Origin of the sequence: Nitratireductor sp. ZSWI3 (assembly GCF_024655565.1) — a bacterium.
GTDB lineage: Bacteria > Pseudomonadota > Alphaproteobacteria > Rhizobiales > Rhizobiaceae > Nitratireductor.
The window spans coordinates 1-40945 of record NZ_JANKOF010000037.1 but is presented as its reverse complement, the minus strand read 5'-3'; the positions used below and the strand labels follow the sequence as shown (position 1 = coordinate 40945).

The following is a 40945-nucleotide window of genomic DNA, read 5'->3' as shown; positions in this document are numbered from 1 at the left end:
CGCGGCATCGCCGCGGCCTTTCTTCTTGAATTCCGATAGGAACCGGCTCAGTTCTTGTCCTTGTCGACCAGCTTGTTCTTGGAAATCCACGGCATCATGCCGCGCAGCTTGGCGCCCACTTCCTCGATCTGGTGCTCGTCGTTGAGACGCCGGGTGGCCTTGAAGCGTGCCGCGCCCGAATGCCACTCCTGCATCCACTCGGAGGTGAAGCGGCCGGTCTGGATGTCCTTCAGCACCCGCTTCATCTCGGCCTTGGTCTCGGGCGTGATGATGCGCGGGCCGGAGACGTATTCGCCCCACTCGGCCGTGTTGGAGATCGAGTAGTTCATGTTGGCGATGCCGCCCTCATAGATGAGGTCGACGATCAGCTTCACCTCGTGCAGGCACTCGAAATAGGCCATTTCCGGCGCGTAGCCGCCCTCGACCAGCGTCTCGAAGCCGGCGCGGATGAGCTCCACCAGACCGCCGCAAAGCACCACCTGCTCGCCGAACAGATCGGTCTCGCATTCCTCACGGAAGGTCGTCTCGATGATGCCGGAGCGGCCGCCGCCGACGCCGCAGGCATAGCTGAGGCCGAGGTCGAGCGCGTTTCCGCTGGCGTCCTGGTGAACGGCCACGAGGCACGGCACGCCGCCGCCCTTCTGATACTCGCCGCGCACCGTGTGGCCAGGGCCCTTCGGCGCGACCATCAGGACGTCGACGGTCTTCTTCGGCTCGATCAAGCCGAAATGCACGTTGAGACCGTGCGCGAAGGCGATCGCCGCGCCGTCGCGGATGTTCGGCGCGATCTCGTCCTTGTAGATGCCCGCCTGCAGCTCGTCCGGCGTCGCCATCATCATCAGGTCGGCCCAGCCGGCCGCCTCGGCCACCGTCATCACCTTCAGGCCGTCGGCCTCGACCTTCTTGGCCGTGGAAGAACCGGCGCGCAGCGCCACCACCACGTCCTTGACACCCGAATCCTTCAGGTTCAGCGCGTGCGCGCGCCCCTGGCTGCCATAGCCGATGACGGCGACCTTCTTGCCTTTGATGAGGTTCAGATCGGCGTCGCGATCATAATAAACACGCATACTCGCTTCCTTCCTTATAACATTCGATACGCTTGATGTGAGGGGCGACCTGGCATCAGTCTGGGTCCGCCTTCTTGTTTTCCCGCACCCCGAAGAGCACGAAGAACTGTGTCACCGCCTCCTCCGCGAGGGCGGCGAATTTTTCGGGCTGCCGCGCTCCGGCCTCGCCCAGAAGCATGCGCACATGCAGATCGCGCACGATCAGGCCATAGAGCGTGTGATAGGCGGCGTCGCGGTCCCCATAGACGATGAGGCCGCGCCGCCTTCCAGCATCGAGAAGCGCTCCGGCGCGCCGATCGATGCCGCGCCGTCCGCGCTCGATCAGAAGCTGCCCGAGTCGGCTGCCTTCGCGGCTCGCCTGGCCGATCGCCAATCGGTTGAGCGCAAGGGATACATCACCGGCAAGAACCTGCAAGAGGTCGGTGGCGAAATCCACCAGATGCGCACGAAAGCGCGAGAGGTCCAGTGCCGATCCATCGTCGATCCGGGCGCGCACCTTGCTCGCCTGATGCGAGATCATCGCAGCCAGCAGACCGTCGCGGTCGCCGAACCATTTATAGAGGCTTTCCTTGGAGCAGCTTGCCGCCCGCGCCAGCCCGGCCGTCGTCAGGGCCCGCTCCCCGCCTTCCAGCAGCAGCTCGAGCGCACGGTCGAGCACCGCGCGCTGGCGCGGCGTGAAGCTTTCGGGAGCGCCGGGAATATCGCTGATGTCGTGCAAGGAACCGCCTGAGCCAGATGATCGTACCGTACGGTACGGTTCTCTCACAGGAGATTGGCAAATGCAAGGGCGACAACAATCATCAAGGAAGACAGACGAAGGCGGAACCGGAAAGGGACCTCCCTACGCTCCTGTTTCCGCCTCGTCGAAAGCTTCCCGTGCCGCCCTCACCCGCTCATGGTTCCGTTCCGCCCACATCACCAGATCGCTGAGTGGTTGGAACATGGAACGACCGAGTTCGGTCAGGCTGTATTCGACGCCCGGCGGCTTGGTGGGAAACACCTCGCGGTTCACATAGCCATCGCGCTGCAGGTCGCGCAGGGTCTGCGTCAGCATTCTCTGCGAGATGTCGGGAACCAGCCGGCGCAGCGCGCCGAACCGGTATGGCTTTTCGGCCAGCGCCAACATGATCAGCGACGTCCACTTGCCGCCGATATTGGCGATCACCTCGCGCACCGGGCAATCGCCCAGATTGCCCTCCCTGCGCCGCACAATGGTCTCGAAATCATAGATCCCACCGCCTTCGGCGCTATCCATGTCCATCAGCGTCTTCCTTTCCGGCTGGTTCCGGCGAGTCGGGTGCTGTTCGCCGATGCGGTTCCCTTCAGGTAACCTGTGGCGAGAAAACTGCCTTCTTTACGGCCGGTGTCCAATTCCTATTTTCGTGCTGCTCTCATTTCGAGACCATATAGCGATTTTGCATCCAACGGAAAGAAGATCATGTCCGACACCATTCTCGTCACCGGCGCTTCCGGCCAGCTCGGCCAACGTGTACTCCACCACCTGCTCGAAAAGGTCCCGGCGGGTCGCGTCATCGCCGCCTCGCGCGACCCCTCGAAACTGGCCGCTTTTGCATCTCGCGGCGTCGCCACGCGGAAAGTCGATTTCGACGACGCCGCAAGCCTACCGACAGCCTTCGCCGGCGTCGACACGCTCTTGATCGTCTCGACCGACGCACTGGGCGAACCCGGCAGGCGCATCGCGCAGCACAAGGCCGCCGTTGCCGCCGCGGTTGCAGCGGGCGTCAAGCGCATCGCCTACACCTCGATGCCGAAGCCCGAACCGGGCAACCCCGTCCTCTTCGCCGGCGATCACTACGCCACCGAGCAGGCGATCAAGGCGAGCGGGATTCCCTACACGATCTTCCGCAACAGCTGGTATCAGGAAAACCTGCTGATGGCCCTGCCGAATGCCATCGCCTCCGGCAAGTGGTACAGCGCTGCGGGCGAAGGGCGGCTTGCCCATATTGGACGCGACGACGTCGCCCGCGCCATCGCTGCCGCGCTCGCTTCCGGTACGGGAAGGAACGTCACCTACACGCTGACCGGCGCCAAGGCGCTCACCACGGAAGAAATCGCCGCCCTTGCTCGTGAGGTTACCGGCAAACCGCTCGAGGTCGTTCACGTCTCAGACGAGGCCCTGCTTGCCGGTCTGGAAGCGGCCGGCGTGCCACAAGCCTATGCGCCGCTTCTGGTCTCATTCGACGTCAACATGCGCATCGGCGGCCTGAGCGAGGTGACGACCGACGTCGCCACACTGTCCGGCACGGAACCGCGCCCGCTCGAAGCATTCCTGGAAGAGAACAAGGCCGCCCTCCTCGGCGCCTGAGCCTTTCGCTTGCCGGGGGCCTCACGCTCGCCTGCGATATCGGCGTCCCGCACCGATGAAGCGTTCTCCCCTTGTGTGGGGAGAACGCACCTCCTGGCCGCCTGAAATTTGCGGCAAGGGCAGCGCGATTAGCGCCCGCAGCGCCGCATCTGCTCGGAATAGCTGTCGGCCATACGGGCTGCGTTGCGGGCGGATTTCTGCATCTGCGGATTGTTGCGCCAGGCTCCGCGCGAATAGCCCGCATGGCCGGCATAATAAGCGAGATACAGGTTGTAGGCGTCGTTCAGCGCAATGCCGTTCTTCCGGTTGCTCGTATAGTGATACCAGCCGACGAAATTCACCGCATCGGAGAAGCTGCTGCGGCGGGCGCTCCAGTTGCCCGTCTCGCGCCGGTAGCGGTCCCAGGTTCCGTCGAGCGCTTGCGAATAACCGTAGGCACTGGACGGCCGCTTCCATGGAATGAAGCCCAGAAGCTTGCTGCGCGGCGGGCGGGCGGTCGATCTGAAACCGGATTCGATGCGGATCGTCGCCATCAGCACCGAAGCCGGAACGCCATATTGCCGCTCGGTGCGCTTGGCCGCCGAATACCAGCCGCCCAACACGCCCTGCTTCTGGTCGAAAACGGAACAGACATTGTTGATGCGGGCGGGCGTCGAGGCACAGGCCGACAGAACCAGCGACAGGGATAAGAGGACAACGGCGCGCATGGAAAACCTCACAAGCTGCGCCGTGCTTAATGGATCGAATCCTAAGATTCCTTATCGGTTTCCGTTAACCATGCGGTCACCCCGCACAGGCTTTCAGGAAACGACGCACGGTCTCGGCCATGCCGTGTTCCAGCGCGTCCGCCGTCAGCCCGTGGCCGATGGAGACCTCGGCCAGAGCCGGGATACGGCGCACCAGCGGCGGCAGGTTGGCCACCGTGAGGTCGTGACCGGCATTGACGCCGAGCCCGACGGCAGCCGCCGCGTCCGCCGTTTTTCCGAGCTTTTCCAATTCGATGGCGGCCTTTTCGGACTCATCATGGCAACCGCCATAAGGCCCCGTGTAGAGTTCAATCCGGTCGGCGGCGAGCGCCCCGGCCGCCGCCACCTGCCCCGGCTCGGGATCGGCGAAGAGCGAAACGCGGAAGCCCTTTTTCTTCAGCCGCGCCACGATCGGCTCGAGGAAGGCGCCCTGCTTGTTGAAATCCCAGCCATGGTCGGAGGTCGCCTGCGAGGGATCGTCCGGCACCAGGGTCACCTGTTCGGGCTGATGCGCCTCCACGAGATCGAGGAAAGCATCGGTCGGATACCCCTCGATGTTGAACTCGCGGCCGGGAAACTCGTCGTCGATCAGCGCGCGGAGTTCCGGCAGGTCGGCAAAGCGGATGTGGCGCTGGTCGGGGCGCGGATGGACGGTCAGGCCGTGGGCGCCCGCCGCCAGCGCGATGCGGCCCAGACCCGTGACGCTCGGCCACGGCAGGTCGCGCCGGTTGCGCAGCATCGCGACGGCATTGAGGTTGACGGAGAGCTTTGCCGGCATGGTCTGTTCCGATTATTGTCCGCTTCAGATGTTCGTCCGGACTGCATAGCCTGTCCGGATCGCAACGGACAGGACCAAATGGCGTTGTGGAATGGTCAAGCACGGAGATCCGGCATGACCATCAACGACGATCCGCCCCATGTCAGGCGCGTGGAGACCGACCGGGAGGATGCCTATGCCTTCGAGATCGTCGGCCGCATCAGCGCCGCCGACATGGAAAACCTCTACGGCCTTCTCGAGGGCGCCTATGAAGTGCACGACAAGATCGACGTCATCGTCGTCCTGCGCGATTATGAAGGCTTCGACTGGCAGGCCGCCTTCAAGGAGCAGACGATGATCGGCAAGACCCATGCCCTGCGCCACATCCGCAGATACGCGCTGGTCGGCGGGCCGGCCTGGATGGGCACGATGGTGGGGCTTTTCCGGCCCTTCTTCTCCATGCAGATCAGGCATTTCGATGCCGACAGGATCGGCGAGGCCTGGGCCTGGCTCGACGCAAGGCCGGCAGAGCCTTCTATCTGACGATCGTCAGGCGCTCCGAGGCGCGCGTGATCGCCGTGTAGAGCCAGCGCTGGCGGGTGTCGCGGAAGGCGTAGCTTTCGTCGAACAGCACGACCTCGTCCCATTGCGAGCCCTGCGCCTTGTGCACGGTCAGCGCATAGCCATAGTCGAAATCGTCGAAGCGCTTTTTGGTCTGCCAGGGAATGTCGGCTTCCGGATCCTCGAATGCGGCCTTCAACAGCTTGATCTTGGCGACGCCGCGATCGGGATCGTCCTCCTCCGGCGAGACGAGCAGGTTGATCCCCGGCTTCACCGTCTCGCGCGAGGACGTCATCACCTTCCACAGCGATCCGTTGAGCAGCCCCTTGGCCGGGTCGTTCCGCAGGCAGACCAGCTTGTCGCCCGCCTGCGGGTAGCGCGCCTCGAACCCCTTGAGTTCCCTGAGGCGCTGGTTGTAGCGGCGGCGCGTGCGGTTGGTGCCGACCAGCACCTGGTCGGCCTCAAGCACCATGTCCTGGTTGACTTCGCCCTTCGAGATCAGCCTGGCCGCGCCATAGTCGCCGGGCACGATGTCGCGCCCCTCGCGCACGTCCAGGGCCAGCCGGATGATCGGGTTGTCGCGCGCCTGCCGGTGGATCTCGGTCAAGAGATGGTCCGGCTCGTGCTCGGTGAAGAAACCGCCGCCGGAGATCGGCGGAAGCTGGCCGGGATCGCCGAGGACGAGGATCGGCGTGCCGAAAGACATCAGGTCGCGCCCGAGCGCCTCGTCCACCATCGAGCATTCGTCGATGATGACGAGGGCCGCCTTGGCAATCGGGCTTTGCCGGTTGAGCGAGAAGGTCGGCGACATGGAGGTCTTTCCGGTCACCTCGTTCGCCACCTCCTCCTCGCCGCGCGGCCGGTAGATCAGCGAATGGATGGTGCGCGCGTTGGTGGCTCCGCGCGAGCGCAGCACCTGCGCCGCCTTGCCGGTAAAGGCGGCGAACTGCACATCGCCGTCCACATGTTCGGCGAAATAGCGGGCAAGCGTCGTCTTGCCGGTTCCCGCATAGCCGAACAGGCGGAAGATCTGGCTGTCGCCGGCCTTCAGCCAGCGCGCCACTGCCTTCAGCGCCTCGTCCTGTTGCGGGGAAAAGTCCATCCCGGCCAGAAAGCAGATTCGGAGCGGCCTGAACAGCCTTTCGGCGCGGCAATCGGGACCTCGAGGCCGCGGCGGACGATTCCTTTACCGCTTTGAAGGCAAGGCCTGTCATGGTGCCGCCGATCGAATTCCAAACGCCGGGGCGGGCAGAAATGAAAGCGACCGTTTGTCTTGCCGGGATCGGCATCCTTCTCGCTGAGGGACAGCCTGCCCTTGCCGAAACGCTTCTGCGCGTCAATCAGGTGGGCTATCTGCCCGACGGCCCCAAGCGCGCCACGCTGATGAGCGACCGCCCCGTGCCGCTCTCCTGGCGGCTGGTCGCGGCGGACGGGCGCGAGATCGCGCGCGGCAAGACCGAGCCGGCGGGGCTCGACCCTTCGGTGCGGCGCAGGGTGCACCGCATCGACTTTTCCACGGTGACGGAGGAAGGCCGCGGCCTGACCCTTTTGGTCGATGGAGCCATAAGCCCCCCCTTCTCCATCGCAGCCGGCCTGTACCGGCATCTCCCACGCGACGCCTTCGGCTATTTTTATCCAGCCCGCTCCGGCATCGAGATCGACGCCGCATTCGCCGGTGAAGCCTATGCCCGCCCGGCCGGGCATGCCAGCGCGCCGGGCGGCGAGGCGGCGAACCAGGGCGACCTCCAGGTGCCCTGCCAGCCGGCCGGCATGTCCCGGGATATCTATGGCGAGCCCTGGAGCTGCGGCTACACGCTCGATGTCGCAGGCGGTTGGTACGATGCCGGCGACCACGGCAAGTATGTGGTCAATGGCGGCATCTCGGTGGCGCAGTTGATGAGCGCCTATGAACGGACGCTTCATGTCGAGGGCGCGTCGAGCGCCTCATTGGCCGACGGCGCGCTGGCGATCCCGGAGGCCGGCAACGGCATTCCCGACGTCCTCGACGAAGCCCGCTGGGAGCTCGACTTCCTGCTCACGATGCAGGTGCCGGACGGCGAGCCGCTGGCCGGCATGGCGCACCACAAGGTCCATGACGAGGGTTGGACGGGCCTGCCGACGCTGCCTCACGAGGACCCGCGGCAGAGGCTGCTGCACCGCCCTTCGACCGCCGCCACGCTCAACCTTGCAGCGGCCGCAGCGCAGGGCGCCCGCTTGTTCGAACCGTTCGATGCCGCCTACTCGACGCGGTTGCTGGCGGCCGCCGGGAAGGCCTGGCGGGCGGCCGCCGAGCATCCCGGCCTGATCGCGCCGGAGAACGACACCAACGGAGGCGGCGCCTACAGCGACACGGACCTGACGGACGAGCTGTTCTGGGCGGCGGCCGAACTGTTCATCACGACCGGAGGCGAGGACTATCGTGCAGCGCTGGAAGCCTCGCCGCACTGGCAGGCTTCGATCTTCCGGCCGGAAGGCTATGACTGGGCGAATGTCGGGCCGCGCGCCGTCCTGTCGCTGGCGCTGGTGCCCAACGCGTTGCCGGAGCGCGAGATCGAGCGCCTGCGCCGGCAGATCGTGACGGCGGCCGACGGGTACCTGAAAATTCAGGCGCGAACGCCGTTCGGCCATGTCTACGAGCCGCCCGGCGGCAAGTATGGCTGGGGTTCGAACCACCTGGTTGCCCAGAACGCCATCGTCGTCGCCCGCGCCCACGACCTGACCGGCCGCCCAAAATACCGCGCCGCGGTGCTGGAGGCGGTCGACTATCTGTTCGGCCGCAACGGGCCCGGCCTCTCCTACGTCACCGGATACGGCGTCGACGACGTGCGCAACCAGCATTCGCGCTGGTACGCCCACCAGCTCGACCAGCGCCTGCCCAACCCGCCGAAAGGATCGCTGGCAGGCGGACCGAATATCTGGCTCGGCGACGATGTCGCCAATCAAAAGCTGGAAGGATGCGCGCCGCAGTTCTGCTACATCGACGACATCGAAAGCTGGTCGACCAACGAGATCACCATCAACTGGAACGCGGCGCTGGCCGAGCTTGCCGCCTTTCTCGCCGAGCAGTGATCAGCGCAGCATCGGCCACAGCGTCGCCGCCAGCGCCAGACCCATGGCGATGTTGAACCATTTGAGCCGCGCGGGATCGGCGAGGAAGCCGCGCAGGGCGACGCCGAAGCCGGCCCACACCGAAACGCTCGGAAAATTGACCAGCACGAAGGCGAGCGCCACCAGCAGCACGGTCACGAAGGGCGCCGCCGGGTCGGTGTAGACCGCCATCGCCGTCAGCGCCATCACCCAGGCCTTGGGATTGACCCATTGGAACGCAGCCGCCTCGAGAAAGGTCATCGGATCGCCCTTGCCGCCTCTGTCCGGCCCCAGGGCGCGTGCCATGGCGATGCGCCAGGCGAGATAGAGGAGATAGGCGCCGCCGGCGAGCTTGAGCCCCGTGTGCAGCGCCGGAAAGGCGTTGAGCACCGCGCCGAGCCCGAAGCCCACCGCCAGGAGCAGCGAGGCAAAGCCGCCGGCGATGCCCAGCATGTGCGGGATCGTGCGCCGGAAGCCGAAATTCACCCCCGAGGCGAGAAGCATGAAATTGTTCGGCCCCGGCGTGACCGACGATACGAAGGAGAAGACGAGAAGCGCGAGAAAGACGTCCAAGGACATGGCGGGAAACCGGTTTGGGGCTGGTTGAATTGTGTTGCGCGATTGGCAGCCGCGCACTGCAGTCCGCCCTCGTGGTTCGACAAGCTCACCATGAGGGCTGCTGTCTGCCTTCGTCCTCACCCTCATGGTGAGCTTGTCGAACCACGAGGGTGAGGACGAAGGCACGCACGCTGCGGCCAGGTTTCATCGCAAATTCGGTCAGCATTATTGACCTGGATGCGCGCGGCGGCCATCGCGAACTTGTCACCGTCGGGCGGAAAATTGTCCCCGTCGCGGGCCGCGCTACATGCCTTCCGGCCCGCGGTTCATGGCGGCGACGCCCGTGCGGCAGACCTCGACGAGGCCGAGCGGGGTCATGATCGCGATGAACTGCTCGATCTTCGACACACGGCCGGTGACCTCGAAGATGAAGTGTTCGGTGTTGGCATCGATCACCTGTGCACGGAAGGCATCGGCGAGCCGCAGCGCCTCGACGCGGTCGTCGCCCTGCCCGCGCACCTTCACCAGCGCCAGCTCGCGCTCCATGGGCCGGTCGTGCCCGCGCTCGTCGGCCACCACCGACAGATCGACCACGCGGTGCACCGGCACGATGCGCTCGAGCTGATGCTTGATCTGCTCGAGCACATGCCCCGTGCCGCGCGTCACGATGGTGATGCGCGACAGGTGCTTTTCGTGCTCGGTCTCCGAGACCGTGAGGCTGTCGATGTTGTAGCCGCGGCCGGAGAAGAGGCCGATGACGCGGGCAAGGACACCCGGCTCGTTGTCGACCAGGATGGCAAGGGTGCGCCGCTCGCTGGCCTCGGTTTCCTTGGTGATGAAGTAGGCCGAACCCGTCGGTTGAAGCTGAGCGTTCATAGGGTGAATCTCTTTTCGAAAAGCATCGTGTAACCTTCTGGAATCAAAGCGAACATGCCGCCCGTGGCGGCACCGCTACACCAACTGCCTGCCTTCCTCGCCGATGGCCGTCGCCACCGCTTCGTCGGTTGCCTCGTCCGGCAGCAGCATCTCGTTGTGCGCCTTGCCGGACGGGATCATCGGGAAGCAGTTGGCGAGCGCCGCCACGCGGCAGTCGAAGATCACCGGCTTGTCGACCGCGATCATCTCGCGGATCGCATCGTCGAGCTTGCCGGGCTTGTCGCACAGGATGCCGTGGCAGCCATAGGCTTCCGCCAGCTTGACGAAATCGGGCATCGCCTCCGTATAGGAATGCGACAGGCGGTTGCCGTGCAGGAGCTGCTGCCATTGGCGCACCATGCCCATGTACTGGTTGTTGAGGATGAAGATCTTGATCGGCGCATTGTGCTGCACCGCCGCGCTCATCTCCTGGATCGTCATCTGCACGGAGGCATCGCCGGCGATGTCGATCACCAGCGCGCCGGGATGGGCGATCTGCACGCCGAGCGCCGCCGGCAGGCCGTATCCCATGGTGCCGAGGCCACCCGAGGTCATCCAGCGGTTGGGCGCCTCGAAGCCGAAATGCTGCGCGGCCCACATCTGGTGCTGGCCGACCTCCGTGGTGATGTAGACGTCGCGGTCCTTGGTGAGCTCATAGAGGCGCTGGATCGCATATTGCGGCATGATGACGTCGTCGTTCGGCCGATAGGCAAGCGAATCCCGCGCCCGCCAGATGTCGATCTGCGTCCACCACGGCTTCAGCGCCTGCTTGTCGGCCTTCGCCGTGGCACGCCACAGCCGCACCAGATCCTCCAGAACGCGGCCCGCATCGCCGATGATCGGCACGTCGACGCGCACGTTCTTGTTGATCGAGGAAGGATCGACATCGATGTGGATCTTGCGCGAGTTCGGCGAAAAGGCGTCGAGGCGTCCGGTGATGCGATCGTCGAAACGGGCGCCGATGCACAGCATGACGTCGCAATCATGCATCGCCATATTGGCTTCGTAGGTGCCGTGCATGCCGAGCATGCCCAGCCAGTTCTTGCCCGAGGCGGGATAGGCACCGAGGCCCATCAGCGTCGAGGTGATCGGGAAGCCGGTCAGTTCGACCAGCTCACGCAGCAGATGGCTCGCCTCCGGGCCGGCATTGACGACGCCGCCGCCGGAATAGATGACCGGCTTCTTCGCCTGCGCCATCAAAGCGATGGCTGCCTTGATCTGCTCCATATTGCCCTGCACCTGCGGCTGATAGCTGGTGCGCGGCGCGGTCTGCGGCGGCGTGTAGGTCCCCTTGGCGAACTGGATGTCCTTGGGGATGTCGACGACCACCGGGCCCGGCCGGCCGGTCGTGGCCACGTGGAAGGCCTCGTGGATGATCGCCGAGAGCTGGTTGACGTCCTTCACCAGCCAGTTGTGCTTGGTGCAGGGGCGCGTGATGCCGACCGTGTCGCATTCCTGGAAGGCATCGGAGCCGATCAGCGTCGTGGGCACCTGCCCGCTGATGCAGACCAGCGGGATGGAATCCATCAACGCGTCCTGCAGCGGGGTCACGGCATTGGTCGCTCCGGGACCGGACGTCACCAGCATCACGCCGGCCTTGCCCGTCGAGCGCGCATAGCCTTCGGCGGCGTGACCGGCGCCCTGCTCGTGGCGCACCAGAACGTGCTGGATCGCGTCCTGCTGAAAAAGCTCATCATAGATGGGAAGTACGGCGCCGCCAGGGTATCCGAAGATGTGCTCGACCCCATTGTCCTTGAGCGCCTGCACGACCATCTCGGCGCCCGTCATCTCGTGGCGGGACGAAGCGTCCGTTGCTGACCCTGACTCTGCCTTGTTCATCGTATCGATCCGTTCTCTGTACCCGGCGAAGGTGATTTAGCTGCCCCGTGTGCCCAAAGGAACACCGGGCCAATAAAAAAGGCCCCCGAAGGAGCCTGTGTTTCGCGCATGAGAGGCTTTCGCCAGACGGCTACGCCGCCTTGCCCATGCGCCTTCCTACGATAAGAATGTTTCTTGTCTTCATGGCGGCGCACAATAAGGTTGCCGGAGCGGAACTGTCAACCGGCTTTGTCGGGCTCGTCAAAACCGGTAGCGCAAGCCGAACGTGCTGGCGTTCGATCCTTCGCCGAAATCGCCGAAGGTTCCGTCGGCTCCGGAGCGGTGATGCAGTTGATAGACGAACTCGACATTGGGCGCCTGCCGCAGCTTGAACGCCAGCTCCGGGCCCAGGAACCCCAGGAAGGTCGCATCGCCGTCATAGGCGATCTCGCGCTGCCGTTCCACGTCCGTCGGCGCGGTGACGAGGCTGAAGCCTGCGGTGAACCCCGGGGATATGGCCAGGTCGCCGATGACAAGCCCGCGATGGCGGAGCCTGACACCGGCCCAGAACTCGCCGCTGGTGTCGTCATCCTTGCCGAAACGGAGCGCCGCCCCGGCGACGCCGCCAAGCACGAACCCGGCACCGAGTTCGGCAAGGTCGCGCCCGTAGACGGCGCCGACCATGTAGCTGCTCAGATAGTCCGTTTCCCAGAATTCGAGGACGCCGCCAAAGGAGTTTTGCGCAAAGACGCCGCCGAACACGTGGATATCGTTCAGCCGGGCCGGCGCACCGGGATCGGCGAAGGGTTCGCTGGTGGCGAAGTAGAGGAAAGGCCGGTTTTCTTCCGCAAGGCTCACGGTGGAACAGGCAACGCCGAGCACCGCCGCAAGTATGAGCCCACGTCCGTTCATGGGAGCGCCCCCCGAATCAGGTGCCGATCTGTCCGCCCCTTGATAGCCGCCCCCACCCCGTTGTGAAAGGCCCCGTCAAATGCGGCCCCTCGGTCGACTTCGAGCCGTTTCCTTAACGGTCTCTACACCATCGCCCAACACCCGCCCTTAACCGCCCCTCGTTAACCTTGCAGCTTGGGAATGGCGGGGTGATGCAATGTTTGTGGAACGCGGGACCACCGAGGGCGAGACGACATCACAGGAGCGGCGGGCGTCCGATCAGCCGCAGCGGCGCCTGCTGGGACACGTCGTGCATTGCGACGGCGCCCGCGCGACCATTGCGGCCGACGCCGGCACGGAGGACAATACCTCCGGAAACCACTGGACCGTCGGCAAGATGATTTCGATCAACCTCGGCGCGACACGCACGGTCGGCCTCGTCTACGCCGTCGAGCGGCCGGAACGGCGCTGGAGCGAGAACGAGGCCAACCCGATCGCCATTTCCGTCGAGCTTATCGGCGAGGTTCGCGACGGCGGCTCGACACCGGTCTTCGACCGCGGCATCACCGAATATCCGCACATCGGCGCGCCGGCCCACCGCATCCGCTCACGCGATCTGCAGGCGGTCTACGATCTCAACGGCCGTCACTCCGCCGTCATCGGCAGGCTATCGCAGGACGAGGCCATCGACGCCTGCATCGCCGTCGACGACACGTTGAACAGGCATTTTGCGGTGGTCGGCACCACGGGCGTCGGCAAATCGTCAGCGGTGGCGTTGCTCCTGCGCAAGACCATCGCCTCCCGCCCCGACCTTAGGGTCCTGATACTCGATCCGCACAACGAGTTTGCCGCAGCCCTGCCCGAATATGCCGTGCGCATCGACACCACGACACTGGATCTGCCCTTCTGGCTGTTCCGGCTGGAGGAGTTCGTCGAGGTGCTTTTCCGCGGCCGCGAGGCGGTTCCGGAGGAGGTCGAACTGCTGCGCGATCTCATCCCCCACGCCAAGCAGATCTACCAGAATCCGGCTGCCGGCGGTCTCCTGAAGCGGGCCGGCGAAGCGAGCAGCATCACCGCGGACACGCCCGTCCCCTACCGCATGGCAGACGTCCTCAAGGACATCGACGAGCGCATGGGGATGCTCGAGACGAAGACCGACCGTCCGCTCTACCGCAGCCTCAGGGCCCGCATCGAAGCCGCGCTCAACGACCCGCGCTATCGCTTCATGTTCGCCTCGCGCCTGATCGAGGACACGATCCACGAGACGATCGGCCAGATCTTCCGCATCCCCGGCCAGGGCAAGACGGTCACCTGCCTCGAGATGGCCGGCATGCCGCCAGAGGTCGTCAACTCCGTGTGCTCCGTCCTCTCCCGCCTCGCCTTCGACATGGCGCTGTGGAGCAACGGCCGCCTCAAGCTGCTCGTGGTCTGCGAGGAGGCTCACCGCTACATGCCGTCGGATCCGCGGATGGGCTTCGCGCCGACGCGTCACGCGCTGGCGCGCATCGCCAAGGAGGGGCGCAAATATGGCTGCTATCTGGGCGTCGTCACGCAGCGCCCGGGCGAGCTCGACCCGACGGTCCTGTCGCAATGCTCGACCGTCTTCGCCATGCGCCTCGCCAACGATCAGGATCAGGCGATCATCCGCTCTGCGATCGCCGATTCCTCCGCCTCGACGCTTTCCTTCCTGTCGGCCATGGGCCGGCGCGAGGCCATCGCCTTCGGCGAGGGCGTAGCAACCACCATGCGCGTCAAGTTCGAGGAATTGCCGCCCGATGTGGTGCCGGCGACGCGCCAGGACGGAGCGGCGGCCGTACAGCGCGGGCAGGTGGACGCCGAGATCGACCTGGCGTCCATCGTCAAGCGGCTGCGCGAGACCGGGCGCACCCGCACGGCGCCCATGCGCCCGAATGGCGAGGCGGCCCCCTCCGGGCTTCAGGCCGGCGATGCGGGCTATGAGCCGACGTCAGGACGGATCTCAGGAAGCGAAGCGCGTCCGCTCTGGTCGGACGAGGCGCACGGCCAGCGCGGTTTCAGTTCGCCGACCGTCCCTTCCCTCAACCGAAACCGCTTCGGCAACCGCTGAACGGGTTTCGCGCCCGCAAGATCTGTCGTGTTGACGGCCCTCAGGCGCAGACGCGATTGCGACCGAGCCGCTTTGCCTCATAGAGCATCTTGTCGGCACGCCGGAAAAGCTCCTCCGAGGATTCCCGGCCATTCCAGACGGACAGGCCGACACTGATCGTCACGCGGATGCGCACATTGCCGGTGTCGATCACAAGCGAGGATACGGCCTTGCGAATGCGCTCGGCAAGCTTGACGAGCGCCTCCTGGCTCATGTTCGGGGCGACGATGGCGAATTCCTCGCCCCCCATCCGCGCCACCACATCGTGATAGCGCGTCAGGTCCTTCAGCCCGCGCGCCACTTCGCGCAGCACCTTGTCGCCGACATCGTGGCCGTGGGTATCGTTGACCTGCTTGAAGTGGTCGAGATCGAGCACCATCAATCCGACCGGTTTCTCGATGCGGCCGAATTCGTGCAGGTATTCCCGCAGCGCATCGTCGAAGAACCGGCGGTTCTGGGTGCCGGTCAGGCTGTCGGTCAACGCCGCGTGCTGCAGCGATTCCGAGCGCGCGCTGAGCGATTCCGTCATCGCCCGCAACTTGCCTTCCTCGCGAACCTGCGTGCGGATCAGCGGATAGATGAAGAACACGCCGAAGATGATCGCCGTCGCCAGCAGCACACCGATAACGAAGAGCAACTGGGTGTAGAGCCCCAATTGTTCGCGCGGCGGCAGCATCTGGGCTCCGTTGTGCAGAATGAGATAGGCGTAAGCCAGCAGCGCCCCGGCGCCGAAGACCAGCGTGACGAACACGAAGAATGCCGACTCTGCCTTGTGGAAACGCATTCCGAACCCGAATGAAACCCTTTGGGTTCTTCTCGCACAGTCTCACTTACGCAAGGTTAATCGCTACAATCATAACTGGCACCAACCGCCGCATTTCAGCCGCTGGCGGTCAGGATTCGTGCGACAACAGAGGCGAGTTCGGTGTTCCGGTCGATGGCGATCCGCGTCCACTCGGGGCCGAACTGGTTGCGGAACCAGGTCATCTGACGCTTCGCATATTGCCGGGTGGCGGTCTTGGTGCGCGCCACCGCATCCGCAAGGGTTTGGCGGCCGGCAAGGGCATCGCCAAGATCACGGACACCGATCGCCTTCATGGCGGGAAGGTCGGAGGCCAGATCGAGCGCTTGCAGCGCCCGCACCTCGTCCAGCGCCCCCTCCCCGATCATCCGGTCGAAGCGCGTGGCGATGCGCTCGGCAAGCAGGCCGCGCTCGGGCTCGAGCACGAAACCATGGCTGGTATCGGCGTCCACCAGCGGCACCGAAGCCTCGGCCTGCCAGTCGCTCAGGGGCCGCCCCGATGCATCAAGCACTTCGAGCGCCCGCACGATGCGTTGACCGTCGGACGGCCGGATGGCGGCGGCCGCCACCGGGTCCCTGTCGGCAAGAAGGGCATGGAGCGCTGCCGGCCCTTCGGCCGCCAAACGGTCCCGCCAGCCTCTGCGGACATCTTCGGGGACCGCCGGCATGGGCGACAAGCCCTCCGTCAGGGCCCGGAAATAAAGCCCCGTGCCGCCGACGAACACCGCCCGCCGGCCCGTGAACACTCCCTTGCGCGCCAGCGCCGCGACATCGTCCAGCCAGCGTCCGGTCGAATAGGCCCGTGCCGGGGGAACATGGCCGTAGAGGAAATGCGGTGCGGCCGCCAGATCGCCGGCATCCGGGCGCGCGGTCAGCACGGAAAGGACCGAATAGACCTGCATGGAATCGGCGTTGACGATAACGCCGCCCGTCCGGCGCGCGACCTCCATGGCGAGCGCGGACTTGCCGCTCGCCGTCGGCCCGGCTATCAGGATCGCGTTCTTCAGTTGCCTCGTCCCGTCGTCTTGTCCGGAAACGCCCATGCCTCTCGTCGCTACCCTCATCTCCAGCCCCGCGGAGCGCGCAGTGTCCGCGCCGCTTGCGACTATGGCCATGGAGGCGCTCGATGCAAGCCGCATCGACTGGCTTTGCGAGGGGGTGGCCTGCGATATTCACCTCGAAGGCGAAGGGGATGCGCAAGAAGCCGAACGGCGCCTGCGTCAGCGTCTTGAAGGAAAGCCCGTCGACATCGCCGTCCAGAAGACGGAAGGCCGGCGTAAGAAGATGCTGATTGCCGACATGGATTCCACCATGATCGACCAGGAGTGCATCGATGAACTCGCCGCCGAACTTGGCCTCAAGGAAAAGGTCGCAGACATCACCCGCCGGGCGATGAACGGCGAGATCGCCTTCGAGCCGGCCCTCGAGGAGCGCGTCGCGCTGCTCGAAGGTCTTGCGGTCGATGTGATCGACCGCGTCATCGAGCGCCGCATCACGCTCGCCGCGGGCGGGCCGGCGCTGGTGGCGACGATGAATGCGGCCGGTGCCTTCACCGCGCTGGTTTCCGGCGGCTTCGAGCATTTCACCGGTCCGATAAGCGCCAGGCTCGGCTTTCAGGCACAGCAGGCAAACCGGCTGCTGACCGCCGAGGGGCGTCTTGCCGGCACGGTCGCCAGGCCGATCCTCGGACGCGCCGCCAAGGCAGCAGCCCTGTCGGACTTCGCCGCGACGCACGGCCTGTCGCACGAAGAGGTGATCGCCGTCGGCGACGGCGCCAACGATCTCGACATGCTGGCGCTGGCCGGGCTCGGCGTTGCGCTGCACGCCAAACCGGCCGTCGCGGCCCAGGCGCGGGTGCGGATCGACCATGGCGACCTGACCGCCCTGCTCTACCTGCAGGGATACAGGGAGCGGGAATTCCTCCAGCCGTGAGGCCGCGCGAGCCCGGACGCGGGCCCGGAAACCTCAGTCCATCCTGAGGGTGACGAAGCGCAGCTCGCCGGTCTTCGAGGCCAGCATCAGCAGCGCGTTGCGGCGGCCCTGGCCCTTCAGCTCCTCCAGCCGGTCGAGCACTTCCTTCGGCGACGACACGGTCGCCTGGGCGATCTCGACGATCACGTCACCCGGAGTGACGCCCTTCTCCGCCGCGGCGGAGTTCTCGTCCACCTCGGTGACCACGACGCCCGAAATGTCGGCTGAAATCTCGAACTCGCCGCGCGTGTCGTCGTCGAGCGGAGCAAAATGCATGCCCAGAACGGCGGCGGCCGAGACCGGCCCGGAGGACGGCTCTTCCGCGTTGTTCTCGGTTCCCTCCGCCGAAGCCAGCTTCTCGCTGTCCTCGAGCCGTCCGAGCTTGACGCGAACGGTCTTCTCCTCGCCCTTGCGGATCACCGTCACGTCGACTTCCTCGCCGACCGGGCTCTCGGCGACGATGCGCGGCAGATCGCGCATGTGCACGATCTGCTTGCCGTCGAAATGGGTGATCACGTCGCCTGCCTGGATCGAGCCGTCGTCGACAGGCCCGCCCTCGATGACGCCGCTCACCATGGCGCCGACCGCCTTGTCCATCCCCAGGCTCTCGGCGATGTCGTCGGTAACTTCCTGAATGCGCACGCCAAGCCAGCCGCGCCGCGTCTCGCCGAACTCACGCAGCTGGTTGACCACGTTGATCGCCAGCGACGAGGGAATCGAGAAGCCGATGCCGATCGAGCCGCCGGTGGGCGAGATGATCGCCGTGTTGATGCCGATCACTTCGCCGTCCATATTGAACAGCGGTCCGCCCGAGTTGCCACGGTTGATGGCCGCGTCGGTCTGGATGAAGTCGTCATAGGGCCCCGAGCCGATCTCGCGGTTGCGCGCCGAGACGATGCCCACCGTCACCGTGCCGCCGAGGCCGAACGGGTTGCCGATCGCCATCACCCAATCGCCGATGCGCATCTTGTCGGAATCGCCGAAAGACACGTCCATCAGCGTTCGCTTGGAGGCGTCGACCTTGAGCACGGCGATGTCGGTCTTCGTGTCGACACCGAGGAGTTCCGCGTCCAGCTTGCCGCCGTCCGTGAAATTGACGACGATCTGGCCGCCTTCGGAGATGACGTGATTGTTGGTGACGATGATGCCTTCCTCGGCATCGATCACGAAGCCGGAACCGAGCGACTGGGCCTGCCGCGGCGTCGGCTCGGTGCCCGGCTGTTCCTGAAAGAAATCGTCGAAGAATTCCTGCAGAGGCGAACCTTCCGGCAGCTTCGGCATCGGCACGCGGCCGGCATTGTCGCCGCCTGTCGAGCGCGAGGTGGAGATGTTCACGACGGCCCCGGCAAGTCGCTCGGCGAGATCGGCGACGGAAGCGGGCCCCTCGGCCATGGCCTTCTGCGGCAGCAGGATGACCGGGCCCGAAGCCAGGGCGCCCACGGCAAGCATTGCGGCAACGGGCGCCACGCGCATTGAATTCAAGATCTTCGACGGCGTCATTGACGGCTAATCTCCAGATGGCTTGTCGGGCTGCCTGCCTTGAGCGACCCAGGTCAGATATGGACCCTAGATCGTCGGCAGCGCATTTTCCATGAAAAGACGCTTCACGTCTTTATGATCCGGCGCGATTGCGGCGTGTTTGCGGCCCGCGCAGGCTTTCCCGCGCGAGCCGCTGTTTTGTTCATCCTCGAATGAACCAGATCACGAAAACCCCCGCGATCATGGCTGTGATGCCGGCGGTGCGCAGCGTGCTCTCCGGCATCTCGATCACCTGTTCGGCGAGCCGCTTGGCCAAGCGCGGCATGCCGCCATAGACCAGCCCTTCGATAACCAGCACGAGGCCGAGGGCCGCGATGAAATCATTCATCGCGATCCCTATCGGCTGTCGGCGCCACCCGGTGCGGGCGCACCCGGCCGAGGCGTTCCCTGCGCATCGTTGAAGAAGCGGAAGAAGTCGCTGTCAGGCGAAAGCAGCATGGTGGTTCCGGCGGGATCGAGCGCCGATCGGTAGGCCGACATCGACCGGTAGAACTCGAAGAAGTCCTGGTCGCGCGAAAAGGCGTCGGCGAAGATGCCGTTGCGCTCGGCCTCGCCTTCACCGCGCAGGATCTCCGACTCGCGGTTCGCGGCCGCCCGGATTTCCACCACCTCGCGATCGGCGCGGGCGCGGATGCGGGCGGCGGCTTCGCGGCCGCGGGCCCGCAGGCGCTCCGCCTCGGCAAGGCGCTCGGCCTTCATGCGGTCATAGGTCTGCTGCGAGACCTCCGCCGTCAGGTCGGTCCGGCGGATGCGCACGTCCTCGATCTCAATTCCCAGCGAAGCCGCAGCCGGACGCAGATCCTCGGCCACCTCGCGCATCATCGATGCGCGTTCCTCGGAGAGGGCCGCCTCGAAACCACGCAGGCCGTAGACCCGGCGCAAGGCCGCATCGAGACGGGTCCGCATACGCTGTTCGGCAAGCTGGAGGCTGCCCGACACCGTCTGCCGGAAACGGCGCGGATCGTTGATGGAATAGGCGATGAAGGCATCGACTTCGTAGAACTTGCCGCCCGAAACCTGGACGCGGATGTCATCGAGGTCGAACCGCAGGATGCGGTCCTCGATGATCTGCACGTTGTCGGCCTCGACGAAGGCGAAGGGCAGTTTGAAGTAGAGGCCCGGCTCCCTCTTGACGTCGACGATCTCGCCGAAGCGAAGAACGATCGCCTGCTGGCGTTCGTTGACGACGAAGACCGCGGAATACAGGAGGAACAGCACAACCGCGCCGATGATGACCAGAATGGGAAGACGATTGGACATCAGTTGCCCCCTTGCGCGTCGGTGCGCGGCTGCTGCGATCTCTGGCGGAGTTCAGGCAGGGGCAGGTATGGCACCACTCCCTGGCCGCCGTTCTGCTCGACAATGACCTTGTTCGAGCCGCGCAGCACGTTCTCCATGGTTTCGAGGAAAAGCCGCTTGCGGGTCACCTCGGGTGCCTTGGCATATTCGTCGTAGACGGAGATGAAGCGTTGCGCCTCACCCTCGGCTTCCTGGACGACACGGTTCTTGTAGGCGGCAGCCTCTTCCCGGATGCCGGCCGCCTCGCCGCGTGCCTGACCGAGCTTCTGGTTCGAATACTGGTTGGCCTCCTCGACGAAACGGTCCTCGTCCTGCTCGGCGCGCTGCACCTCGTCGAAGGCGTCGGCAACCTCGCGCGGCGGGGCCGCGTCCTCGATGGACAACGCATTGACGGTCAAGCCCGTGCTGTATTCGTCAAGCGCCGTCTGGATGGTCGCCCGGACGTCCTCGGCGATGCCCTGTCGATCGTCGCGGAAAATGTCCTGCGCCGGCCGGCGTCCGACCACCTCGCGCATGGCGCTTTCGGCGATCTGCCGCAGCATCTCGTCGGGGCTCGCCACGTTGAACAGATAGGCGGAAGGATCGGCGACCTGATAGGCGACGGAGAATTTGACGTCGACGATGTTCTGGTCGCCGGACAGCATCAGACCGCTGGAGGCGCCGCCGCGGACGGCTCCGATATCGACCAGCCGCTCGGCGATCGATGCCTTCTCGACCGTCTCGACCGGCCACCAATGGAAGTGCAGGCCCGGCTCGGAGAGTTCTGGCTTGGGCTTGCCGAACCGCAGTTCCACCGCCACCTCATCGGGCTGCACGGTGTAGACGGCCTTGAACAGCCACAACCCGGCCAGCGCGACGATGACCAGAAGGATCATTGCCGGGCTCGCCCTGCCGCCCCCCGGAAGGGCGTTCTTCAGCCGGTCCTGACCGCGCCGGATGATCTCTTCAAGATCGGGGGGGGACCCCTGCGGTCCGCTCGGCCCACGCGGTCCCTGATCCCAGGGGCCTCCGTTATTGCCGCCGCCCCAAGGGCCGCCTCCGCCACTTTGATTGTTCCAGGGCATTCTCGTTCCTTCTCTAGATCCGGGTCCTGCCCGTGGCGGGCCGGCTCCCCCATCCGGTCTGTTATAGGTAGCGGCATCAGTGCTTTCAACGCGGCAGCGCGCCGCTTCTCAAGCGATTCCACCTACACGTGCCGATCACGTGCCGATGCGGCTAGCGCCGTTGGTAGACCACATAGCTTGTGGCGTAAACGTCCTTTTCGCCGGCGGGGACCTCCTCACGGGAGACCGGCTCCCATGTTTCGGGATCGATCGGCGGGAAATACGTGTCGCCCTCGATGTCGGCATGGACGTGGGTGACATGCAGGCGATCGGCCAATGGGAGGGCTTCACGGTAGATCTCGCCGCCGCCGATCACGCAGACATCGGCGTCCGACCGCCCGGCACCGGCGAGCGCCATCGCGACGGCAAGCGAGGAGACGCATTCGGCTCCTTCCGCCTCATAATCGGCCCGGCGTGTGACGACGATGTTGCGGCGGCCGGGCAAGGGCCTTCCGAGGCTCTCCCAGGTCTTGCGGCCCATGACGATCGGCTTGCCCAGCGTCAGCGCCTTGAAGCGCTTCAAATCTGTGGAAAGACGCCACGGCAAGCCGCCGACCCTCCCGATGACGCCGTTCTCGGCGACCGCGACGACCAATTCCACGCTCATCTCATCCTCCTCGGCGTTCCAGCCGCCCTCGCCGGACCCTAGACCGCGATCGGCGCGCGGATCGTCGGATCGGCCACGTAGCCCTGCAGCTCGAAATCCTCGAAGCGGAAGGCGAAGAGGTCGTCGATCTCAGGATTGATCCACATGGCGGGGAGCGGTTTGGGGGTGCGGGCCAACTGCTCGCGCGCCTGGTCGAAATGGTTCGAATAAAGATGCGCGTCGCCCAGCGTGTGCACGAAATCGCCGGGTTTCAGCCCCGTCACCTGGGCGATCATCATCGTCAGAAGCGCATAGGAGGCGATGTTGAAGGGCACGCCCAGGAAGATGTCCGCCGACCGCTGGTAGAGCTGGCAGGAAAGACGCCCCTCGGCGACATGGAACTGGAACAGGCAATGGCACGGAGGCAGCGCCATGCGGTCGACCTCCGCCGGGTTCCAGGCCGAAACGATGTGCCGCCGGGAATTCGGGTTGGTCTTCAGGCTCTTCAGAAGATTTGCGATCTGATCGATGTGCCGGCCGTCGGGAGCCGGCCAGGACCGCCATTGGGCGCCGTAGACCGGCCCCAGTTCGCCGTTCTCGTCCGCCCATTCATCCCAGATGGAAACGCCATGCTCCTTCAGATAGGCGATGTTGGTGTCGCCCTTCAGGAACCAGAGCAGCTCGTGGATGATGGATTTGAGATGCAGCTTCTTGGTCGTCAGGACCGGAAAGCCCTGCCCCAGGTCGAAGCGCATCTGATAGCCGAAGACGCCGCGCGTGCCGGTGCCGGTGCGGTCGTCGCGGTCGACGCCGTTGTCCATCACATGGGAGAGAAGGTCGAGATACTGGCGCATGGCGAACCGATTCGAATGGATATCGTCGCCGCCATCATAGAGCAGCCTGCCACCGCGAAAAGTGCATCGCGTTGATTTGCCGGCACCATCCACACGGCGTCCGGAGGAAGCAAAAATGCCCTCTTCGAAACGAAGAGGGCACGAAAAGCGTCCTGACGGCGCCGGAAATCAGAGGGCCGACAGCTTGCCCAGATGCTTGGCAACGAGATAGTAGAAGGTCACGCGGCTCTTGGAATTGTCGGCAGACATGGTCTCGCAGACTTTCTCAATCACCGAATCGCATTTTGCGGCATCGGTTTCGCCGAATTTCTTCATGCACCACTTCTCACGCACGCGATCGAGCTCGCTGGGATCCGTGCAGGACACCAAAGACGAATCGCGGTTGCGCAGCGCGATGCCGAGATGCTTGACGATCTTGCCGACCGCATCCTCATCGGCGGTTGCATCGTACTTGCGGACATCTGCGAGATAATCAGCCATGACCTCTCCCTCATTACAGATCGTGGCCTTGTTTCGACCCGCCGGCGGCTAACGCAACCTGCGCGTTCGTCAAAACGTCACCACACCGTGCGAGAGCTTCCGCAAAGCTCGACGCCAAGTCAATCCCGAAAACCTTTTTCCCGCCGAATCCCCTTTCCATGCCACGACGGCATCACTATATTCGCACCGTCGGCTCGACCGACTATGGCGATAAACTGCCGGTGCAATAAACCATTCGGACCCGGGGGCAGTGCCCGGCGCCTCCACCAGAAACCGCCGCAAGGCGTTCCGTTCCGCAGGGCGGCTTCTGATGGGGGCGAAACAGGATCGACGAGGGTGTAAAGATCGGACTTTCGCTCGGCATGGTACCACCGTTATCGGGCTAAACTCTATAGTTGCCAACGACAACTATGCGGAGGCACGTCTCGCTGCTTAATGCGGCGCGATAGCTTCAAATCAAGCCTTAGGCCGTCGCAGGTCTAAGCGGGGTCCGGAGGCACCTGGCAACAGAAGCCTCCACTTCCTTCTCTTTCACCTACCCTCCCAGTCCTTGCCCTCGCGACGATTCGATCCGTTGCGCGCCTCCGTCGTGCCACAAAAAGAAGGGGCGGAAGACCGCCCCTCAAGCGCATCGGCCCGAAATCATGGCAAGGTTTTGCGGACACGCCTATTCGGCGGGGGCCCGCGCCGCAGCGCCGGTCCGGCCGAGCGTCAGCTGCGTCAGGGCGAGCGCCAGCACGGCGCAGGCCGCGATGCTCGTCACCATCGGCAGCGGCGTGCCGTCGAAGAACAGGCCGGAGACGGCCATGGCGAGCGCGCCGGTGGCGAAGTGCAGCGTGCCCATCAGGGCCGACGCGGTGCCGGCGATCGCTCCGTGATCGTCCATCGCCAGCACCGAAGTCGTCGGGATGACGAGGCCCAGAAAGCCGTAGCCGACGAACAAAAACGGCGCCATGACCCAGAGCGACTGCTGGCCCGTCGCCATCACCGCCAGCATGGCGACCATCACCGTTGCGTAGGAGACCACGGCGACCCGCACCACGCGGCGCAGGCCGAACCGCTCCGTCAGCGTGCCCGTCAACTGCGACATGGCGAAGAAGGCGACGGCGTTGATGGAGAAGAACATGCTGTAGACGGACGGCGACAGCCCGTAATGATTGATCAGCACGAAGGACGAGCTCGACAGATAGACGAAGAAGCTCGAGATGCCGAAGCCGCCGATGAAGGTCAGCCCCAGGAAATTGCGGTCTCCCATGAGGAAGCGGTAGCCGCCAAGTGCGCTGCGCAGCGAGCTGCCCTGTCGCTCGGAGGCCGGGCGCGTTTCCTTCAACGACGTGGCCAGAAGGACGACGGCGAGCAGGGCCGCCACCGTGACCGACCAGAAGACGGCGCGCCAGCCGAGCGTCTCGATGATGAAGCTGCCGGTCAACGGCGCCAGGATCGGCGAGATGGAAAAGACCAGCATCAGCAGCGACATCAGCCGGGCCGCCTCGGTCCCCGTGTGCAGATCGCGCACGACCGCACGCGGCACCACCATGCCCGCCGACGCGCCGAGCCCCTGCAGGAACCGGAAGGTGATCAGCATCTCGATGCTCGTGGCGAGCGCCGAGCCGATGCTGCCGGCGATGAACAGGGCAAGCCCCAGATAGAGCGGTGCCTTGCGGCCGACCATGTCGGAGATCGGCCCGACGATGATCTGCGCGAAGCCCATCGACAGGAAGAAGACGAGAAGCGACATCTGCACCGGCACCGTTCCGGCACCGAGGTCGGCGCCGATCGAGGGAAGTGCAGGAAGATACATGTCGATGGCAAAGGGGCCGACGGCGGTCAGAAGGCCGAGCACGACCGCGATGCGGAGGAACCTGGGTGTCATGGTAAGGCTCTTTCAAAAAAGATGTCCGCCCCGTCCGGGCGCTATTTTGCAAGGACGAAACGGGCGCAGAGAAACCGACACCCTCCCCCGTCGAAATTTCTCCATTGAGACGGCCATATTTTTAGACGGACTTGTCCAATTCGTCAATCAGGCGTATATGTTTTTTATGAGATCGATCAACACTCCTGACACGTTCCCGCCACGCAGCCACGCTGCCAAACGCCAATCCATTCTCGATGCGGGGGCGCGCGTGTTCTACCAGGAGGGCTTTGCCGGGGCGAACATCGACATGATCGCCGCCGAAGCCGGCGTCTCGCGCCAGACGGTCTACAACAACTACGGCGACAAGGAGAAACTCTTCGCGGCCGTGGTCGGCGAGATCACCGAGCGCTGCAACGCCCGCGCCTTCGCCGTTCTCGGCACCTTCCCCGACCGCCCCAGGAATCTTGAGGCCGATCTCGTCGCCTTCGCCTTGCGCTTCAACAGCAACTGCACCTGCGACCGGGACGGCAAGTTCCTGCGCAAGCTCATCCAGAGCGAGGGTGCGCGCCACCCCGAGCTGTTCGCCAGTTGGCGGACGGAGGGTCCGGGCAAGGTTTGGTCGGCGCTGGCCGCGCGTTTTGCCCGACTTGCCTTTGCCGGCTTCCTGGATGTCGACGATCCCGACATCGCCGCCCGCCAGTTTCTCGCCCTGATCAACATGGAACTCCAGCTTCCGGCCATGTTCGGCGAGACCTTGAGCGAGGAAGACTTCGTCCTCTCCACCAGACGGGCCGTCAGGACCTTTCTGCGGGCCTATGGCCGGCGGGACGGCCTAGCTCCCGAGATGGCCGAAACGGCTTTGCAGGCATAATGCCTTTTGCCGGTTTACCTGAGCACGGTCCTTGATTAGAGGTAAGGGCATCGACTCACCAACCGGTTCGCACGATGGCCGAAGACCGCATCAGATACGACATTCTTGCTCAAGACGCCCTGCGCGGCGTGATGCGCAAGGTGCTCGCCGAAGTCGCGCGCACCGGCCTTCCGGGCGAGCATCACTTCTTCATCACCTTCCTGACCACGGCGCCCGGCGTGCGCATCTCCACCCGCCTGCGCGAACGCTATCCCGAGCAGATGACAATCGTGTTGCAGTACCAGTACTGGGACCTGAAAGTCAGCGAGACGGGTTTCGAGGTCGGCCTTTCCTTCGCCGATGTTCCCGAGATGCTGAGCATCCCCTTTTCCGCGGTCCGCGGCTTCTACGACCCGTCGGTGAACTTCGAGCTCGAATTCGATGTCCGGCCCGAGGAGGCCGCGGTTGCGGCCAACACCGAGACGGCCGGCGAGGCAGTGCGCCCTGTCGATGCCGCGCCCGAGCCGCAGACGAAGAAGCCCTCCGAGCCGGCAAAGAAGAAGAGCGCGAAATCGGCGCCCAAGGAAAAGGAAAAGGAAAAGGAAAAGCAGGAAAGCAAGGGGGCCGAAGTGGTCTCCCTCGATGCGTTCCGCAAGAAGTGACCGTGGGCGAGATCGTCAATCTGCGTCAGGAGCGCAAGCGCAAGGCCCGCGACGAGAAAGAGCTGCGTGCCGCCGAAAACCGCGCGCTCCACGGACGCACCAAGGCGCAGAAGCAGCACGATATCAAGCGCGCCGTTGTGTCCCGGCAGCATTTGGACGGCCACAGGATCGGCCAGGACGACGAGACCACGTCCCGGTGAGCGGCGGCGTGCGAAAGCACTCGATCAGCATTCGCGGACACCGCACCAGCATCTCGCTCGAGCCCGCCTTCTTTCACGAGCTGGAACGCATCGCCCGCGAACGGCGCCTGCCGCTCGCCGCGCTCGTCGCCGAGGTCGATGCCGCCCGCCCCGATGACGGCAATCTTTCGTCGGCCCTGCGCCTCCTGGTGCTCGAGGACCTGAAACGCCGCGTCGGCTCACCGTGATCGGACAATGCCTCAGTCCGTCGGCCCCAGCAGTTCCTTCAACCGTTCGGGCGACAGGCTTTTCGCCCTGAAGAACTCGGAGACGGCATCGGCAGAATTGGCGTCCGGCGACGGCGCGGGCAACGCCCTGCGCTCGATGTTTCGGTTCTCCTCCGGTGGCGGCTTCGGCGCATCGCGCCGCGCTTCCTCCGCGGCGCGCAAAGCACGGGCGGCCCGCTCGGCCTCCTCCGCCGCGCGGCGGGCCTCTTCGGCAGCGGCCTTGCGCCGCGCTTCCTCGGCAGCCCGCGCGCGCTCTTCCTCTTCCTGCCGCAGCTTCAACTCGCGTTCCAGCCGCAGCCGCTCGGCCTCCTCCCGCTCGCGCTGCGTCTGAAGGGCCGCGAAGTAGCGGACCTCGCGGCGCAGGCGCTGCTGCTCCAGCAGCACCGACTGCATCCGCTCCACGCGGACCTGCTCCCGCTCGAGGGCGCGCTGCGTGAGAAACTGCGCCAGCGGCGCGGTGGAGATCTCCGTCCGCGCCATCGCGAACGGCCCGCTCGTCTCGAAGGTGACGGCCGGCTCCGAGCCGACCACCGCCTCGGTGCCCGCATCATAGAGCAGGCTGCCCGCCGCCCGGACGCTGAGGTCGCGCAGATCGGCTGAAATCTCCGCCGTCAGGATTGTCCCGTCGGCCGCAAGGCGGATCGGCGGCGTTCTTGCGGCGCCTCCCGCCACCGTGAAGGCGAATTCGGTTGCACCGGCCGGAAAGCGCCCGGAGCGCACGATCGCCGGGGCAAAACCGGCCGTCTCCTCCGCGTCGATGCCGTTGCCTGTAGCGTCCGCCCTGGCGAGGATCGGCCCCAGCGCATCGGGGTTGAGCCCGTCGATCACCAGGTCGCTCAGCGCCGCCGAGCCGGATCCCGTCAGGGCCGCCACCATGCCGTTCACCGTCTTGCCGCTCGCCGTCACGCTGGTGCGGGCATCGAGCTTGCCGGTCATGCTCGCCTGCGGGAGAACGGCGTCGAGCGCCGCTCCCTCGAGCCCGATCTGGGCGGTCAGAAGCCCGGTCCCGGCATTGTTCTTGAGGGTCGCGAAACCGTCGATGGTCCCGCCGTATATTTCGGCCTTGAGGTCGGACAGCGCCATGCCCTCGCCATCGAGCTTGAGCTTCATCGCCGCATTCCGGCCGCCGGCCCAGAAGCCGGCCCACAGCGCGTCGGCGCGCAATTCGAGGTCCGCCGAGAAGGGCAAGGCGACATCCTGTCCGAACGGCACTTCGGGCCACTCCCCGCTCTGTTCGCCGGAGAAGGCGCTGGGCCCCAGCACCAGTTCGGCCACCGGCGCCAGATCGAAGCGGGAGAGATCCAGCGCACCGTCGAAACGCGGCTTGTTTGCGTCGAGCGCGATGTTGAGATCGCCCGACACGTCGCTCCCGGCAAGACTGCCCGTCAGACCCGAGAGGACGGCAAGCCTGTCGCTCCATTCCAGTTCCGCAGCAAGATCGACCGGCATTCCGAGCCCGAAACCCGGCAGAACCACCCCGGCGACCGAAAGCCACGGCTCGATGTCGTCGCTGGCGATGTGCGTCCGGCCGGCCAGCCTCGGCGCACCCTCCTTGAAGGTCAGGGCCCCATCGAAGCCCGTGTCCAGCCCGTCGCCGGTCAGCTGCAGCCGGGTGGCGATGCTGTCGGCCCGCGATCCCTCGGCGGAAAGCTCCAGCTTGGCCTCCCCGGCGAGGCCGAGCGGCAGAGCGGGCAGGCCGGCAAGCCCGTAAAGAAACGCCGCATCGTCGTTCTGCGCCGTCAGGTCGAGCTTGAACCGGCCGTCGAGCGGCGCCCCGCGCGGACTGTTGTCCGACAGGGAGAGGCTGAGCTTCGTGCCGCCCGCGACCCCCTCGGCGCTGACGCCGAGGCCGATGGTGTCGTCGCCATTGTCGGCGGCGCTCGCCACGAGGTTGAGCTCCGCATCGGCAAGCAGCCCCGGAAACGCCTGCACGCGTTCCGCGATGCCGCCCAAGACGGCGTTTTCGGGAAAGCGGCCGGCGAGCGTTTTGGCAAGCCCCGATAGGTCGGTGGACAGGATCGTCGCATCGATCTTGCCGGTCGGTGCCGAGGCGAAATCGCGGATCTGGCCGGTCGCGCTGATCTGGGTGCCGGCAAGGCCGCCGACGGTCAGCCGGTCGACCTCCAGAACGCCCTCGCGCAGCCGCAAGGCGCTGTCGAGCGTTTGCGCGGTCAGCCCCGATGCGGTGACGGGACCGGCCTTGATCTCCAGATCGACGTCATGTCCCTCCAGCCGGTTCGCCCCCGCATCGCTCACGAACAACGACATGAACGCGCGTATTCCCTCAAGGTCGAGCGCCTCCCCGTCGAGCGCGACGGTGAGCGAAGGGCGGGTATCGGCGGAGGCTTCGCGAACCACGCTACCCGTGAAGCGGGCGCCGCCCAGGATCAGTTCCAGCGCATCGAAACTCTGCCGGGTCGCCGAAAGCGCCACGTCGGCGCTAAAACCGGCAGCCGGGAGGCGGCGGATGGCATCGTCAACGTCCCGCGAGACCCAGGCGGCAAAGCCCGAAGGCTGGGCGATCGCCAGCAGCATGTGCCCCTCGAAGGCGAGCGCCTCCCGCGCCGCAAGCTCGCCGCTCGCCTCGAAGCGGGTCCGGCCGGGCAGCGTTGCGGCGAAGGAGCCGATGGACCATCCGCCCTCGACGGGCTCGGCCCGCAGCGCAATGTTGCGGATGGTGGTGTCGCCGGCGACGATGGCCGGCAGGTTGACCGCCACCTGCCCCGGTATTCCGGGGGCCGGCAGAGCCTTGATGGCCCGCGCCAGCGCCTCCAGACGCTTCTCCAGATCGACACCTGCAATCGCGCCCTCCGTCTGCTCGTCGGGCTCGAGGCGGAGTTGCGCCCCGTCGGCGGTGATCGAGAAGCGCGGCTCGCTTCCCAGCTCGACGACGGCCGTTCCCTCCGCGCGATAGGGAGCGTCCACCGGACCGGTCTCGAAGCGGAACTCCTCCACCGAGAGCCGGTCGTGCTCCAGCCCGAAACGGCCGGAGAGCCGGTTGGTCGCCGCACCGACCGTCAGCACGGGCTGTTCGCCGTCGCTGCCGCGCAGCCTGACGATCTGCTCCTCGGTATAGGTGTTGAGCGTGAAGATGCCGTCATAATGGGCCGCGCCGTTTTCCAGGCGTGCCTGGCCATCGGCGGCGACCTTGATCGGCAGGCCGTCCGGAAGCGCCTCAACGCGCAGCCGCAAGGTCCCCTCGGGATCGGCCGTTCCGGTGGAGACGGTCACCGACATGGGCATGTCGTCGAAGGCGAGCCGGCCGCCGATCCGCCAAGGGCCGGCCAGGGTGCGGGCGGACAGCTCGGCATCGATGTCGGTCAGCGTGTGCGCCCGGCCGCTGGCGTCGTGCCGCAGATCGACCGAGCCGTCGATGATCGTCACCTTCTCGAGCGTCACCTGGCGCGGATCGAAAGGCCCGGAAGGCCGCACGGTCCAGTCGATCCCGCCATCCGCGGCGACCGATATCCTCGCCCGCGGCCGCACCAGGCGCATGTCGAAGATCAGCACCTCACCGCGCAGGAAGGGGGCAAGCTCGGCATCCATGGAGAATTCCTCCACGGTCATGCCGGGAACCTCAGGCGTCTCGCCCGCCACCACCACGTCGGTGAAGGTCAGGGAAGGAAACGGCAGAAGCCGCGCCCGCGCGGTCCCTTCCACGCGAACCTGGCGACCGAGCACGCGTCCGGCCTCCCGCTCGAACGCCGAACGGTAGTGGTTCCAGTCGATGAAGTAGGGAGCCACCAGCGCCGCGGTCAGCGCCAGGACCACCAGTCCACCGACGAATACGAACAGCCGGGCCAGTTGCGTCTCCTCAGCCTTCTCCCGTCAACGCCGCACAGTAGTGCGATTTCGATGACGATAAAGGGGCCTCGGCACAAATGATCGCACAAATTCCGCTTATGGGCGCCCTGCCCCGATGATCTTGCCCGGGTTCATGATGTTGAGCGGATCGATCGCCTGCTTGACCGCGCGCATGACATCCACCGCGTCACCCAGTTCCTCCTCGAGAAAGCGCATCTTGCCTTGCCCGATCCCGTGTTCGCCCGTGCACGTGCCATCCATGGAAAGCGCCCGCCGGTTGAGCCGCGCCACGAAGGCCTCGGCCTGCTCGATCTCGCCGGGATCGTCCATGTCCATCAGCACCAGCACATGGAAATTGCCGTCGCCGACATGGCCGAGCACCGTCGCGAGCAGGCCCGATTCGGCAATGTCCGCCTCCGTCTCGACAATGCATTCGGCCAGCCGCGAAATCGGCACGCAGACGTCGGTCGACAGGCCGCGCGTGCCCGGACGAAGGGCGATGCAGGCCCAATAGGCGTTGTGCCGGGCCTTCCACAGCCTGGTGCGTTCCTCCGCGATGCTTGTCCACTGGAACGGGCCGCCGCCGAACTCGGCGGCGATCTCGCCAAAAGTCTCCGCCTGCTCCTTCACGCCGGCGTCGCTGCCGTGGAATTCGAGGAACAGGCAGGGGCTTTCGGGATAATCGAGGTTGGAATAGGCGTTGATCGCCTTCATGGCGAGGCCGTTGACGAATTCGATGCGGGCCACCGGCACGCCCATCTGGATGGTCGCAATGACCGCCTGGCAGGCCTGTTCGACGTTCGGGAAGGGGCAGACGCCGCCGGAGATCGCCTGAGGGATGCCGTAGAGCCTGAGGGTCAACGAGGTGATGATGCCGAGCGTGCCCTCGGCTCCGATCAGGAGCCGCGTCAAGTCGTAGCCGGCCGAGCTTTTCTTGGCGCGTCGCGCCGTGGTGATCAGCCGCCCGTCGGGCATCACCGCCGACAGCCTCAGCACATTGTCGCGCATGGTGCCGTAACGCACCGCATTGGTGCCGGAGGCGCGCGTTGCAGCCATGCCGCCCAGGCTGGCATTGGCGCCCGGATCGATCGGGAAAAAGAGGCCGGTATCGCGCAGATGGTGGTTGAGATCCTCTCGCGTGACACCCGGCTCCACCGTGCAATCCAGGTCCTCGGCATTGACCGACAGGACCCGGTTCATGCCCATCAGGTCGAGGGAGATTCCTCCGCCGGGCGCGTTGACGTGGCCTTCCAGCGAGGTGCCGGTGCCGAAGGGGATGATCGGTACCCGATGCGCGGCGCAGATCCGCACCACGTCCTGCACTTCCTCCGCGGTGGCCGGCGCAAACACGCCGTCGGGCAGCTGGGCCGGGATGTAGCTCGTCGTGTGGGCGTGCTGCTCGCGCACCGATCGGCCGGTCAGCAGTCGCTCGCCATAGCGCTGGCGCAATATGTCGAGGGCGGTGGCGATGCCCTCTTCGTTGCGAACCACTTTCTCGAACTCGGCAAGCGCCATCGGACCTCTCCAATCGATCGAACCGCCCCGCCCGGCGCGGAACCGTTCCCGCTTCTATGCAACATCGTTACATGATTGTCTTCCTCGGCTGCTGATAGGAAGGGCGATCGTCAACCGTAGTGATTGCGGATCACCGATTGGGCGACTTCCTCCCGATCGATGATGCCGACGATCTCATCCGGCCGCGGCACGCCGCGATTGGCCTTGATGACGATGGCGTAGGAGCGCTGCCTGCGGCTCATGCGCGTGATCACATCGTTGAGGTTGCTGCGCTCGGCGGCAATGATGAAGGCGTTCGAGGACAATTCGTCGAGCCGCTCCTTGCCGAGCTTCTCGATGTCGGCGCGCAACGTGCCGAGTCGGATGAAGCCGGAGATGCGCTGGCCATCCGTGACGACGAGCTTGGCGGTTGTGACGTCGATCTGCTTCACGGCCTCGGCAACGGTCATCTCGCCGGGCAGGACATGGAAATCGCGGTTCATGATCTCCGCCACCGGCTGCACCAGAAACATGTTGGTGGTCCGGTTGGTGGGAATGGGCCTGCCCCGGTTGCGCAGCTTGATCGTGTAGATGTCGTCGATCACGAAGGCACGGCGGATGCCGATGGAAAGCGCGACGGCGAGCACCAGCGGCAGGATGATGTCGTAGTCGCGCGTCATCTCGAAGATCATCACGATCGCCGTCATGACGGCGCTCGTCGCGCCGCCGACCATCGCCCCCATGCCGATCATCGCAAAGGTGGGCACGGAAATCCCGGCATCGGGAAAGACCATCGCGCCGGCCGCCCCGATGGCGGCCCCCAGAGTGCCGCCCATGAACAGGCTCGGCGAGAAGATGCCGCCGGACGCACCGGCGCCGAGGCTGATCGTGGTGGCGAGAAGCTTGCCGATGAACAGCGCCACCAGAAGGACGATGCTGGTGTTGCCTCCGGCCAGGATGTCCTGGATCGTCGAATAGCCGACGCTGATGACGTGGTAGTGACCGCTCGCCAGGAAGAAGCCGTAGCCCATCAGGCCCACCGCGAACATGCCGATAGCGTTCTGCACATAAGGGTTGATCGGCATTTCCTCGAAGCGGTCTTCCATGAAGGCGAGCAGCTTGACGAAGACATAGGCGGCAACGCCCATCACCACGCCGGTGAGCACGGCAAGGCCGATCTCATGCACATTGACGGTCTCGAAGTGCATCTGGTTCAGCGTCTCGACGATAAAGGCTGTCTCCCCGCCCATCACCAACCGGTAGACATAGGTCGAGGTCGCCGTGGCGATGACCACGGGCAGGAAGCTGCGCGGCGAGATTTCCGGCAGCAGCACCTCGCTGGCGAACAGCACGCCGCCGAGCGGCGTGTTGAAGGTGGCCGCGATGCCGGCCCCGGCGCCGGCCGACAGGAGAGTGATCTTCTGCGGTCGCACGAGGCGCAGCCGGCGCGCGATGGTCGAGCCGAAAGACGAACCGATCTGGATGATCGGGCCCTCGCGCCCGACCGAGGCGCCCGTACCGATGGAGATCGCCGAGGCGAGCGACTTCACCACCGCCACCACGCCGCGCACATTGCCGCCCTTGTGATAGATCGCATACATCACTTCGGGAACGCCGTGCCCTTTCGCTTCCGGCGCGAAGGCCCGCACCAGGGCGACGACGATCAGACCGCCGATCACCGGAACGACGATGACCAGCGGGCCAAGCGGGCTCGGCCCGCCAAAAGTGTTCGGATCATAGTCGAGCGAGAATTTCTGATAGAACGAGACGTTGTAGATCGCGGCGATGAGGAACTTGAAGAGCATCGCGCCGAATGCCGCCACGATGCCCACCACGAGGGCCATCAGGGAGAGGACCGGCAGCGAGAGCTCGCGTTCGACAGTCTCGGCCTCGCCTTCGCCGCCTCCCCCATCCGGCGCGCTCTGATCTGCGGGCAGGACGGCAGTGGCTTCGGAAGACATAATCGGCTCTTTTGCTCGGGTTTCATTCAGGCTGCGCGATCGACACGCCCAGTCTTATTGCGCCCTGACGGCGCAGTGCAACCCGGATGAAGCGTCAGCCCCCCGGATGAAACAGCAAATACCTGCTTCTGGCCCATTGGAGCGCGCCGATCCCTCACCTGACGGGGCATCGCCCGATCAACGGTCCGTTAACCATGATCCGAGGCAACCATCTTGTGCACAGCTATGCCCCTGCCGGTCCTTGAACGGGCGGCGCCATGGCCCAGACTGCCGGGATCGGACCGACGATTCGCGGAGCGAGGCTTCGGCAGGGGCGATCAACGCGGCGGAACACAATGGTGAAGATCGACATCGATGCTTTGTCGAGATGCGTCGCCGACAACGCCAATGTCAGCGATTACGACATGTGGCGGGCGCTGAAATCGCTGGAAGACGAACTCTACCGGATCCAGGCCGGGCGCCGACCGATCCCCATGGATCTCGTCTTCGCCCGGGCGATCCTGCGCCGCGCCCAACAGGCCAGGGAATCGTCCTGATCCGGTCCGCCGGCGTTCAGGCAAGCTTCTCCTTCAGGAAATCGACCGTCCGCTGCCAGGCGAGATCGGCTGCCGGCTTGTCGTAACGCGCCTCCGACGTGTCGTTGTTGAAGGCGTGGTTTACGCCGTCATAGACATGGATGGTGAACTCCTTGCCGGCCTCCTCCAGGGCTGCCTCATAGGCGTCGATGCCGGCATTGATGCGCTCGTCCAGTCCGGCATAGTGCAGGAGCAGCGGCGCCTCGATCTTCGACACGTCCGCGGCATCGGCCTGGCGCCCGTAATAGGCGACCGCCGCGCCAAGATCGGGTGCGCTCACCGCGAGTTGGTTGACGAGACCGCCGCCCCAGCAGAAACCCACCGCGCCGACCTTGCCATTGGTCGCCGCGTCGCCTTTGAGGAAGGCCACCGTCGCCACGGCGTTGCGCACGGTCTCGGCGCCATCGAGCCCGCCGATCATTTCGCGCGCCTTGTCCTCGTCCTCAGGCGTGCCGCCCGCCGGCGACAGGAAATCGGGGGCAAGCGCGACGAAACCCTCCAGCGCCATGCGCCGCGCCACGTCGCGGATGTGCGGGTTGAGGCCGCGATTCTCATGGATGACGATCACCGCCGGCAGCGCGCCGGTCTCGCCGGCCGGCTTGGCGAGATATCCGCGCATCTCGCCGCCATCACCGGGATAGGTGATGTCCTGCGTCACGACACGGGGGTCGTCCTCCGCGACGATCGCGGCGCGCGCCGCACTCGCGGCAAGCATCGGCGCGATGGCTGCTGCTGCCGCGCCGGAGCCTGCAAGCGCCGTCAGCTTGTTCATGAACGCACGGCGGTCGAGCGAAAGATGCGTGTATTCGTCATAGGCGTCGATCATCGCCTGTGTGATCTTCGGCTTGTCCTGCATGCTGCTCTCCGATTGTCGATGTCCGGCCCGCCTGCCGGTTACTTTAGGTCGGCGGGCAGCGACTTCCATTCACAGCGCCGTGAACGGCGGCGCTCCCCTCCCTTCATCCGGCCGGGCGGCGGACCTATATGGGAGATAAAGGAGAACCTGCAGGAGAGGCGTCATGTGGTCGATCGGAGAACTTTCCCAGCGCGTGGGCGTCAAGGTCCCCACGATCCGCTACTACGAGGAAACCGGCCTGATCGAACCGCCCGAGCGCTCGTCCGGAAACCAGCGCCGCTACGGCAAGGAAGCCCTGGAACGGCTCACTTTCATCCGCCATGCACGCGATCTCGGTCTCGGCATCGAGGCGATCCGCGAGATGATCGAGCTCAGCGGCCATCCCGAAAAGCCCTGCGAAGCGGCCGACCGCATCGCCCGCGAGCACCTGCGGGAGGTGCGCGGGCGCATCGCCCGGCTGAAGCGGTTGGAGCACGAATTGGAACGCATCGTCGAAAGCTGCGACAATGGCGCCATCGGCGACTGCTATGTGCTGCGCGCGCTCGGCAACCACTCCCTGTGCGAGAGTGAGCATTAGGTTCGGCGGCCATACCGGTTCTTGCCGATCGGTTCCTGTGCAGTGGCGCCGACGAAGCGCCGATCACCTTTGCCGGCTCACCACAGGAAAGCCTTGGCCGGGCTGCGTCAAACCGGTACAAATGGAAAACATCCTTGGGCTTTGGCCCCCGAATCACCATATGCAGACGCGATGTCCGGTTATCCTGACGATATCCCGTTCTTCGACGAGGAAGAACCAGCTCCGAACGCTCCGGCGGCCGCCAAGCCCTCGGGCATCGCCGCGCGCGCCATGGCCGCCCGGGCGGCGCCGGCGCCGGCCCGCTATCTCGATGCGCTGAACCCGGAACAGCGCCTTGCCGTGGAGACCACGGAGGGGCCGGTTCTGGTGCTGGCCGGCGCGGGCACCGGCAAGACCCGCGTCCTGACCACCCGCATCGCCCATATCCTGGCCACCGGCCGCGCCTATCCCTCGCAGATTCTCGCCGTGACCTTCACCAACAAGGCCGCCCGCGAGATGAAGGAGCGCGTCGGCACGCTGGTCGGCGAAGCGATCGAGGGCATGCCCTGGCTCGGCACCTTCCATTCGATCGGCGTCAAGATCCTGCGCCGCCACGCAGAGCTCGCCGGCCTCAAATCCTCCTTCACCATTCTCGACACCGACGACCAGATCCGCCTCATCAAGCAGATCATCCAGGCCGAGGGGCTGGACGACAAGCGCTGGCCGGCGCGCCAGTTCGCCCAGATGATCGACGGCTGGAAGAACAAGGGCCTGGCGCCGAAGGACATTCCGGAAGGCGACGCGCGCGCATTCGCCAACGGCCGCGGCCGCGAGCTTTACGCGGCCTATCAGGAGCGCCTGAAGACGCTGAACGCAGTCGACTTCGGCGATCTCCTGTGCCTGCCGATCCGCATCTTCCGGGAGAATCCGGACGTGCTGGAGGAGTATCACCGCCGGTTCAGATACATTCTGGTGGACGAGTACCAGGATACCAACACCGCGCAATATATGTGGCTGCGCCTACTCGCCCAGCGCCCCAAGGCAGCCGCCGGCACGCTCATCAACATCTGCTGCGTCGGCGACGACGACCAATCGATCTATGGCTGGCGCGGCGCCGAGGTGGACAACATCCTGCGCTTCGAGAAGGATTTTCCCGGCGCCAAGGTCATCCGGCTGGAGCGCAACTATCGCTCCACCGCCCACATTCTGGGCGCCGCCTCCCACCTGATCGCCCACAACGAGGGCCGTCTCGGCAAGACGCTCTTCACCGATCGCGCCGATCCGGACGACGCCAAGGTGAAGGTCCACGCCGCCTGGGATTCGGAAGAGGAGGCGCGCGCCGTCGGCGAGGAGATCGAGGCATCGCAGGCCAGGGGGCACGCGCTGAACGACATGGCCATCCTGGTGCGCGCGTCCTTCCAGATGCGCGAGTTCGAGGACCGGTTCGTGACGCTCGGCCTCAATTATCGGGTCATCGGCGGGCCCCGCTTCTACGAGCGGCAGGAAATCCGCGATGCGCTCGCCTATTTCCGCATCGTCGCCCAGGAGGCCGATGATCTGGCCTTCGAGCGCATCGTCAACGTGCCGAAGCGCGGCCTCGGCGAGGCCAGCGTGCGGCAGATCCACGACGTGGCACGCATGCGCCAGGTGACGCTCCTGCAGGCCGCCCGCGACATCGTCGGCACCGAGGAGATGAAGCCCAAGCCGCGCGCGGCGCTGCGCAACCTCGCCGAAAGCATAGAGCGCTGGCAGGGCATGCTCGACAAGACGCCGCACACCGAGCTTGCCGAGACGATCCTCGAGGAGTCCGGCTACACGGACATGTGGAAGAACGACCGCTCCGCCGAAGCGCCGGGGCGCCTGGAAAACCTCAAGGAGCTGATCCGCTCCATGGAGGATTACGAGAGCCTGCGCGGTTTCCTCGAACATGTGGCCCTGGTGATGGACGCCGAGCGCCACGAGGATCTCGATGCCGTCAGCCTCATGACGCTGCATTCCGCCAAGGGCCTGGAATTCGAGACGGTGTTCCTGCCCGGCTGGGAGGAGGGTCTGTTTCCGCACCAGCGGGCGCTGGACGAAGGCGGCCGTGCCGGGCTCGAAGAAGAGCGCCGGCTTGCCTATGTCGGCCTGACACGCGCCAAGAAGAATCTTCACCTGTGGTTCACCTCGAACCGCCGCATCCATGGCCTGTGGCAATCGACCATCCCCTCGCGCTTCCTCGACGAATTGCCCGAGGCGCATGTGGACGTCGCCGAGGAGAGCGGCGGTTACGGGGGCTATTCCATCAGCCATGGCGGCGGTGCCGGCCGCCCTAACCCATACGGCAAATCCCGCTTCGACGATGCCGGCGTGTTTTCCAACACCTATGCGACGCCGGGCTGGCAGCGCGCCCAGAAGAACCGCACCGAAGCGACGGCGCGCAACTGGGGCACGCGGTCCGGCCACCAGGTGGAGCGGATCGGCTACGGCGAAGCGGATTCAGGCTACGGGGCGGGTCGCGGCGCAGTGAAAGGGCGGGTTATCGAGGGCGAGCTCGTCGCCAAATCGGTGTCGGACACCCCGTCGGCCTTCAAGATCGGGGACCGCGTGTTCCATCTGAAATTCGGCAACGGCAACATCGCCGCCATCGATGGAAACAAGCTCACCATCGATTTCGACAAGGCAGGCCAGAAGCGGGTTCTCGACGGCTTCGTCGAACGCGTTTAGCGCCGCGCGTCCTTCTGGATGCCATCCCCGTTGCATTGACCCTGTGCGTGGTTCAACAAGCTCACCATGAGGGTGGCTTTATTTGGCATGAAGCCTGAACCGTGGCTGCACTTGGCAGGAAGCCTGGTACCAAGGCGTTGCGTTGGGTTTGCAACCAATACCACCCCTCATGGTGAGCTTGTCGAACCACGCACGGCGCTGTTGCCACGAGGTGAAGAGGCGACCGAAATCATCATATGTGCATTGTGTTCGGATGCACAAAGGACGCTCAATCATTTTCCCGCTTTCATGCGCACACGAGGTGATGCGAGATGGCTGACCGCCTCCTCGTGAAGGTGACGGCGCCAGTAGCGATGGGATTGAAAGGCGGAAACCCTGAGAGCCTGCCCAGACATGGCCCCTGCCCGGCCTTTCGGGAAAGGCTCTCTGCCGTGATCGGCCGGTCCCGGATCTATGAGGGCTTGGAATAGACGAACTTGCCGTCTTCGTTTTTCTCGCGATTGAGAATGCCGCTGCGGGCATGTCGCGAGAGCGGCCCGGAAAAGGCATTCGACTTGTAGCGCGCTCCCGAAACCCCTTCGCAGCGGGCGACGATGTCGCTGATGGTCCTCGGCTCGGTGAAGAAATCGCTCTCGATCAGATCATTCAGCGCCGCGACGGCCCCGCGTGCGCTGTCGGTCGTCTTCTTCCGGCGGCCGGACCTCATGCCCCGGCCGAAATCCACGAACCCCGGTCCCGGCACGTAGCGTTCGTTGCCGCCTTCCGCAAAATCCCCCTCGCGTGCACTGCCGCCGGTCAGAACGAGCTCCACCACGCGCAACTGCACGGATTCGGATTCAAATCTGTTTACCGCCTCCGCAAGCTCCACCAGTTGCTGCCTTAACTTGTCAAAATCCTTAGTCATCCGTCCGCCCCAAAGCCAATCAGTCATCAAGACATAAAACAATCAGCACTTGCATATGTCTCTATAAGTGATTGGTAAGTCAATAGTAGAATCGCATGTATATGGTAAACAAGATAAGATTCTCACGAAAATCTGTCGCCGCGCGGCAGAATCCGTCAAACCGGCGCCAGAAACAACACAAGGTTGTATCAACGACGACGCTCGTTACTCACTTGCGCATGACGCATTGCAGCATTTATTTCATCAACAGTTCTTTGATGATGTTCGCATGATTTTCCTCGACGGTCCGGGCCGAGAAAAGCAGCGTCAGAGAGCCCCGGTCCGCCAACGCCCGCAAGCGGTCGAGGAGAGCGTCTTTCCCGCTCAGTTCCGCTTCGTAGCGCATGCGGAACTCCTCCCAGATCCGCGTTTCGTGAAACCATTTCCGCAGCGCATGCGAGGGCGCGATCTCCGGCATCCACAGGTCCAGCGCGGCGCGCTCCTTGCTGATGCCGCGTGGCCAGAGCCGGTCGACCAGCACCCTCGCCCCGTCCGAGGGGGCGGGCGGCTCATAGACGCGCTTCACCCGGATTTCCAACCCAACGCCCCCCAGCGCGAATGATCGACTCAATCAGATACAGCTCTGGATTGTATTCCTTCGATACAATTTGGCAACCACACGCGACTATCCTTTCCACCGTAGACACAATGTCTGCTCTGCCTCCAGGCAATCTGACCACTGCACTCTCCCGTCGGCTTGCCGGCGGGAGATCGTTTTCCTGGACGCCCCCC

38 protein-coding genes and 1 other RNA gene are annotated in these 40945 nt (G+C 65.2%); 13 read left to right on the top strand and 26 right to left on the bottom strand.

Annotated features, from left to right (window positions below; genetic code table 11):
* Nucleotides 1-47: 47 nt before the first annotated feature.
* The 3 genes from ilvC to NUU27_RS13225 all read right to left on the bottom strand — a co-directional run bounded on the left by ilvC (nucleotide 48) and on the right by NUU27_RS13225 (nucleotide 2322).
* Nucleotides 48-1067, bottom strand: coding sequence for a ketol-acid reductoisomerase (gene ilvC, locus NUU27_RS13235; RefSeq protein WP_257762582.1), 1020 nt, complete (start codon nucleotides 1065-1067; stop codon nucleotides 48-50).
* Between the two features lie 55 nt (nucleotides 1068-1122).
* Nucleotides 1123-1785: a TetR/AcrR family transcriptional regulator gene (locus NUU27_RS13230; RefSeq protein WP_257762581.1), complete on the bottom strand. Its 663-nt coding sequence runs from the start codon at nucleotides 1783-1785 to the stop codon at nucleotides 1123-1125.
* Nucleotides 1786-1908: 123 nt separating this feature from the next.
* Nucleotides 1909-2322 carry a helix-turn-helix domain-containing protein gene (locus tag NUU27_RS13225; RefSeq protein ID WP_257762585.1) on the bottom strand — a complete coding sequence of 138 codons (414 nt, stop codon included), beginning with the start codon at nucleotides 2320-2322 and terminating at the stop codon, nucleotides 1909-1911.
* Nucleotides 2323-2505: 183 nt separating this feature from the next.
* On the opposite strand from NUU27_RS13225, the gene NUU27_RS13220 reads away from it, so the two are divergent.
* Nucleotides 2506-3393 carry an SDR family oxidoreductase gene (locus NUU27_RS13220; protein ID WP_257762580.1) on the top strand — a complete coding sequence of 296 codons (888 nt, stop codon included), beginning with the start codon at nucleotides 2506-2508 and terminating at the stop codon, nucleotides 3391-3393.
* Nucleotides 3394-3521: 128 nt separating this feature from the next.
* On the opposite strand, the gene NUU27_RS13215 is transcribed toward NUU27_RS13220, so the two are convergent.
* Together NUU27_RS13215 and NUU27_RS13210 are read right to left on the bottom strand one after the other, a co-directional pair.
* The gene (locus NUU27_RS13215) at nucleotides 3522-4100 is read right to left on the bottom strand and encodes a hypothetical protein (protein WP_257762579.1); all 579 of its coding nucleotides are present in this window, start codon (nucleotides 4098-4100) and stop codon (nucleotides 3522-3524) included.
* Nucleotides 4101-4176: 76 nt separating this feature from the next.
* The gene (locus tag NUU27_RS13210) at nucleotides 4177-4917 is read right to left on the bottom strand and encodes a pyridoxine 5'-phosphate synthase (protein ID WP_257762578.1); all 741 of its coding nucleotides are present in this window, start codon (nucleotides 4915-4917) and stop codon (nucleotides 4177-4179) included.
* A 114-nt stretch (nucleotides 4918-5031) separates the two neighbouring features.
* Between NUU27_RS13210 and NUU27_RS13205 the strand changes: the two genes are divergently transcribed.
* Nucleotides 5032-5439 carry an STAS/SEC14 domain-containing protein gene (locus tag NUU27_RS13205; RefSeq protein WP_257762577.1) on the top strand — a complete coding sequence of 136 codons (408 nt, stop codon included), beginning with the start codon at nucleotides 5032-5034 and terminating at the stop codon, nucleotides 5437-5439.
* On the opposite strand, the gene NUU27_RS13200 is transcribed toward NUU27_RS13205, so the two are convergent.
* Nucleotides 5432-6559, bottom strand: a complete 1128-nt coding sequence (locus tag NUU27_RS13200; RefSeq protein WP_257762576.1) for an ATP-dependent RecD-like DNA helicase — start codon at nucleotides 6557-6559, stop codon at nucleotides 5432-5434. The two genes, NUU27_RS13205 and NUU27_RS13200, sit on opposite strands and share 8 nt — an antisense overlap.
* A 152-nt stretch (nucleotides 6560-6711) precedes the next feature.
* Between NUU27_RS13200 and NUU27_RS13195 the strand changes: the two genes are divergently transcribed.
* Nucleotides 6712-8526, top strand: coding sequence for a glycoside hydrolase family 9 protein (locus NUU27_RS13195; RefSeq protein WP_257762575.1), 1815 nt, complete (start codon nucleotides 6712-6714; stop codon nucleotides 8524-8526).
* Here the strand turns inward: NUU27_RS13195 and NUU27_RS13190 are convergent, their stop codons facing one another.
* From NUU27_RS13190 to NUU27_RS13175, 4 genes are all read right to left on the bottom strand, one after another.
* The gene (locus NUU27_RS13190) at nucleotides 8527-9123 is read right to left on the bottom strand and encodes a LysE family translocator (RefSeq protein WP_257762574.1); all 597 of its coding nucleotides are present in this window, start codon (nucleotides 9121-9123) and stop codon (nucleotides 8527-8529) included.
* A gap of 282 nt (nucleotides 9124-9405) precedes the next feature.
* Nucleotides 9406-9978: an acetolactate synthase small subunit gene (ilvN, locus tag NUU27_RS13185; protein WP_257762573.1), complete on the bottom strand. Its 573-nt coding sequence runs from the start codon at nucleotides 9976-9978 to the stop codon at nucleotides 9406-9408.
* Between the two features lie 75 nt (nucleotides 9979-10053).
* Entirely contained in the window at nucleotides 10054-11856 is a 1803-nt protein-coding gene (locus tag NUU27_RS13180) for an acetolactate synthase 3 large subunit (protein ID WP_257762572.1), read from the bottom strand.
* Between the two features lie 240 nt (nucleotides 11857-12096).
* On the bottom strand, nucleotides 12097-12747 hold the full coding sequence (locus NUU27_RS13175; protein ID WP_257762571.1) for a hypothetical protein: 651 nt from the start codon (nucleotides 12745-12747) through the stop codon (nucleotides 12097-12099).
* 196 nt (nucleotides 12748-12943) lie between these two features.
* Here NUU27_RS13175 and NUU27_RS13170 point away from each other — a divergent pair, with 196 nt between their 5' ends.
* Complete coding sequence (locus NUU27_RS13170; RefSeq protein WP_257762570.1) at nucleotides 12944-14812, top strand: ATP-binding protein; 1869 nt, start codon at nucleotides 12944-12946, stop codon at nucleotides 14810-14812.
* A gap of 40 nt (nucleotides 14813-14852) precedes the next feature.
* Here NUU27_RS13170 and NUU27_RS13165 read toward each other — a convergent pair whose 3' ends face one another.
* A complete protein-coding gene (locus tag NUU27_RS13165; RefSeq protein ID WP_257762569.1) occupies nucleotides 14853-15635 on the bottom strand; it encodes a GGDEF domain-containing protein in 783 nt (260 codons plus the stop codon).
* Between the two features lie 95 nt (nucleotides 15636-15730).
* Nucleotides 15731-16717, bottom strand: coding sequence for a tRNA (adenosine(37)-N6)-dimethylallyltransferase MiaA (gene miaA / locus NUU27_RS13160; RefSeq protein WP_257762568.1), 987 nt, complete (start codon nucleotides 16715-16717; stop codon nucleotides 15731-15733).
* Here miaA and serB point away from each other — a divergent pair.
* Complete coding sequence (gene serB / locus NUU27_RS13155) at nucleotides 16695-17585, top strand: phosphoserine phosphatase SerB (RefSeq protein WP_257762567.1); 891 nt, start codon at nucleotides 16695-16697, stop codon at nucleotides 17583-17585. The two genes, miaA and serB, sit on opposite strands and share 23 nt — an antisense overlap.
* A gap of 33 nt (nucleotides 17586-17618) precedes the next feature.
* Here the strand turns inward: serB and NUU27_RS13150 are convergent, their stop codons facing one another.
* From NUU27_RS13150 to NUU27_RS13120, 7 genes are all read right to left on the bottom strand, one after another.
* Entirely contained in the window at nucleotides 17619-19124 is a 1506-nt protein-coding gene (locus NUU27_RS13150; protein ID WP_257762566.1) for a DegQ family serine endoprotease, read from the bottom strand.
* Nucleotides 19125-19305: 181 nt separating this feature from the next.
* Entirely contained in the window at nucleotides 19306-19491 is a 186-nt protein-coding gene (locus NUU27_RS13145; protein ID WP_257762565.1) for a DUF2065 domain-containing protein, read from the bottom strand.
* An 8-nt stretch (nucleotides 19492-19499) separates the two neighbouring features.
* On the bottom strand, nucleotides 19500-20423 hold the full coding sequence (hflC, locus tag NUU27_RS13140) for a protease modulator HflC (RefSeq protein ID WP_257762564.1): 924 nt from the start codon (nucleotides 20421-20423) through the stop codon (nucleotides 19500-19502).
* Entirely contained in the window at nucleotides 20423-21526 is a 1104-nt protein-coding gene (hflK, locus tag NUU27_RS13135) for an FtsH protease activity modulator HflK (protein WP_257762563.1), read from the bottom strand. Before hflK ends, hflC begins: the two co-directional genes overlap by 1 nt.
* 151 nt (nucleotides 21527-21677) lie before the next feature.
* Nucleotides 21678-22172 carry a dihydrofolate reductase gene (locus tag NUU27_RS13130; RefSeq protein ID WP_257762562.1) on the bottom strand — a complete coding sequence of 165 codons (495 nt, stop codon included), beginning with the start codon at nucleotides 22170-22172 and terminating at the stop codon, nucleotides 21678-21680.
* A 38-nt stretch (nucleotides 22173-22210) separates the two neighbouring features.
* Nucleotides 22211-23005, bottom strand: a complete 795-nt coding sequence (locus NUU27_RS13125; RefSeq protein WP_257762561.1) for a thymidylate synthase — start codon at nucleotides 23003-23005, stop codon at nucleotides 22211-22213.
* 168 nt (nucleotides 23006-23173) lie between these two features.
* Complete coding sequence (locus NUU27_RS13120) at nucleotides 23174-23485, bottom strand: DUF2853 family protein (protein WP_257762560.1); 312 nt, start codon at nucleotides 23483-23485, stop codon at nucleotides 23174-23176.
* A gap of 149 nt (nucleotides 23486-23634) precedes the next feature.
* Between NUU27_RS13120 and ssrA the strand changes: the two genes are divergently transcribed.
* Nucleotides 23635-24006, top strand: a transfer-messenger RNA (tmRNA) gene (ssrA, locus tag NUU27_RS13115).
* 146 nt (nucleotides 24007-24152) lie between these two features.
* On the opposite strand, the gene NUU27_RS13110 is transcribed toward ssrA, so the two are convergent.
* Nucleotides 24153-25358 carry a multidrug effflux MFS transporter gene (locus NUU27_RS13110; RefSeq protein WP_257762559.1) on the bottom strand — a complete coding sequence of 402 codons (1206 nt, stop codon included), beginning with the start codon at nucleotides 25356-25358 and terminating at the stop codon, nucleotides 24153-24155.
* A gap of 166 nt (nucleotides 25359-25524) precedes the next feature.
* Here NUU27_RS13110 and NUU27_RS13105 point away from each other — a divergent pair, with 166 nt between their 5' ends.
* From NUU27_RS13105 to NUU27_RS13090, 4 genes are all read left to right on the top strand, one after another.
* Nucleotides 25525-26211 carry a TetR/AcrR family transcriptional regulator gene (locus NUU27_RS13105; RefSeq protein WP_257762558.1) on the top strand — a complete coding sequence of 229 codons (687 nt, stop codon included), beginning with the start codon at nucleotides 25525-25527 and terminating at the stop codon, nucleotides 26209-26211.
* Between the two features lie 74 nt (nucleotides 26212-26285).
* The gene (locus tag NUU27_RS13100) at nucleotides 26286-26852 is read left to right on the top strand and encodes an SspB family protein (protein WP_257762557.1); all 567 of its coding nucleotides are present in this window, start codon (nucleotides 26286-26288) and stop codon (nucleotides 26850-26852) included.
* Between the two features lie 2 nt (nucleotides 26853-26854).
* Nucleotides 26855-27052: a DUF4169 family protein gene (locus tag NUU27_RS13095; RefSeq protein WP_257762556.1), complete on the top strand. Its 198-nt coding sequence runs from the start codon at nucleotides 26855-26857 to the stop codon at nucleotides 27050-27052.
* An 8-nt stretch (nucleotides 27053-27060) separates the two neighbouring features.
* Entirely contained in the window at nucleotides 27061-27279 is a 219-nt protein-coding gene (locus tag NUU27_RS13090; RefSeq protein ID WP_257762555.1) for a ribbon-helix-helix domain-containing protein, read from the top strand.
* 12 nt (nucleotides 27280-27291) lie between these two features.
* Here NUU27_RS13090 and NUU27_RS13085 read toward each other — a convergent pair whose 3' ends face one another.
* The 3 genes from NUU27_RS13085 to NUU27_RS13075 all read right to left on the bottom strand — a co-directional run bounded on the left by NUU27_RS13085 (nucleotide 27292) and on the right by NUU27_RS13075 (nucleotide 34577).
* A complete protein-coding gene (locus tag NUU27_RS13085) occupies nucleotides 27292-31113 on the bottom strand; it encodes an AsmA family protein (RefSeq protein WP_257762584.1) in 3822 nt (1273 codons plus the stop codon).
* A 105-nt stretch (nucleotides 31114-31218) separates the two neighbouring features.
* Nucleotides 31219-32637 carry an FAD-binding oxidoreductase gene (locus NUU27_RS13080; protein ID WP_257762554.1) on the bottom strand — a complete coding sequence of 473 codons (1419 nt, stop codon included), beginning with the start codon at nucleotides 32635-32637 and terminating at the stop codon, nucleotides 31219-31221.
* Between the two features lie 110 nt (nucleotides 32638-32747).
* Nucleotides 32748-34577, bottom strand: coding sequence for a chloride channel protein (locus NUU27_RS13075; protein WP_257762553.1), 1830 nt, complete (start codon nucleotides 34575-34577; stop codon nucleotides 32748-32750).
* Between the two features lie 335 nt (nucleotides 34578-34912).
* On the opposite strand from NUU27_RS13075, the gene NUU27_RS13070 reads away from it, so the two are divergent.
* Nucleotides 34913-35113, top strand: a complete 201-nt coding sequence (locus NUU27_RS13070; RefSeq protein WP_257762552.1) for a hypothetical protein — start codon at nucleotides 34913-34915, stop codon at nucleotides 35111-35113.
* Nucleotides 35114-35129: 16 nt separating this feature from the next.
* Here NUU27_RS13070 and NUU27_RS13065 read toward each other — a convergent pair whose 3' ends face one another.
* Nucleotides 35130-36008 (bottom strand): dienelactone hydrolase family protein, encoded by an 879-nt coding sequence (locus NUU27_RS13065; RefSeq protein ID WP_257762551.1) that lies wholly within the window; start codon nucleotides 36006-36008, stop codon nucleotides 35130-35132.
* 163 nt (nucleotides 36009-36171) lie between these two features.
* Between NUU27_RS13065 and NUU27_RS13060 the strand changes: the two genes are divergently transcribed.
* Together NUU27_RS13060 and NUU27_RS13055 are read left to right on the top strand one after the other, a co-directional pair.
* The gene (locus tag NUU27_RS13060; protein ID WP_257762550.1) at nucleotides 36172-36585 is read left to right on the top strand and encodes a helix-turn-helix domain-containing protein; all 414 of its coding nucleotides are present in this window, start codon (nucleotides 36172-36174) and stop codon (nucleotides 36583-36585) included.
* A 171-nt stretch (nucleotides 36586-36756) separates the two neighbouring features.
* A complete protein-coding gene (locus tag NUU27_RS13055; protein ID WP_257762549.1) occupies nucleotides 36757-39270 on the top strand; it encodes an ATP-dependent helicase in 2514 nt (837 codons plus the stop codon).
* Nucleotides 39271-39721: 451 nt separating this feature from the next.
* Here NUU27_RS13055 and NUU27_RS13050 read toward each other — a convergent pair whose 3' ends face one another.
* On the bottom strand, nucleotides 39722-40174 hold the full coding sequence (locus tag NUU27_RS13050; RefSeq protein ID WP_257762548.1) for a hypothetical protein: 453 nt from the start codon (nucleotides 40172-40174) through the stop codon (nucleotides 39722-39724).
* Nucleotides 40175-40409: 235 nt separating this feature from the next.
* The gene (locus tag NUU27_RS13045) at nucleotides 40410-40739 is read right to left on the bottom strand and encodes a DUF488 family protein (RefSeq protein ID WP_308219966.1); all 330 of its coding nucleotides are present in this window, start codon (nucleotides 40737-40739) and stop codon (nucleotides 40410-40412) included.
* Nucleotides 40740-40945 lie beyond the last annotated feature (206 nt).

Bases quoted from the DNA above. Each gene is read 5' to 3' on its own strand.
- NUU27_RS13180 (WP_257762572.1), bottom strand. From the start codon at position 11,856: ATGAACAAGGCAGAGTCAGGGTCAGCAACGGACGCTTCGTCCCGCCAC.
- NUU27_RS13195 (WP_257762575.1), top strand. From the start codon at position 6,712: ATGAAAGCGACCGTTTGTCTTGCCGGGATCGGCATCCTTCTCGCTGAG.
- NUU27_RS13125 (WP_257762561.1), bottom strand. From the start codon at position 23,005: ATGCGCCAGTATCTCGACCTTCTCTCCCATGTGATGGACAACGGCGTC.
- NUU27_RS13150 (WP_257762566.1), bottom strand. From the start codon at position 19,124: ATGACGCCGTCGAAGATCTTGAATTCAATGCGCGTGGCGCCCGTTGCC.
- NUU27_RS13060 (WP_257762550.1), top strand. From the start codon at position 36,172: ATGTGGTCGATCGGAGAACTTTCCCAGCGCGTGGGCGTCAAGGTCCCC.
- NUU27_RS13070 (WP_257762552.1), top strand. From the start codon at position 34,913: ATGGTGAAGATCGACATCGATGCTTTGTCGAGATGCGTCGCCGACAAC.
- NUU27_RS13205 (WP_257762577.1), top strand. From the start codon at position 5,032: ATGACCATCAACGACGATCCGCCCCATGTCAGGCGCGTGGAGACCGAC.
- NUU27_RS13065 (WP_257762551.1), bottom strand. From the start codon at position 36,008: ATGCAGGACAAGCCGAAGATCACACAGGCGATGATCGACGCCTATGAC.
- ilvN (WP_257762573.1), bottom strand. From the start codon at position 9,978: ATGAACGCTCAGCTTCAACCGACGGGTTCGGCCTACTTCATCACCAAG.
- NUU27_RS13080 (WP_257762554.1), bottom strand. From the start codon at position 32,637: ATGGCGCTTGCCGAGTTCGAGAAAGTGGTTCGCAACGAAGAGGGCATC.
- NUU27_RS13165 (WP_257762569.1), bottom strand. From the start codon at position 15,635: ATGCGTTTCCACAAGGCAGAGTCGGCATTCTTCGTGTTCGTCACGCTG.
- ilvC (WP_257762582.1), bottom strand. From the start codon at position 1,067: ATGCGTGTTTATTATGATCGCGACGCCGATCTGAACCTCATCAAAGGC.
- NUU27_RS13100 (WP_257762557.1), top strand. From the start codon at position 26,286: ATGGCCGAAGACCGCATCAGATACGACATTCTTGCTCAAGACGCCCTG.
- NUU27_RS13175 (WP_257762571.1), bottom strand. From the start codon at position 12,747: ATGAACGGACGTGGGCTCATACTTGCGGCGGTGCTCGGCGTTGCCTGT.
- NUU27_RS13225 (WP_257762585.1), bottom strand. From the start codon at position 2,322: ATGGATAGCGCCGAAGGCGGTGGGATCTATGATTTCGAGACCATTGTG.
- NUU27_RS13105 (WP_257762558.1), top strand. From the start codon at position 25,525: ATGAGATCGATCAACACTCCTGACACGTTCCCGCCACGCAGCCACGCT.
- NUU27_RS13210 (WP_257762578.1), bottom strand. From the start codon at position 4,917: ATGCCGGCAAAGCTCTCCGTCAACCTCAATGCCGTCGCGATGCTGCGC.
- NUU27_RS13075 (WP_257762553.1), bottom strand. From the start codon at position 34,577: ATGTCTTCCGAAGCCACTGCCGTCCTGCCCGCAGATCAGAGCGCGCCG.
- serB (WP_257762567.1), top strand. From the start codon at position 16,695: ATGCCTCTCGTCGCTACCCTCATCTCCAGCCCCGCGGAGCGCGCAGTG.
- NUU27_RS13120 (WP_257762560.1), bottom strand. From the start codon at position 23,485: ATGGCTGATTATCTCGCAGATGTCCGCAAGTACGATGCAACCGCCGAT.
- NUU27_RS13050 (WP_257762548.1), bottom strand. From the start codon at position 40,174: ATGACTAAGGATTTTGACAAGTTAAGGCAGCAACTGGTGGAGCTTGCG.
- NUU27_RS13170 (WP_257762570.1), top strand. From the start codon at position 12,944: ATGTTTGTGGAACGCGGGACCACCGAGGGCGAGACGACATCACAGGAG.
- NUU27_RS13200 (WP_257762576.1), bottom strand. From the start codon at position 6,559: ATGGACTTTTCCCCGCAACAGGACGAGGCGCTGAAGGCAGTGGCGCGC.
- NUU27_RS13215 (WP_257762579.1), bottom strand. From the start codon at position 4,100: ATGCGCGCCGTTGTCCTCTTATCCCTGTCGCTGGTTCTGTCGGCCTGT.
- miaA (WP_257762568.1), bottom strand. From the start codon at position 16,717: ATGAGGGTAGCGACGAGAGGCATGGGCGTTTCCGGACAAGACGACGGG.
- hflK (WP_257762563.1), bottom strand. From the start codon at position 21,526: ATGCCCTGGAACAATCAAAGTGGCGGAGGCGGCCCTTGGGGCGGCGGC.
- NUU27_RS13145 (WP_257762565.1), bottom strand. From the start codon at position 19,491: ATGAATGATTTCATCGCGGCCCTCGGCCTCGTGCTGGTTATCGAAGGG.
- hflC (WP_257762564.1), bottom strand. From the start codon at position 20,423: ATGTCCAATCGTCTTCCCATTCTGGTCATCATCGGCGCGGTTGTGCTG.
- NUU27_RS13110 (WP_257762559.1), bottom strand. From the start codon at position 25,358: ATGACACCCAGGTTCCTCCGCATCGCGGTCGTGCTCGGCCTTCTGACC.
- NUU27_RS13130 (WP_257762562.1), bottom strand. From the start codon at position 22,172: ATGAGCGTGGAATTGGTCGTCGCGGTCGCCGAGAACGGCGTCATCGGG.
- NUU27_RS13220 (WP_257762580.1), top strand. From the start codon at position 2,506: ATGTCCGACACCATTCTCGTCACCGGCGCTTCCGGCCAGCTCGGCCAA.
- NUU27_RS13055 (WP_257762549.1), top strand. From the start codon at position 36,757: ATGTCCGGTTATCCTGACGATATCCCGTTCTTCGACGAGGAAGAACCA.
- NUU27_RS13190 (WP_257762574.1), bottom strand. From the start codon at position 9,123: ATGTCCTTGGACGTCTTTCTCGCGCTTCTCGTCTTCTCCTTCGTATCG.